Origin of the sequence: Streptomyces sp. CA-243310, assembly GCF_050936775.1 — a bacterium.
In the GTDB taxonomy this organism is placed as follows: Bacteria; Actinomycetota; Actinomycetes; order Streptomycetales; family Streptomycetaceae; genus Streptomyces.
This window is the reverse complement of record NZ_JBNJMF010000002.1, coordinates 3070930-3126639: the sequence shown is the minus strand read 5'-3', so window position 1 is coordinate 3126639 and position 55710 is coordinate 3070930. Positions and strand designations below refer to the sequence as shown.

Annotated in this window: 55 protein-coding genes and 1 tRNA gene (1 of these 56 only partly in view); 35 read left to right on the top strand and 21 right to left on the bottom strand. The window is 72.2% G+C overall.

What is annotated here, in order from left to right:
• Positions 1-282, bottom strand: the beginning of a protein-coding gene (locus ACQEVM_RS31635; RefSeq protein ID WP_433084676.1) for a M6 family metalloprotease domain-containing protein. 996 nt of this gene lie to the left of the window's left edge; the window shows 282 of its 1278 coding nt (coding positions 1-282); it begins with the start codon at positions 280-282; its stop codon lies beyond the left edge, outside the window.
• Positions 283-530: 248 nt separating this feature from the next.
• On the opposite strand from ACQEVM_RS31635, the gene ACQEVM_RS31630 reads away from it, so the two are divergent.
• From ACQEVM_RS31630 to ACQEVM_RS31620, 3 genes are all read left to right on the top strand, one after another.
• On the top strand, positions 531-1205 hold the full coding sequence (locus tag ACQEVM_RS31630) for a TetR/AcrR family transcriptional regulator (protein WP_433084674.1): 675 nt from the start codon (positions 531-533) through the stop codon (positions 1203-1205).
• A gap of 84 nt (positions 1206-1289) precedes the next feature.
• Complete coding sequence (locus ACQEVM_RS31625) at positions 1290-2822, top strand: MFS transporter (protein ID WP_433084672.1); 1533 nt, start codon at positions 1290-1292, stop codon at positions 2820-2822.
• A gap of 118 nt (positions 2823-2940) precedes the next feature.
• Positions 2941-3708 carry a dioxygenase family protein gene (locus ACQEVM_RS31620; protein ID WP_433085502.1) on the top strand — a complete coding sequence of 256 codons (768 nt, stop codon included), beginning with the start codon at positions 2941-2943 and terminating at the stop codon, positions 3706-3708.
• On the opposite strand, the gene ACQEVM_RS31615 is transcribed toward ACQEVM_RS31620, so the two are convergent.
• Positions 3705-4238: an N-acetyltransferase family protein gene (locus ACQEVM_RS31615; RefSeq protein ID WP_433084670.1), complete on the bottom strand. Its 534-nt coding sequence runs from the start codon at positions 4236-4238 to the stop codon at positions 3705-3707. The genes ACQEVM_RS31620 and ACQEVM_RS31615 overlap by 4 nt on opposite strands.
• Positions 4239-4460: 222 nt before the next feature.
• Here ACQEVM_RS31615 and ACQEVM_RS31610 point away from each other — a divergent pair, with 222 nt between their 5' ends.
• Entirely contained in the window at positions 4461-5438 is a 978-nt protein-coding gene (locus tag ACQEVM_RS31610) for a sigma-70 family RNA polymerase sigma factor (protein ID WP_433084668.1), read from the top strand.
• A gap of 137 nt (positions 5439-5575) precedes the next feature.
• Here the strand turns inward: ACQEVM_RS31610 and ACQEVM_RS31605 are convergent, their stop codons facing one another.
• Positions 5576-6520 (bottom strand): helix-turn-helix transcriptional regulator, encoded by a 945-nt coding sequence (locus tag ACQEVM_RS31605; RefSeq protein WP_433084666.1) that lies wholly within the window; start codon positions 6518-6520, stop codon positions 5576-5578.
• Between the two features lie 62 nt (positions 6521-6582).
• On the opposite strand from ACQEVM_RS31605, the gene ACQEVM_RS31600 reads away from it, so the two are divergent.
• Together ACQEVM_RS31600 and pfkB are read left to right on the top strand one after the other, a co-directional pair.
• Positions 6583-8148, top strand: a complete 1566-nt coding sequence (locus tag ACQEVM_RS31600; RefSeq protein ID WP_433084664.1) for an MFS transporter — start codon at positions 6583-6585, stop codon at positions 8146-8148.
• Between the two features lie 225 nt (positions 8149-8373).
• Entirely contained in the window at positions 8374-9324 is a 951-nt protein-coding gene (gene pfkB, locus ACQEVM_RS31595; RefSeq protein ID WP_433084662.1) for a 1-phosphofructokinase, read from the top strand.
• Between the two features lie 104 nt (positions 9325-9428).
• Here pfkB and ACQEVM_RS31590 read toward each other — a convergent pair whose 3' ends face one another.
• Positions 9429-10199 (bottom strand): DUF6227 family protein, encoded by a 771-nt coding sequence (locus tag ACQEVM_RS31590; RefSeq protein WP_433084660.1) that lies wholly within the window; start codon positions 10197-10199, stop codon positions 9429-9431.
• A 183-nt stretch (positions 10200-10382) separates the two neighbouring features.
• On the opposite strand from ACQEVM_RS31590, the gene ACQEVM_RS31585 reads away from it, so the two are divergent.
• Positions 10383-11033 carry a vitamin K epoxide reductase family protein gene (locus ACQEVM_RS31585; RefSeq protein WP_433084658.1) on the top strand — a complete coding sequence of 217 codons (651 nt, stop codon included), beginning with the start codon at positions 10383-10385 and terminating at the stop codon, positions 11031-11033.
• A 101-nt stretch (positions 11034-11134) separates the two neighbouring features.
• Here ACQEVM_RS31585 and ACQEVM_RS31580 read toward each other — a convergent pair whose 3' ends face one another.
• Complete coding sequence (locus tag ACQEVM_RS31580) at positions 11135-11545, bottom strand: rodlin (RefSeq protein WP_433084656.1); 411 nt, start codon at positions 11543-11545, stop codon at positions 11135-11137.
• Between the two features lie 282 nt (positions 11546-11827).
• Between ACQEVM_RS31580 and ACQEVM_RS31575 the strand changes: the two genes are divergently transcribed.
• Positions 11828-12328 carry a hypothetical protein gene (locus ACQEVM_RS31575; RefSeq protein WP_433084654.1) on the top strand — a complete coding sequence of 167 codons (501 nt, stop codon included), beginning with the start codon at positions 11828-11830 and terminating at the stop codon, positions 12326-12328.
• A gap of 167 nt (positions 12329-12495) precedes the next feature.
• Positions 12496-12738, top strand: coding sequence for a chaplin (locus ACQEVM_RS31570; RefSeq protein WP_053679635.1), 243 nt, complete (start codon positions 12496-12498; stop codon positions 12736-12738).
• Between the two features lie 75 nt (positions 12739-12813).
• Here ACQEVM_RS31570 and ACQEVM_RS31565 read toward each other — a convergent pair whose 3' ends face one another.
• The 4 genes from ACQEVM_RS31565 to ACQEVM_RS31550 form a co-directional block, all read right to left on the bottom strand.
• Positions 12814-13149, bottom strand: a complete 336-nt coding sequence (locus ACQEVM_RS31565) for a hypothetical protein (RefSeq protein ID WP_433084652.1) — start codon at positions 13147-13149, stop codon at positions 12814-12816.
• A 156-nt stretch (positions 13150-13305) separates the two neighbouring features.
• Complete coding sequence (locus tag ACQEVM_RS31560; protein ID WP_433084650.1) at positions 13306-14442, bottom strand: chaplin family protein; 1137 nt, start codon at positions 14440-14442, stop codon at positions 13306-13308.
• 121 nt (positions 14443-14563) lie between these two features.
• Positions 14564-14797 carry a chaplin gene (locus tag ACQEVM_RS31555; protein ID WP_433084648.1) on the bottom strand — a complete coding sequence of 78 codons (234 nt, stop codon included), beginning with the start codon at positions 14795-14797 and terminating at the stop codon, positions 14564-14566.
• A 276-nt stretch (positions 14798-15073) separates the two neighbouring features.
• On the bottom strand, positions 15074-15484 hold the full coding sequence (locus ACQEVM_RS31550) for a rodlin (RefSeq protein ID WP_267827418.1): 411 nt from the start codon (positions 15482-15484) through the stop codon (positions 15074-15076).
• Between the two features lie 320 nt (positions 15485-15804).
• Between ACQEVM_RS31550 and ACQEVM_RS31545 the strand changes: the two genes are divergently transcribed.
• From ACQEVM_RS31545 to ACQEVM_RS31505, 9 genes are all read left to right on the top strand, one after another.
• Entirely contained in the window at positions 15805-17001 is a 1197-nt protein-coding gene (locus tag ACQEVM_RS31545) for a DUF3344 domain-containing protein (protein WP_433084646.1), read from the top strand.
• A gap of 91 nt (positions 17002-17092) precedes the next feature.
• Positions 17093-18223: a glycosyltransferase gene (locus tag ACQEVM_RS31540; protein ID WP_433084644.1), complete on the top strand. Its 1131-nt coding sequence runs from the start codon at positions 17093-17095 to the stop codon at positions 18221-18223.
• Positions 18220-19743, top strand: coding sequence for a sugar transferase (locus ACQEVM_RS31535; protein WP_433084642.1), 1524 nt, complete (start codon positions 18220-18222; stop codon positions 19741-19743). The genes ACQEVM_RS31540 and ACQEVM_RS31535 overlap by 4 nt, the downstream gene beginning before the upstream one ends.
• 2 nt (positions 19744-19745) lie before the next feature.
• Positions 19746-21119 (top strand): O-antigen ligase family protein, encoded by a 1374-nt coding sequence (locus ACQEVM_RS31530; RefSeq protein WP_433084640.1) that lies wholly within the window; start codon positions 19746-19748, stop codon positions 21117-21119.
• Positions 21116-22972, top strand: coding sequence for a murein biosynthesis integral membrane protein MurJ (murJ, locus tag ACQEVM_RS31525; protein WP_433084638.1), 1857 nt, complete (start codon positions 21116-21118; stop codon positions 22970-22972). Before ACQEVM_RS31530 ends, murJ begins: the two co-directional genes overlap by 4 nt.
• Positions 22962-23741: a polysaccharide deacetylase family protein gene (locus ACQEVM_RS31520; RefSeq protein ID WP_433084636.1), complete on the top strand. Its 780-nt coding sequence runs from the start codon at positions 22962-22964 to the stop codon at positions 23739-23741. The genes murJ and ACQEVM_RS31520 overlap by 11 nt, the downstream gene beginning before the upstream one ends.
• On the top strand, positions 23738-25033 hold the full coding sequence (locus ACQEVM_RS31515; protein WP_433084634.1) for a glycosyltransferase: 1296 nt from the start codon (positions 23738-23740) through the stop codon (positions 25031-25033). Before ACQEVM_RS31520 ends, ACQEVM_RS31515 begins: the two co-directional genes overlap by 4 nt.
• 70 nt (positions 25034-25103) lie before the next feature.
• Positions 25104-25901 carry a lipopolysaccharide biosynthesis protein gene (locus ACQEVM_RS31510; RefSeq protein WP_433084632.1) on the top strand — a complete coding sequence of 266 codons (798 nt, stop codon included), beginning with the start codon at positions 25104-25106 and terminating at the stop codon, positions 25899-25901.
• Positions 25898-27040, top strand: coding sequence for a GNAT family N-acetyltransferase (locus tag ACQEVM_RS31505; RefSeq protein WP_433084630.1), 1143 nt, complete (start codon positions 25898-25900; stop codon positions 27038-27040). Before ACQEVM_RS31510 ends, ACQEVM_RS31505 begins: the two co-directional genes overlap by 4 nt.
• Before the next feature lie 38 nt (positions 27041-27078).
• Here ACQEVM_RS31505 and ACQEVM_RS31500 read toward each other — a convergent pair whose 3' ends face one another.
• Positions 27079-28551, bottom strand: a complete 1473-nt coding sequence (locus tag ACQEVM_RS31500) for a glycoside hydrolase family 26 protein (protein ID WP_433084628.1) — start codon at positions 28549-28551, stop codon at positions 27079-27081.
• A gap of 149 nt (positions 28552-28700) precedes the next feature.
• Between ACQEVM_RS31500 and ACQEVM_RS31495 the strand changes: the two genes are divergently transcribed.
• From ACQEVM_RS31495 to ACQEVM_RS31470, 6 genes are all read left to right on the top strand, one after another.
• Positions 28701-29885 carry an ATP-grasp domain-containing protein gene (locus ACQEVM_RS31495; protein ID WP_433084626.1) on the top strand — a complete coding sequence of 395 codons (1185 nt, stop codon included), beginning with the start codon at positions 28701-28703 and terminating at the stop codon, positions 29883-29885.
• Entirely contained in the window at positions 29882-30307 is a 426-nt protein-coding gene (locus tag ACQEVM_RS31490; protein WP_433084624.1) for a hypothetical protein, read from the top strand. Before ACQEVM_RS31495 ends, ACQEVM_RS31490 begins: the two co-directional genes overlap by 4 nt.
• Before the next feature lie 85 nt (positions 30308-30392).
• Positions 30393-31658: an NAD(P)-binding domain-containing protein gene (locus tag ACQEVM_RS31485; RefSeq protein ID WP_433085500.1), complete on the top strand. Its 1266-nt coding sequence runs from the start codon at positions 30393-30395 to the stop codon at positions 31656-31658.
• A 12-nt stretch (positions 31659-31670) separates the two neighbouring features.
• Complete coding sequence (locus ACQEVM_RS31480; RefSeq protein ID WP_433084622.1) at positions 31671-31922, top strand: hypothetical protein; 252 nt, start codon at positions 31671-31673, stop codon at positions 31920-31922.
• 12 nt (positions 31923-31934) lie between these two features.
• The gene (locus ACQEVM_RS31475; RefSeq protein WP_433084620.1) at positions 31935-34025 is read left to right on the top strand and encodes a SpoIIE family protein phosphatase; all 2091 of its coding nucleotides are present in this window, start codon (positions 31935-31937) and stop codon (positions 34023-34025) included.
• Between the two features lie 70 nt (positions 34026-34095).
• Complete coding sequence (locus ACQEVM_RS31470) at positions 34096-34263, top strand: hypothetical protein (protein ID WP_199826548.1); 168 nt, start codon at positions 34096-34098, stop codon at positions 34261-34263.
• Between the two features lie 131 nt (positions 34264-34394).
• On the opposite strand, the gene ACQEVM_RS31465 is transcribed toward ACQEVM_RS31470, so the two are convergent.
• A complete protein-coding gene (locus ACQEVM_RS31465) occupies positions 34395-34832 on the bottom strand; it encodes a DUF6299 family protein (RefSeq protein WP_433084618.1) in 438 nt (145 codons plus the stop codon).
• Positions 34833-35006: 174 nt separating this feature from the next.
• On the opposite strand from ACQEVM_RS31465, the gene ACQEVM_RS31460 reads away from it, so the two are divergent.
• Together ACQEVM_RS31460 and ACQEVM_RS31455 are read left to right on the top strand one after the other, a co-directional pair.
• Positions 35007-35618, top strand: coding sequence for a DUF4352 domain-containing protein (locus tag ACQEVM_RS31460; RefSeq protein WP_433084616.1), 612 nt, complete (start codon positions 35007-35009; stop codon positions 35616-35618).
• 56 nt (positions 35619-35674) lie between these two features.
• Positions 35675-36169, top strand: a complete 495-nt coding sequence (locus ACQEVM_RS31455) for a DUF5949 family protein (RefSeq protein ID WP_433084614.1) — start codon at positions 35675-35677, stop codon at positions 36167-36169.
• A gap of 161 nt (positions 36170-36330) precedes the next feature.
• Here the strand turns inward: ACQEVM_RS31455 and ACQEVM_RS31450 are convergent, their stop codons facing one another.
• Together ACQEVM_RS31450 and ACQEVM_RS31445 are read right to left on the bottom strand one after the other, a co-directional pair.
• Positions 36331-37584 carry a cytochrome P450 gene (locus tag ACQEVM_RS31450; protein WP_433084612.1) on the bottom strand — a complete coding sequence of 418 codons (1254 nt, stop codon included), beginning with the start codon at positions 37582-37584 and terminating at the stop codon, positions 36331-36333.
• A 54-nt stretch (positions 37585-37638) separates the two neighbouring features.
• Positions 37639-38793 carry a low temperature requirement protein A gene (locus ACQEVM_RS31445; RefSeq protein WP_433084610.1) on the bottom strand — a complete coding sequence of 385 codons (1155 nt, stop codon included), beginning with the start codon at positions 38791-38793 and terminating at the stop codon, positions 37639-37641.
• Positions 38794-39175: 382 nt separating this feature from the next.
• Between ACQEVM_RS31445 and ACQEVM_RS31440 the strand changes: the two genes are divergently transcribed.
• Complete coding sequence (locus ACQEVM_RS31440) at positions 39176-39412, top strand: hypothetical protein (protein ID WP_433084608.1); 237 nt, start codon at positions 39176-39178, stop codon at positions 39410-39412.
• Between the two features lie 10 nt (positions 39413-39422).
• Here ACQEVM_RS31440 and mscL read toward each other — a convergent pair whose 3' ends face one another.
• The 7 genes from mscL to ACQEVM_RS31405 all read right to left on the bottom strand — a co-directional run bounded on the left by mscL (position 39423) and on the right by ACQEVM_RS31405 (position 46393).
• A complete protein-coding gene (mscL, locus tag ACQEVM_RS31435; RefSeq protein WP_433084606.1) occupies positions 39423-40025 on the bottom strand; it encodes a large conductance mechanosensitive channel protein MscL in 603 nt (200 codons plus the stop codon).
• Between the two features lie 123 nt (positions 40026-40148).
• Positions 40149-40658 carry a hypothetical protein gene (locus ACQEVM_RS31430; protein WP_433084604.1) on the bottom strand — a complete coding sequence of 170 codons (510 nt, stop codon included), beginning with the start codon at positions 40656-40658 and terminating at the stop codon, positions 40149-40151.
• Between the two features lie 168 nt (positions 40659-40826).
• The gene (locus ACQEVM_RS31425) at positions 40827-41384 is read right to left on the bottom strand and encodes a carboxymuconolactone decarboxylase family protein (RefSeq protein ID WP_433084602.1); all 558 of its coding nucleotides are present in this window, start codon (positions 41382-41384) and stop codon (positions 40827-40829) included.
• A gap of 382 nt (positions 41385-41766) precedes the next feature.
• Entirely contained in the window at positions 41767-42600 is an 834-nt protein-coding gene (locus ACQEVM_RS31420) for an S-methyl-5'-thioadenosine phosphorylase (RefSeq protein WP_433084600.1), read from the bottom strand.
• A 77-nt stretch (positions 42601-42677) separates the two neighbouring features.
• Entirely contained in the window at positions 42678-42980 is a 303-nt protein-coding gene (locus ACQEVM_RS31415; protein WP_433084598.1) for an FmdB family zinc ribbon protein, read from the bottom strand.
• Positions 42981-43087: 107 nt separating this feature from the next.
• The gene (locus ACQEVM_RS31410) at positions 43088-44494 is read right to left on the bottom strand and encodes an MFS transporter (protein WP_433084596.1); all 1407 of its coding nucleotides are present in this window, start codon (positions 44492-44494) and stop codon (positions 43088-43090) included.
• Positions 44495-44935: 441 nt separating this feature from the next.
• Positions 44936-46393, bottom strand: a complete 1458-nt coding sequence (locus ACQEVM_RS31405) for a potassium/proton antiporter (protein WP_433084594.1) — start codon at positions 46391-46393, stop codon at positions 44936-44938.
• A 286-nt stretch (positions 46394-46679) separates the two neighbouring features.
• On the opposite strand from ACQEVM_RS31405, the gene ACQEVM_RS31400 reads away from it, so the two are divergent.
• Positions 46680-49499: a penicillin acylase family protein gene (locus ACQEVM_RS31400; RefSeq protein ID WP_433084592.1), complete on the top strand. Its 2820-nt coding sequence runs from the start codon at positions 46680-46682 to the stop codon at positions 49497-49499.
• 10 nt (positions 49500-49509) lie between these two features.
• On the opposite strand, the gene ACQEVM_RS31395 is transcribed toward ACQEVM_RS31400, so the two are convergent.
• Positions 49510-50142, bottom strand: a complete 633-nt coding sequence (locus ACQEVM_RS31395; protein ID WP_433084590.1) for a 5-formyltetrahydrofolate cyclo-ligase — start codon at positions 50140-50142, stop codon at positions 49510-49512.
• 95 nt (positions 50143-50237) lie between these two features.
• On the opposite strand from ACQEVM_RS31395, the gene galU reads away from it, so the two are divergent.
• The 7 genes from galU to ACQEVM_RS31360 all read left to right on the top strand — a co-directional run bounded on the left by galU (position 50238) and on the right by ACQEVM_RS31360 (position 55597).
• Entirely contained in the window at positions 50238-51140 is a 903-nt protein-coding gene (gene galU / locus ACQEVM_RS31390) for a UTP--glucose-1-phosphate uridylyltransferase GalU (protein WP_433084588.1), read from the top strand.
• Between the two features lie 4 nt (positions 51141-51144).
• Entirely contained in the window at positions 51145-52485 is a 1341-nt protein-coding gene (glp, locus tag ACQEVM_RS31385) for a molybdotransferase-like divisome protein Glp (RefSeq protein WP_433084586.1), read from the top strand.
• Positions 52486-52558: 73 nt separating this feature from the next.
• Complete coding sequence (gene moaC / locus ACQEVM_RS31380; protein ID WP_267800008.1) at positions 52559-53038, top strand: cyclic pyranopterin monophosphate synthase MoaC; 480 nt, start codon at positions 52559-52561, stop codon at positions 53036-53038.
• A gap of 50 nt (positions 53039-53088) precedes the next feature.
• Positions 53089-53634: a MogA/MoaB family molybdenum cofactor biosynthesis protein gene (locus tag ACQEVM_RS31375; RefSeq protein ID WP_433085498.1), complete on the top strand. Its 546-nt coding sequence runs from the start codon at positions 53089-53091 to the stop codon at positions 53632-53634.
• Positions 53631-54263 carry a GNAT family N-acetyltransferase gene (locus ACQEVM_RS31370; RefSeq protein ID WP_351750065.1) on the top strand — a complete coding sequence of 211 codons (633 nt, stop codon included), beginning with the start codon at positions 53631-53633 and terminating at the stop codon, positions 54261-54263. Before ACQEVM_RS31375 ends, ACQEVM_RS31370 begins: the two co-directional genes overlap by 4 nt.
• Before the next feature lie 150 nt (positions 54264-54413).
• Positions 54414-55445 (top strand): divisome protein SepX/GlpR, encoded by a 1032-nt coding sequence (gene sepX / locus ACQEVM_RS31365; RefSeq protein WP_433084584.1) that lies wholly within the window; start codon positions 54414-54416, stop codon positions 55443-55445.
• 78 nt (positions 55446-55523) lie between these two features.
• A tRNA-Ala gene (locus ACQEVM_RS31360) sits at positions 55524-55597 on the top strand.
• Positions 55598-55710: the final 113 nt, after the last annotated feature.

Genomic DNA, 55710 nt, shown 5'->3' with positions numbered 1-55710 from the left:
GGGGAAGTCGATCATCAGGTTCAGGGCCCGTACCTCGCCGGTGGACCGCGAGTACCCGGGGGGCGTCGGCAGTCCCTCGGACATCTGGACGCCCATGGTGCCCGTGATCCGGCAGGGGGCCAGCACCGATTCGGCGCTCGTGGACACGGGCCCGGCCGCCGAGTGGCCACGATGGGAGGTGCCGTCGCTCGCCGTCGCCGAGACGCCGAGGGCCAGCGCGGTGAGGCCGATGTACGCGCAGGTACGGCGTGGTGTGCGTATCCGGTGGCGGGTCTGCGGCATGGAGATCGCCTTCGGGTCCGCGGCAGCCGGCCGGGCCCGAGCTGCTCTCCGTTGCCTCACCCTCCGACGACTGCGGCGCGCCCGCGCGTCGGGAGAGGCCAAACGGGAGCAGGACCCGAGAGGGGTCGTGACCCAGGTCACACCTGCGAGTGAAATAAGCGGGGACGCGATCCCCGTTTGCATCTACGTCCCACGAAGCGGGGACGGCTTCCCCGTTTGGTGGAGTCCAGTGCCGAGGAGGCCCCGGAATGAAGACCCCCGTCGCCGTCGCCGGCATCGAGGCGAAAGTTCCGCGCCCCCGTGCCGACGCCGTCCGCAACCGTGAACGCATCCTGGCCGCGGCCCGCGAGGTGCTCGTCGAACTCGGCTCGACCGCCCCCTTCGACGAGGTCGCCCGCCGGGCCGGCATCGGCAACGCCACGCTCTACCGACACTTCCCCGACCGGGCCACCCTGGTCCGCCACGTGGTGCTGTACGTCATGGGCCGCGTCACCGTCCACGCGGAGAACGCCCTCGCCGAGGTCGCGTCGGCCGACGAGGGCGACGCCTTCGCCGCGCTGTGCCACTTCACCCACGCGGCGGCCGACGAGCGCATCGGGGCCCTGTGCCCCATGCTCTCCGGGGACTTCGACCAGGAACACCCCGAACTCCTCGCGTCCCGGGTCGCGTTGGAGCGCGCCGTACAGACGCTCGTGCTCACCGGTCAGGAGTCCGGGCTGCTCCGCGCGGACATCGGCGCGGGTGACCTGATGGTCGCGCTCTCCCAGCTCAGCCGCCCCCTCCCGGGTACCGGCTGCCCCGACATGGACCGCTTCGTCCACCGCCACCTCCAGCTGTTCCTCGACGGGCTGCGGGCTCCGGCGCGCTCCGTGCTGCCGGGTGCCCCGGCGGCGCTGGGGGACCTGAGGCGGAAAACCATGTGACGCCGCCGGGTCGCACCCCTTAGCGTCGTAAATCCTCCCTAAACCTTGATTTTCAGTCATTCCGCACAGTGAGTGGGTACTCCCATGCCGAAAACAGCCGCGACCCTCGCGCCGGCTGCCGACCCCAGCCGCTGGAAGGCACTCGTCTTCATAGCCCTGGCCCAGCTGATGGTCGTCCTCGACGCGACCATCGTGAACATCGCCCTCCCGTCCGCCCAGACCGACCTCGGCATCTCGGACGGCAACCGCCAGTGGGTCATCACCGCCTACGCGCTGGCCTTCGGCGGTCTCCTCCTCTTCGGCGGCCGCATCGCCGACAAGTGGGGCCGCAAGAACGCCTTCGTCGTCGGCCTGATCGGCTTCGCCCTGGCCTCCGCGCTCGGCGGCGCCGCCACCGGCGAGGCCATGATGCTGGGCGCCCGCGCCCTCCAGGGCGCCTTCGGCGCGCTGCTCGCCCCGGCCGCGCTCTCGCTGCTGGCCGTCATGTTCACCGACGCCAAGGAGCGGGCCAAGGCCTTCGGCATCTACGGCGCCATCGCGGGCGGCGGCGGCGCCGTCGGCCTGATCCTCGGCGGCTTCCTCACCGAGTACCTCAACTGGCGCTGGACCTTCTTCGTCAACATCCCCTTCGCGATCGTCGCGGCCGTCGGTGCCTGGCTCGTCATCCGTGAGCCCGCCGGCGCCCGCAACCCCGCCAGGCTCGACGTCCCCGGCGTCATCCTCTCCACGCTCGGCCTGGTCGCGCTGGTCTACGGCTTCACCCGCGCCGAGTCGGCCGGCTGGTCGGACACCGTGACCGTGACCATGTTCATCGCCTCGGCGGCGCTGCTCGCGGCCTTCGTCTACGTCGAGTCCAAGGTGAAGTCGCCGCTCCTGCCGCTGCGCGTCCTGCTGGAGCGCAACCGCGGCGGGGTCTACCTCTCCCTGGGCCTCGCCGTCATCTCGATGTTCGGCCTGTTCCTCTTCCTCACCTACTACCTCCAGGTCGTGAAGGGCTTCTCGCCCGTCAAGACCGGCTTCGCCTTCCTGCCGATGATCGCGGGCATGATCACGGGCTCCACGCAGATCGGCGCCCGCCTGATGACCCGCGTCCCGCCGCGGCTGCTGATGGGCCCGGGCTTCCTGCTCGCCGCCACCGGCATGCTGCTGCTGACGCAGCTCGAGGTCGGGTCCTCCTACCCGGCGCTGATCCTGCCCGCGCAGCTCCTGCTCGGCCTCGGCATGGGTACGGCGTTCATGCCCGCCATGTCCCTGGCCACGCACGGGGTGAACCCGGCCGACGCCGGTGTCGCCTCCGCCATGGTCAACACCTCGCAGCAGGTCGGCGGCGCGATCGGCACTGCCCTGCTGAACACCATCGCCGCCTCCGCGACGACCGCGTACCTGACCGACCACGCGGCCGAGGCCGCGGCGGGCGGCCCGGCGGCGAAGCTGATCCAGGCCCAGGCCATGGTCGAGGGCTACTCCTCGGCCATCTGGTGGGCCGTGGGCATCCTGGTGACCAGCTCGCTGATCGCCTTCACCCTGATCACCACGGGTCGCCCCGGCGCGGGTGCCCCGGTGGCCTCCGGCGAGGGCGCCGAGGCCGAGATCAAGATCCCGGTGGTCGCCCACTGACCCCCGGGGCACGGGCCCGGGAATGACTGACGACCCCGCTTCGTTCAAATTTGAACGAAGCGGGGTTAGTCTTGTTCCGCGGCCCCGCCCGACGACCGAGGAGTGCCCCGTGACCCGCATGCCGGCCCTGTACCTGAGTCACGGCGCACCCCCGCTGGCCGACGACCCGGTCTGGCCCGGTGAACTCGCCGCCTGGTCCGCCGACCTCCCCCGCCCCCGGGCGATCCTGATGGTCTCCGCCCACTGGGAGGAAGCCCCGCTCGCCCTCGGCGCCACCGAGCCCGCCCCGCTCGTGTACGACTTCTGGGGCTTCCCCGAGCACTACTACGGAGTGCGGTACGAGGCGCCGGGCGCCCCCGACCTGGCTGCCTCGGTACGGGCCCTCCTGCGGAGCCCGGGCACGCCCGTCCAGGACATCCCCGACCGGGGGCTGGACCACGGCGCGTACGTCCCGCTGGTGGAGATGTTCCCCGCGGCCGACATACCGGTCCTCCAGATATCCATGCCGACCCTGGACCCCACCCGCCTCATGGACATCGGCCGCAGGCTCGCGCCGCTGCGCGACGAAGGCGTGCTGATCGTGGGCAGCGGGTTCTTCACGCACAACCTCGCCGCCCTGCGACACACCGGCCCGGGCGTACCCGGCTGGTCCGCGGAGTTCGACGCCTGGGGCCGGGAGGCGCTGGCCGCCTGCGACGTCGACGCCCTGCTCGACTTCGAGACGAAGTCGCCCGCGGGTCGCCTCGCCCACCCCCGCACGGAACACTTCGCCCCGCTCTTCGTCACCCTGGGCGCGGCCGAGTCCACCGGCGACCTCACGGCGCCCCGCACCCCGGTGGACGGCTATTGGATGGGCCTCTCGAAGCGCTCCCTCCAGTTCGGCTAGACGTCCCGGTCCGGGTCCCGCAGCGCCTTCTCGTACCAGCGGACGTCCCAGAAGCGGTCGAACTTCCGGCCCGCCTCGGTGAAGTCCCCGACACGGCGGAAGCCGAACCGCGCGTGGAGGCGTTCCGAGGCCTCGTTCGGCAGGGCGATGCCCGCGTAGGCCCGGTGGACCGGCTCGTCGGCGAGCGCCGCGAACAGGGCCTCGTACAGGAGCGTGCCGACACCCCGGCCGACCGCGTGCGGCGCGAGGTACACGCTGACCTCCACCGAGCCGACGTAGGCCGGTTTCGGGCGGAAAGCGCTGCTTGTCGCGTATCCGGCCATTCGCTCGCCAGTCCAGGCAACCAGAAGGCGATGGGGGCCGTCTTCAGGGTGGGAGTGCAGCCAAGGGCGGCGCTGTTCCGGGGTGAAGGTCACCGTGTCGAATGTGACGGCGGTCTCACGGACGTAGTGGTTGTACAACTCCGTGAGTGCCGGCAGATCGGCCGCCACCCCGGGCCTGACCTGCACCTCTTCGAGATCTGACCGCACACTGTCTCCTTCGGTGACGGGGCGTGGCGGGGCAGGATACTGCAAGATCTCGGAAAAGAGGGGTCGGCGTGGGAATTCTGTCCCGTTTCCAGTCGTTGTTTCCTTCGAAAGCGGGCACTCGGGAGAGTGTCCGAAGGACGCATCATCCGCACCACTCGGAGAAACACGACGCGTCCCGCAGCCGCACCGCGACCGAACTCATCGCATCGCAAGGGAGCACGCATGGCAACCCGCGCCGTCGCCCGCCGTCAGTCCACGAGCAGCGCTCGCGCCGTGGGCGGGGAGATCGCAGATCGCGACCTGGTCGGCATGTACCTCGACGAGATCGCGCGTACCCCGCTGCTCGACGCGGCCAGGGAAGTGGAGCTCTCGCAGATCATCGAGGCGGGCGTGTACGCCCGGCAGATCCTCGACGACGCGATAGAGCGCACGGGGGAGACCCCGGCCCGCGAGGAACTGGAGGCGCTCGCCGCCGAAGGCGAGCGCGCCAAGGAAGTCTTCATCCGCTCGAACCTCCGCCTCGTCGTGGCCGTCGCCCGTCGCTACCCGCGCAGCGGCCTGCCCCTGCTCGACCTCATCCAGGAAGGCAACGCCGGCCTGGTCCGCGCGGTCGAGAAGTTCGACTACGCCAAGGGCTTCAAGTTCTCCACCTACGCCACGTGGTGGATCCGCCAGGCCATCACCCGCTCCATCGCCGACCAGTCCCGCACCATCCGCCTCCCCGTCCACCTGGTCGAGGAGCTCGGCCGGATCCGTCGGGTGCAGCGCGAGTTCAACCGCGAGAACGGCCGCGACCCGGAGCACGCGGAGGTCGCCGCCGAGCTGGACTCGACGGAGAAGCGCGTCGGCGACGTCCTGGACTGGGCCCGTGACCCGGTCAGCCTCAACATGGCCGTGGACGACGACGGCGACACGCAGTTCGGTGACCTCCTGGAGGACACCTCGGCGATCTCCCCCGAGCAGTCCGTGCTCTCGCTGCTGCGCAGCGAGGAACTGGAGGACCTGCTCGGCAAGCTCGACCAGCGCACCGCCTCGATCATCAAGATGCGTTACGGCATCGACGACGGTCGGGAGCGTACGCTGACAGAGGTGGGCAAGCAGCACGGCCTGACCCGTGAGCGGATCCGCCAGATCGAGAAGCACGCGTTGCTGGAACTGAAGAAGATGGCGCGTGACACCGGCTTCGACGCCGTGGCCTGACCGGCCCGCGAAGAAGCCCCCTCCACGAGCCCCCGGCGCCTAACCCCCCCCAGGTGCCGGGGGCTCTCTCGTACCCGGACCCGCCCCGGCCGCCCCTCGACCGGGACCCGCCCGGGCCCGCTCGGCGCCGCCCCCGGCTACGCCCCGGCCGCCGCGCTCAGCCGCTCCGCGAGCCCCCGCGCGCTGTCCGCCAGCGCCGCCGGCTCCCGCACCGCGAACCCCAACCCCGTCAGCGCCAGCCGCGCCGCCACCCATTCGGGCGTCTCCCCGGTGTCGAACCGCACCCGGCAGCCACCCCGCTCCTCCACGGCGTCCTCCCGCAGCCACCCCGGCAGGGCGTCCGCCGTCGCCGTGAAGGTCACCTCCACCCGGTACGTCTCCCCGCCACGCAGCCCCCGCCGCACGAACTCCTCCGCCTCCATCGGCAGCGCCCGCGCGGCGAACCGCGCCCCCGTCGCGCTCGGCTCGCTCACCCGGTCGACCCGGAACGTCCGCCAGTCCTCGCGCTCCAGGTCGTAGGCCACCAGGTACCACCTGCTCCCGGTGCTCACCAGCCGGTACGGCTCCACCAGCCGCCGCGTGGCCGCGCCGTCCCGGGCCCGGTAGTCGAACCGCAGCCGCTCCGGACCCGCCACCGCGGCTGCCATCGTCGTCAGGGTCCGCGGATCCACCGTCGCCCCGTCGCCCCGGGACACCGCGACCGTGGCCGACTGGAGGGCGCTCACCCGGCGGCGAAGTCGCGACGGCAGGACCTGTTCGAGCTTCGCGAGGGCCCGTACGGACGCCTCCTCGATCCCCTCGATCGCGTGCCCGGCACCCGCCCGCAGCCCCACCGCGATGGCCACGGCCTCCTCGTCGTCCAGGAGCAACGGGGGCATCGCCGCGCCCGCCACCAGCCGATATCCGCCGTCCGAGCCCAGCGTGGCCTCCACCGGGTACCCCAGCTCCCGCAGCCGGTCGATGTCCCGCCGGATCGTGCGGGCGCTCACGCGCAGGCGCTCCGCCAGCTCGCTCCCGGGCCATTCGCGCGGTGTCTGGAGGAGGGACAGCAGGGTGAGCAACCGCGCGGGGGTGTCGTTCATGACTCAAGATTGCCGGAGAAGTAGGTCACCGACTGACCTAGATGCCGTCTAGGTTTCTCCCCATGAGCACCGAGACAGCCAAGGCATCGCCCGAAAGAGAGAACGGGCCCGTACCAGAAGAGCGGAACGACACCCTCACTACCGAAGCAACCGGCGCATCCGGCGCCGCAGAGGCCGCGGCCGTCGCGGCTGCCGGCCCGACGGACCGCCGCCGCTGGCTGGCGCTCGCCATCGTGATGACCGCGGCCTTCATGGACCTCGTCGACGTCACGATCGTCAACATCGCGATACCCACCATGCGCGCGAACTTCGGGGCCTCCACCAGCGCGATCCAGTGGATCACCGCCGGGTACGCGCTCGCCTTCGCCGCCGGCCTCATCACCGGCGGTCGTCTCGGTGACATCTACGGCCGCAAGCGCGTCTTCCTCATCGGCATCGCCGGTTTCACCGCCGCCTCGCTGCTCTGCGGCATCGCCGCCAACCCCTCCATGCTCGTCGCCTCCCGCGTCCTCCAGGGCGGCATGGCGGCCCTGATGGTCCCGCAGGTCCTGGCGATCATCCACGTCACCTTCCCGGCGCACGAGCGCGGCAAGGTCTTCGGCATGTTCGGCGCGATCGTCGGCCTCGGCGCCGTCTCGGGCCCGATGCTCGGCGCACTGCTCACCGAGTGGAACCTGTTCGACCTCGAATGGCGTCCGATCTTCCTGATCAACCTGCCCGTCGGCATCGCCGGCGTGCTCCTGGGGCGCAAGTTCATCACCGAGTCCAAGGCCCCGAAGGCACTGCGCCTGGACCTGGTCGGCGTCGTGCTCGCCACCGTCGCCCTGGTCATGCTGATCTTCCCGCTCACCCACGGCCGGGAGAACGACTGGCCGCTGTGGGGCTTCGTCTGCATGATCCTCTCGCCGGCGGTCTTCGCCGGCTTCATCGCGTACGAGAAGCACAAGATCCGCAAGGACGGCTCCCCGCTCGTGGAACTGTCCCTCTTCAAGGTCAAGAGCTTCGCGGGCGGCATCGCCGTCCAGCTGACCTTCGGCATCGCGACCGGCATCTTCTTCCTGGTCTGGACGCTGTACATGCAGATGGGCCTCGGCTGGAGCGCCCTGCGCGCCGGCACCACCGGCATCCCCTTCTCGATCGCCGTCTCGGTCGCCGCGGGCCTGTCCGTACAGAAGCTCGTACCGCGCTTCGGCCGCAAGGTGCTCCAGGCCGGCGCGCTCACCATGGCCGCGGGTCTGCTCCTCTACATCTGGGAGTCCGACCACTACGGCATGGGGATCGCCTCCTGGCAGATGGCCGCCCCGCTGGTCGTCATGGGCATCGGCATGGGCCTGATCGTCGCGCCGCTGACCGACACCGTGCTCTCGCAGGTGCCGCGCGAGCACGCAGGCTCGGCCTCGGGCCTGATCAACACCACCGGTCAGATGGGCAACGCGCTGGGCCTCGGCCTGACCTCGGTCGTCTTCTTCGGGCTCATCGACGACGACAGGGTCCTCGGCGCCCCGTACGTCGAGGCCTTCCGCGGCGCGCTGTGGTGGGTCGCGGCGGTCCTGGTCCTGATCTTCGCGGTGATGTTCATGCTCCCGCGCACGTCGGTCCCGATGGACGAGCGAGAAGGCGCCCACTAGCCGCGAGCCGGGCGCACCGCACGACGAACGGGCATGCCCGCTCCCCGGAGCCGGCATGCCCGCTTGTTCTGCTTTCGCGCCCAGCCTGTTTCATTTCCGGAGGAAACAGGGCGTACGGTGCAAGGAAACGCGCACAGTCGGGCATTCGATGGACGTGAACGGACCTGAATCCACGTGTACGCACCTGAACGCCGGCCAGGCCGCCGGGACGCAAGTCGCGCTCGCATGATCCTCACCGTCACCCCCAACCCCTCCCTCGACCGGACCTACGAGGTCCCCTCGCTCGGCCGCGGCGACGTCCTGCGCGCCACCGGAGACCGGGTCGACCCGGGCGGCAAGGGGGTCAACGTCTCCCGTGCCGTCGCGGCCGCGGGCATCCCCACGACCGCGGTCCTCCCGCTCGGCGGCGCCCCCGGCGCCCTGCTCGCCGAACTGCTGGGAGCGCAGGGCGTGGACGTGACGGCGGTCTCCATCGCCGGACAGACCCGCTCCAACATCTCCCTCGCCGAACCGGACGGCACCCTGACGAAGATCAACGCGCCGGGGCCGGAACTCGCCCCGGAGGAGTCGGCGTTGCTCCTGGAGACGGTCCGCACCCACGACGGCAGCCCCGCCTGGATCGCCTGCTGCGGCAGCCTGCCGCGCGGCCTGCGCCCCGAGTGGTACGCCGAACTGGTCGCCCGGGCCCACGAAGCGGGAAGCCGGATCGCCCTGGACACCTCCGGCCCGGCGCTCCTCGCGGCCCTCCCGAACCGGCCCGACGTCATCAAGCCGAACGTCCACGAACTCGCCACCGCCGTCGGCCGCCCGCTGGCCACCCTCGGCGACGTGGTCGACGCCGCCAGGGAACTGCGCGCCCTGGGCGCGGGGGCGGTACTGGCCTCCCTCGGAGCCGACGGCCAACTGCTGATCTCCGCCGAGGGCGACCACTACGGCACCGCCCCCGCCGCCGGGATCCGCAGCGACGTCGGGGCGGGCGACGCCTCCCTGGCCGGCTTCCTGATCGCCGGTGGCACCGGCCCCGAGGCCCTCGCCTCGGCCCTGGCCCACGGCGCGGCTGCCGTGCAACTGCCCGGCAGCGCCATGCCGACCCCCGCCGACCTGCGCCCCGACGCGGTCCGCGTGACCCGAGACCTGCCGCTCGACCTCCCGCTGACCGAACCCGCCGTGTTCTGAAACGGTGAAGGAGCCCCCGCCGAGTCACCGCTGCGAGCGGGGGGCCTCCACATCCCGGCGGAGCGGGGGCGTGACCGTCGCCGCCCGACCCGACCGGCCCCGTGTCACCGAACCCGCGCGCGGAGCTCCATCGCCCCGCGCGCGATGGCCTCGCTCTCGTAGACCTCGCACATGTGCCGCCCGTTCGGGGTCGCCGTGTGCTCGACCTCCCACAGGCTGACCTCGGAGCCGTCCAGCAGCACGAACGCGTGCTCGTACAGGCTGAACCCCGCGTCCCGCCCGGATGTCAGGCTCCGCCTCCCGCCGAACGCCTGGGTGATCTGGTGCGCGTACGCGGACCGCAGCCGCTCCGCCAACCGCTCGCCCGGCCGGTCCGCGTTCTCCGCGCGCCGCAGCACCCGTCGGGCGTGGTCGGCGGACTGCTCCACCGTGTACTCCCGGTGCCGCAGCGCCGGAAGCGGAGCCGCGAACAGCGCGCCGAGCGAAGCCACGTCCTCGGCCGGCCCACCCCCGGACGCGGATGCCGCCATATCCCGGGCCACCCGTGCGGGGACCTCGCCGAAGAGCCGGGTCACGGCCATGCAGAGGTCCGACTTGCTCGCGAACACCTCGTGCCGGACGGCCCGGTCACCCTCCTGCCGGTACGCCAATTCCCACAGCGCCTCCGAACGCCCGTCGGCCAACAGGTACGTGTGCCAGTGCGTCTCCCGCCACAGCCCCGCCGAGGGGCTGTGGTGCGTGGTGGACAGCGAGGAGCTGTGAGCGAGTGCCGTACCGAGGCGCTCGACCAAGTGGTCCGGCAGGTCGAAGGAGTTGAGGGCGCGGCCCAGGAGTCGATCGAGGTGCGCCTCGGTTGTCTCGTACGGATCGCTCAAGGTGGGTCTCCAGGCCGTCGCAGCTTGTCACTCAGTGGAAGCTCAACGTAACCCCTGGCTCTGACATCACGTCCGGGGTTCGGTAAAACGTCCGGGAAGCATCGGGGGTTCCCGCCACCCCTTCAGGTCAACTTGCGTACGAATAGGCATGATTGGCCCCGTTCTGGGGCATGGCGCGCGACCATGGGTCACATGGCAACGAACACAGTGGGCGTCCCGCGGCAGCAGGGTCGCCCCGACACCCGACGCGAGGACCGACCCGACGCTCCCGGAAGGGGGTTGGCGTGGCTGCTCGTGCTCACGGGGGCCGCCGGCGTGCTGGCCTCCTGGGTCATCACCCTCGACAAGTTCCTCCTGCTGGAGGACCCGAACTTCAAGCCCGCCTGCAGCCTCAACCCCGTGGTCTCCTGCGGCAGCGTGATGAAGAGCGACCAGGCGGCGGCCTTCGGCTTCCCCAACCCCATGCTGGGTCTGGCGGCGTACGCGGTCGTGGTCTGCGTGGGCATGGGCCTGCTGGCCGGCGCCCACCACCGGGGCTGGTTCTGGCTCGGCCTGAACGCGGGCACCCTCTTCGGCACCGTCTTCTGCGGCTGGCTGATGGTCCAGTCCCTCTACGAGATCAACGCGCTCTGCCTGTGGTGCTGCCTCGCCTGGGTGGCGACGCTGCTGATGTTCTGGGCGGTCACCGCGTACACCGTCGCCGCGGGCATCCTTCCCGCGCCCGGCCCGGTGCGGACCTTCTTCACCGAGTTCGGCTGGGCCCCGCCCGCGTTGCACGTCGGCGTGATCGGCATGCTGATCCTGACCCGGTGGTGGGAGTTCTGGACGAGCTGACGGCCGATGACATGCGAGGGCCCCGGCAGCTGGTGGCTGCCGGGGCCCTCGTCACATCGCTCCACGGGCATCCACGGCCCGGACGTGAGGGGGAGCGGAGGTCAGCTGCCGAGGGAGGCGTTGCCGGACAGGACCGGGATGTTGTCCAGGATGTGGGAGAGCGGCTCGTCGCCCTTGGCCTGGGTGGAGTTCTCGGTGCACTGCTGGTTCTGCGGGTTGGACAGGACGTTGACGTCCTGAACACCGATGTTGAGCAGGGCGACCAGCGACTGGGCGTTGACCTTGGCCGGCAGGCCGATGCAGGGCTTGTTCAGGGTGCCCTGGACCAGGCCGAGCTGCGGGCTCAGGTCGCCGCTGGTCTTCTGGTTGCCGTAGATCTGCGAGGCACCGTTGCCGTTGACGGTGTTGACCCCGTTGTCGTTGCCGATGGCCATGGCCGGAGCCGCGGCGGCAGCGCCCGCGCCGATGGCAACGGCGGAGACCGCGGCGGCGGTCATGATCTTCTTGAGCATGATTGGTCCTTTTGTCGCACGAGTGCCCGCTAGTGGAGCGTCCTGATCAACTGCCCGGTGCCGGGTTGGTTCCGCTGCTTCACTCAAACGGCCCGCTTGGGGCGCGCTTTTCCCCAGCCAGGGTGAGACGGCTCCGGACGCGTGCGCGAAGGCCGTACGCAGCCCTCAGTGGGACGTGCCGGCGACCGCGTTCCGGTTGCGGAGCGTGCGAGGTGTTCGCACGGTGGGCAAGGAAGCGGATCGCTCGGGTCCGCATTCGTGCGACCACCAGAAGGAAGATTCATGCACCGCAAGAAGTCGTTCCGCGCCCGCGTCCTCGTCCCCTCTGCCCTCGCGGTCGCCATACTGTCCGGCGCGGTCGCCCCCGCGAGTGCCGCCGACGGCGGCGCGGGCGCGGCTCTCACGCGACGCGTGGAGGCGGTACAGGAACAGATCGAAGGCATCGAGGCCCGCGCGGCCGCAGGGCCGATCGACGATCTGCTCGCCACGCTCCGCACGACGCTGGAGGGGCTGCTGAAGTCCCTGGAGGGCCTGTTGCCGGCCGGGGTGAAGCTGCCGCCGATCCAACTGCCCACGCTGCCCACGCTGCCGGAGATCCCGACCGTCCCGCAGGTGCCGGTGGAGCTCCCCAAGCTCCCGGAGATCCCCGCCGTGCCGGCCGTGCCCGCCCTTCCCGCCGTCCCCGCCGTGCCCGCGGTGCCGGCCCTGCCCGCGGTGCCCGCCGTCCCCGCCCTGCCGGTGAACCTCGTGCCCGACATCCCGGAGATCCCCGACGTGCCGTAGCCCTCGTGGCGGTGGCGCGGGGCGGCCCGGAAGGGCGCAGGGGTGACGACCATTGAGCCGAACAGGTCTGATTCGGTGTCCACCCGTGTCGTTTGGGAACCAGAACCGTTTCGCTCGGTGTGAGCCCCGGGATCGGGGCAGGACGTCGAAGAGAAGGTGCACTTCCCATGAACTCTGCTGCCAAGAAGGCCGCCGTGGCCCTGGCCTCCGCTGGTCTCGCTGTGGCCGGTGCCGCGGGCGCCGCTTCCGCCGACTCCTCGGCCGAGGGCGCGGCCGTGGGTTCCCCCGGTGTCCTCTCGGGCAACCTGGCCCAGGTGCCGGTCCACATCCCGGTCAATGTCTGCGGCAACTCGGTCGACGTCATCGGCCTGCTGAACCCCGCGTTCGGCAACGTCTGCGTCAACGACTGACGTCAGTCGACCTCATGACTGTGGGCGCCCCGGCCTCGCCGGTGGCGCCCACGGTCATGTCCCGTCCGGTCGGATTCAGCGACCGCCGTTGAGGTCAACGCCGCCGAGCAGCGGGGAGGCCTGGGTGGCACCGTTCGCGAGCTTGAGGGTCTCGCCCGGCAGGTCGTTGCGGGCCTTGTTGACCGTCTGCACGGTGCCGACGACCTTGCCCAGGCTGTCGCCCTGCTCGGCCAGCGCCTCGTTGGGAAGGTTCTCGGTGGCGCCGGTGGTGGCCGTCAGCGCGTCACTCAGTCCCCCGGTCAGGCTCATGGGGGGCGCCGCGGCCGGGGTCCCGGCGGCGAAGGAGGGAGACGCGGCGCCGAGGAGGGCCAGGGAACCGGCGACGACAGCGGCGGCCTTCGTGAACTTCATTATCGAAATCCTTTTCCAGCGGCGACCGTCGCGCCGCTTTCGACCTGGCTAACGATTCCCTGCCGATACGGAAACGCGCGAGCGAACGCGGCAACGGCCGGACAATCCACCAGGGATTCTCCGGCCGTTATTTCTTCTGATTACCGGTGTTGTCGATCAGGCGATACGGGACCTTCGGTACAGAATGGCGCCGCCCAGGGTCAGAGCCGTGGCGAGGGCCGCCGCGGCGGCCTGTTGACCCGCTCCGGTGGCCGCGAGTTCCCGTACCGCGGCCGGCGCGGGGACGGCCACCATCGTCGGGAGGGCGGGGGCCTGAGCGGTGACCGGCGCGGGGGACGGCGCGGGCGCCGGTACCGGCGGCAGGTGGACGGGGAGGTCGCCTGCGGGAGCGGCCGGCGGCTGGTCCGCGGGGCGTACGACCTCCGGCGCGGGCGCGGGGGCCGGGTGCGTCACGGGCATGCTGCCGCGCGGCGGCCCGGTGACCTCGTCCTCGAACGACGGACCCGAGGTGGGCGCGGGGAGCGTCTTGGGCTGCTCCCACTCGGGCTCGGGCGCCGGGAGCGTCTTGGGCGCCTCCTGCACCGGGGCGGCCGTCTCGGGCATCGGAACCGGCTTGGGCAGCGGCTTCGGGGCCGGGTGCTCCGCGACGGGCCCGGGCAGCGGGTGCGGGTGCGGCAGCGGCCTCGGGGCCGGGGGCGCCGGGTGGGGCGCCGGGCCGGTCGGGTGCTCCGCCTGCGGGCGCGGCTCGGGGTTCGGGGGGCCGACCGGCGGGTGGTCGTCGCACTCCTCCTCCACGCTCCCGTGGCCGCCCTGGTGGCGGGGGCCCTGGTGGCGGGCCTCCTCGTGGCGGGGCGCCGCGTGCCGTGGTGCCGCGTGCTTCGGGGCCGCGTGTCGGGGTGCCTGCCTGCGGGGTTCCTCGTCCCGCTGCTGCGGCATCGCGTGCCGGCCGCCCTGACGTTCGTCGAGGTAGCGCTCGAACATCGCGGCGTGTTCGGGGCTGAGGTGGCGCTCGTAGTCGTGGGCGGCGTCGGAGCCGGTGGTGGTGGCGCAGGTGTTGCCCATCGAGGGGTTGAGTGCGGCACCCCCGTCCACGCTGTTGCCGCACACGTTCGGTGCGAAGGTGATCGGTACCGAGACGCTGTTGCCGGACAGCACCCCCGGTGAGTGCGAGGCCTCGGCCATCGCCCCGGGATGCGCGTGGGCCGCGCCGGTCGCGATCGACAGCAGGCTGGAGGCGGCCGCCGCCGTGAGCATCCCCTTGCCCAGCACCTTTCGGCTCAGTACCTGTCGCATGGGTCCTTCCCTGTCTACCGGCACGGTGGCCGGTGCTGGATCGAAGGAGGCCCCGGAGTGCACCGCCGTGCACTCCGAGGCCACCCCGAGGAGGTTCGCCCTCGCGGGCGCAGACGCTTCGTCAGGCGTTGACGCAGGTGTTGCCGAACGCGGGGTTCAGCAGGGCGATCACGTTGACGGTGTTGCCGCAGACGTTGACCGGGACGTGCACCGGAACCTGGATCAGGTTCCCGGAGGCGACACCGGGGGAGCCGATGGCCTGGCCCTCGGCGGCCGAGTCGGCCATGGCGGGGGAGGCGGCACCGGCGGCCATCAGCACGCCGGCGGCCAGCACCAGTGCCTTCTTGTACGTCATTTGTTTTCGATCCTTCCCGCAGAGGCGTATCCGCTGCACAAATAACAACGAGCGGGTCCGACAAAAGAAACCGCGAATTTTCCCGGGCCGTTCCGCATTTCACTCCGGCGCCCGCTCGTCGAAAGTCGTGCAGGGTGCGGAATTCGTGGGACGCATTTCCGGCCGTTCATGCCGATGCGAGTGCCCTCACACGCGGCGAGGCCGCCGCGACCCGAAGGGTGCGACGGCCTCGTTCCCCGGACCCGGCCGGGGGAATGCCCACGTACGGGGCGGCGGTCAGCTGCCGGCGGAGGCGTTGCCGGAGAGGACCGGGATGTTGCTGAGGATGTGCGACAGGGCCTCGTCGCCCTTGGCCTGGGTGGAGTTCTCGGTGCACTGCTGGTTCTGCGGGCTGGACAGGACCGGGATGTCCTGGACACCGACGTTGACCAGGGCCAGCACCGACTGCACGTTGGCCTTGGCCGGCAGGGCGATGCAGGGCTTGTTGAAGGAGCCCTGGATGAGCGCCATCTGCGGGCTCATGTTGCCGTACGTGGCCTGGTTGCCGTAGATCTGCGCCGAGTTGTTGCCGTTGGCGGTGTTGATGCCGCCGTCGTTGCCGATGGCCATGGCCGACGGGGCCATCGCGGCACCCAGGCCCACGACGGAGGCGGCAACCGCTGCGCCGGCTACAAGCTTCTTGATCATTGTCGTCCCTTTTTTGCAGGATTGCCCGGTACTGGAGCACCCGGATCAACGGTGCCGCCCCGGCTCGGGTTGCGTGTCTTCACTCGGATGCCGAAGTTTCGGGCGCCGCGGTTGACGTCGGGCGTTGACGCCGGTGGTGCCGGGCGAGGGGTGGTGCCGCGCGTGGGGCCGCTCGCCGGGGCGTCGTCCCCGGTGCTGCCGGTTCCCTTCCGGACCCCGGTTTTTCCTTTCGGTTCCGAGCGGTGGAGCAACCCCCATAACGACCCGCCCACTTTGAGGGTGCGTGTTATCGCCCAAAAGGCCGTACGAGCGAGTCCGGCGTGATTTCCCGCCTGATTTCTGACAAAGTTCACTCCTGTTTTGTCCCCTTGATCGAAAATGGAGACAGGGTCATGGGTTCCTCCCGCAGAATCCTCGGCGCGCTCGGTCTGCTGTCCTGCCTCACGCTTTCCACGAACGTTCCGGTGGCCGGTGCGACCGTCCTCGCCGGTCCCCGTTTCTCCGACGTCACGGTCAAGGAGCAGGCCCGGATCCCCTTCACGCAGCGTTACCAGGCCGTGCTGCACGGCGGGCTGGTCCGGGCCTCGAACTCCGGGATCAGCTGTCGCGAGCAGGAGAACCGGCAGGCCGAACCGTGTGCCGAGGTGCAGCGCGGCGCCGCGGGGGTCAACAGCGACTACGAGATGTTCTACAGCGAGGTCGACAAGGACCCCGACACCTACAACTCCACCCGGGCCGAGCTCAAGGTCCCGCAGGGCGCGAAGGTCGCGTACGCCCGGCTCTACTGGGGCGGGAACCTGCGGGTGGGCGAGCAGAAGCCGCCGGAGGACAACGGTCGCGTGCTGGTCGCCGAGCCGGGCGGCGCGTACAAGGAAGTCCTGGCGGACACCGTCATCGGGCACCGGAGCGACGCCGGCAGTGACGCCTACCAGGCCTCGGCCGACGTGACCCCGCTGGTCCGCAAGGGTGGCGCGGGGATGTGGACGGTGGCCCAGCTCAACATCGCGATGGGGCATTCGGCGGTGGGGGCCTGGGGTGGCTGGACGCTGGTCGTCGCCTACGAGCACCCGCGGGAGCCGCTGCACCGGGTCTCCGTCCACGACGGGTTCGACGGGCTGCTCCCGGGGGTCGGCGAGGCCGCCGGTCGGACGGTGGAGGTCGCCGGGCTGGATGCGCCGGCCGGGTCCGCCGGCAAGGCCGGGGTGGTCGCCTACGACGGGGACCGGGGGGTCCTCGGGGACTCACTGACGGTGACGGCGGACAGCGGTCGGCGCGTGAGCCTCAGTGATTCAGAAAATCCTTTTAATGATGTTATGAATTCCACGATCACGGAATTCGGACGTTCCTCGTTCGTGCGACAGCCCGAACATATGAATACCCTCGGATATGACGCGGACGTGTTCGATCTCGGTCCCGCCCTGTCCGGTGGTGCCCGCAGCCTGAGTTTCAAGTTCACGGGCGAAAGTCAGGGCCAATTCCTCGGTGTGCTCTTCGTTCAGACAGATGCGCGCCGCTGAACGTAGGAGATCACTCCACGTGTCGACCAACCGTTCGACAGCAGAATCGTCCCCAGCGGTACTCCGTACCGTCCTCCATCTCGTCCAACCCGTGGACGGCGGAGTCGCCCGGGTCGTCACCGACCTGGTCCGGGCGCAGGCCGCCGCCGGGTTGCGCGTCGTCGTCGGCTGCCCGCGCGGCGGCCGGCTCGGCGACGACGCGCACGACGCCGGCGCCGAGGTCCTCACCTGGCGCGCCTGGCGATCACCCGGGCCGGGGCTGCCCGCCGAGGTGCTCGGCGCCGCACGGCTGATCCGCCGCGTCCGCCCCGATCTGCTGCACGCCCACAGCGCCAAGGCCGGGTTGGTCGGGAGGCTGGCCGCGCGCGGCACCGTGGCGACCGTGTTCCAACCGCACGCGTGGTCCTTCGACGCCGTGGGCGGGGCCACCGCCGCGCTCGCGCTGCGCTGGGAGCGGTTCGGCGCCCGGTGGGCCGACCGGGTGCTCTGCGTCAGCGAGGCGGAACGCCGGGCCGGCGAGTCCGAGGGGATCACCGCCCGCTGGGCGGTCATCCGCAACGGCGTGGACACCGACCACTTCCGGCCCGGCGCCGCGGACCGCGACCTGGACCGGGCCGCCGCCCGCGCCGAACTCCCGCTGCCCGCCGAGTTCCGGGGCGACGCGCCGCTCGTCGTGTGCGTCGGCCGGCTCTGCCCGCAGAAGGGCCAGGACATCCTGCTCAAGGCCTGGCCGCAGGTGTCGGCGACCGTCCCGGGCGCCCGACTGGCCCTCGTCGGGGACGGCCCCGACACCGAACGGCTGCGCCTGGGAGCCCCGCCGGGCGTCCTCTTCGCGGGGGCCGCCTCCGACATCCGACCGTGGCTTCGGGCTGCCGATCTCGTTGTACTGCCGTCGCGGTGGGAAGGCATGGCGCTCGCCCCGCTCGAAGCCATGGCCTGCGGTCGCCCGGTCCTGGTCTCCGACGTCAGCGGTGCCCGGGAAAGTCTGCCGCCCGGCCAGGGGCGACGGTGCCTGGTGCCGCCGGAGGACCCGACGGCACTGGCCAAGGCCCTTTCCGGGCTGTTGGTCGAACCGCGGCTGCTCGCCGAACTCGGGGAGCGGGCCCGGGAGCACGCCCGGACCGACTTCGACGTACGGCGGACCACGGACGCGGTCACCGGCCTGTACCACGAACTGCTGGGCAGGCCCCGGCCCTTGAACCAGGAGCGCATCAGCCGATGACGATGGACAGCGCACCCGCCCGGCACACCGGGCAGGGCGGCACGGGGCCCGCCGGGAGCAGCGCCTTCGCGCCCGCGCCCCACACCCCAGCCCGCCGTTCCGTGACCGCCATCCACCCCCCGCGCGGGCCCCAGGTCGAACCGGCCAGGACCGCCGTCCGGCCGAGGCGCGTCCGCCCCCGCGACCGGGTCGTGCCATTGGTGGCCTCCGACGCGCTGGCCGCCGCGCTCACCGTTTCGGCCGTACCCGGACCGGGCCTTCCAACAGAGGCCGCCCTGCCCCTCGCGATCCTGCTCCTCGCGCTGCACGCGCAGGCCGGGCTGTACCGGCCGAGGCTCGCGCCCTCCGCGCTGTTCGAACTGCCCGCGCTCGCCGGTCGGGCCGTCGTCCTGTGGTGCGGGGCCGCCGCCGTCCTGGCCGCCTTCCACCCCCGACAGGCCATGGGCTGGAGCGTGCTGCTCGGCACCGTCGGCCTCCAGATCCTCCTGGCCTGCGCGGGCCGCGGCCTCGTGAACCGGATCCACCGGCGTGCCGCGCTGCGCTCGCCCGCCTCCGCGCTCGTCGTCGGTCCCGGCGCGGGCGTCGGGGCGGTCGCCACCGCCCTCCACGGCCGGCCCGAGTACGGACTGCGGCCCGTGGGGATCGCCGACACCGGCTCCGGGGACGGGGAGCACGCCACCCTGCCGGTGCTCGCCACCCACGAGGACGTCCGGCGCGCGGTCATCCAGAACTCCGTCCGGCACGCCGTCTTCACCCGCCCGCCGGAGGCCGACGAGCGCACCGCGTCACTGGTCCGGCTCTTCCACGACCACGGCTGCCGACTCTGGCTCGCCGACCCCGCCGGCACCGCCAAGGTCACCGGCATGCGGGTGGCGCAGCCCGCCGACCAGCTGTGGGGGTACGCCGTGCAACCGCTGCTGCCGCGCCCGTCCCGGCCGGTGGAGCGGTACGCGAAGCGGATCATCGACTCCTCGCTCGCCGCGCTCGCCCTGCTCTTCGCGGCGCCCGTGATGGCCGCCTGCGCCCTCGCCGTACGGCTCGTCGACGGTCCAGGTGTGATCTTCCGGCAGGAGCGGGTCGGGCTGTACGGACGGCCCTTCACCCTGCTGAAGTTCCGCACCCTGAGCGCCGATCCCCACGAGTCCGCCACCCGGTGGACGGTCGCGGGCGACCGTCGGATGAGTCCGGTCGGGTCCTTCCTGCGCAAGTCCTCGCTGGACGAGCTGCCGCAGCTGTGGAACGTCGTGCGCGGTGACATGAGCCTGGTCGGTCCGCGCCCCGAGCGGCCCTTCTTCGTCGCCAAGTTCAGCAGTGTGCACCCCGGATACGAGGCCCGCCACCGGATGCCCGTCGGGATCACCGGACTCGCGCAGATCAACGGACTGCGCGGGGACACCTCCATCGAGGACCGGGCCCGCTTCGACAACCACTACATCGACACCTGGTCGTTGTGGCAGGACCTGTGGATCCTCGCCCGCACCGCGGCCGGGTTCTTCCGATTCCGGCTGGGGGGCAGCTGAGCATGAGCCTTGCCGTATCGAGCCCCCGGGTACGCCCGGACGTCGGTGGGCCGCTGCGCCGGCACTGGCCGCTGCTGCCGCTCGCCGCGACCGTGCTCTTCCTCCTCGCCCCGCTGCCGGCGGGCGACGCCACCACCTCGGGCAAGGTCGGACCCGCCGACGCGGCCTCGCTGCTGCTCGTCCTCGTGTGCGCCGTCCAGGCGGTGCGCGGCCGGGTGCGGGCGCTGACCCCGCTGGGGGTGGTCGTCCTGGGGCTCCCCGCCGTGGGGCTCGCGGTGGCCACCGTCACCGCGGGGGACCCGTACGCTGCCCTGCCCGGGTTCGTGCGCTACCTCCAGGTCTTCGTGCTGGTCCCGGCGGCGATCGTGCTGCTGGTGCGGGACGCCCGCGAGTTCCGCCTGGCCGCCGCCTGCTTCGTGGTGCTGGCCCTGGTTCAGGGAGCGGTCGGCGTCGTGCAGTTCGCGACCCACACGGGCGCCTCGTACCAGGGCGAGGACATCCGCGCCGTGGGCACCTTCGGCCCCGGTGACGTCATGGGCATGGCCACGGTGGTCGCGTACGGGCTGATCGTCGCGACCGCCGTCGCACTGGCGCCGGGACTGCCCCGGCGGGTCCGGAGGGTGGCCGCCGGCTGCGCGCTCGCCCTGGTCCTGCCGTTGGTGCTGTCCTTCAGTCGGGGCGCGTGGATCGCCACCCTCGCCGCCGCCGTCCTCGTCATGGTGATCGCCGGGATCCGGCGGGCGCTCAAGGTACTGGCGGCGCTCGTCGCGCTCGGCGTGGTGCTCGTCGGCGGGCTCGGGGTCGGCTCCGAGATGGTCGCGGAACGACTGACCTCGATCACCCAGGTCTCCGACGCCCCCGACCAATCGGTCACCGACCGCTACACCATGTGGGCCGCCGCCGAGTCGATGTGGCGCGAGCGGCCCGCGGCCGGCGTCGGCCTCAAGGGCTTCCCGGCCAACCGCGACGGCCACTCCGGCCTGGCCCTGTCCGCGGGCAGCGACACCGCCGGCGCGGGTCAGGCCTTCATCAAGCAACCGCTGCTGTCCCCCCACAACATGTACCTGCTCGTGCTCAGCGAGCAGGGTCTGATCGGACTGACCGCGCTCGTCGGCGGCTGGGCGGCACTGCTGGTCGCGGGCGTCCGCCGGTGCGCCTCCCGCCGAGGGGCCCTGGACTGCGGGCTGATCGCCGTCGGGCTCCTGGCGTGGCAACTGACCGACTTCCTCTACGCGGACATCGGCGGGCCGTCCACCGTCCTGACCGGGGTGATCATCGGATTCGCCGCCTGGTGGGCGCTGTCCTCCCGGGGCGACCCGGAGGACGGGTTCGCGACCGGGGGCCGGACGGCCGCCCAGTGGCCGGCCGGCCGGTGACGGGCACCCCGCCCCGGCGGCCCGCGGTCGCGGCGACGGACCTCGCCGCGACCGCGGGCCGTCCGCCGCGGCCGGCGGAACCGGACGCCGCCCGCGGCGCCGGCGCCCACGGGGACCGGGGGCGCGTCATCGCCTCCGGCGGGCCCACGGTCGCGGGGGCGCCCGCCGCGGAATCCGAGGGCCCCGCCGCCGCCCGTGCGCGCGCCGGGCGGGGATCCGGATCCGGCGACCCCGGCGCACCCGCCCCCCTGGGCCGGTACCTCGCCAAGGCCGCCGCCGTCACCGCCGGCCTCACCGCCGCCGGGGCGGTGTTCGGACTCGTGCGCGACCAGACCATCGCCCACCTCTTCGGCGCCGGGCACGACAGCGACGCGTTCCTCATCGCCTGGACCGTCCCCGAGATGGCCTCGACGCTGCTCATCGAGGACGCCATGGCGCTGCTGATGGTGCCCGCCTTCAGCCACGCCCTGGCCCGACGGGCCGCCGACCGCGCCGGGCTCACCCGCAAGGAGGCCCGCGCGCAGGACCCCGTACGCCTGCTCGTGGCCGCGACCCTGCCGCGGCTGCTGGTGCTGCTGGCAGCGGTGGCCTCCGTACTGATCGTCGCCGCGCCGCTCGTCGTGGGCGTGCTCGCGCCCGGACTGCCCGATCCCGACCTGGCCGTCCAGTGCACCCGGCTGACCGCCCTCACCGTGATCACCTTCGGGATCGCCGGATACTTCAGCGCCGCGCTGCGGGCCCACAGATCCTTCCTGCCGCCCGCCGCGATCTACGTCTCCTACAACGTCGGGATCATCGGCGCCATGGTCGCCCTCCACGCACTGTGGGGAGTGCGGGCCGCCGCGGCCGGGGTCGCCCTCGGCGGGGCGCTGATGGTGCTCGTCCAACTGCCCGCGTTCATCCGGAACGTGGGCTTCGGACCGTCCCGGGCCAAGGGCGCCCCGCGCAGCCGGCGCGACCGGGACCGGCCCACGCTCCTCGCCTTCGGGCTGATCGCCCCCGTCATCTTCTTCGCCGTCTTCCGGCAGTCCCAGGTCCTGGTCGAACGGTTCCTGGCCGCCTCCCTCCCGTCCGGAGCCATCTCGCACCTGAACTACGCGCAGAAGGTCGCGCAGATGCCGATGGTGCTGTCCCTGATGATCTGCACGGTCACCTTCCCGGTTGTCGCCCAGGCCATGGCCGGCGGCGAACGCGAGAAGGCCCGGCGACGCGTCGAACGGGACCTGGCCCTGGCCTCCCTCGCCGTCCTCATGGGCACCGCCCTCGTCATCGGGTACGCGCCCCAGATCATCCAGGTCCTCTTCGAACGCGGCGCCTTCACCCACCGGGACACCCTCGCCACCGCCTCCGTGATGCGGGTCTACGGCCTCGGGCTCCTCGGCCACTGCCTCGTCGGAGCGCTGTCCCGGCCCTTCTTCTCGACCGCCCGGCCCACCTGGTTCCCGGCGCTCGCGATGGGCGCCGGACTGCTCGTCAACATCGTCTTCGGAGCCTTTGCCGTCGGCTGGTGGGGGACCTACGGGATCGCCGCCGCCAACGCCGCCGGCATCTCCACCACCGCCGCACTGCTCCTCACCGGACTCGGCTCCCGGATCGTCGCCATCCAGGTCCGCCGCGTCGCCGTCAGCATCGGCCGCCTCGCCGTCGCCGCCGTCGCCGCCTGCGCCACCGGCTGGATCGCCGGGCCGATGATCCCCGACCCGATGCTCAGCGCCGCACTCGGCTGCCTGCTGGTCCCGGCCATGTTCGGAGCCACCGGAATGGCCATGCGGGCACTGGAAGTCACCGTGCTCCCCGCCCAGATCGCCCAGCTCACCTCCCAGCTCACCCAGAGGTTCCGCAATGCCCGCTGACACCGACACGGAGCCCGCCGCCGTGGTGGTTCCCGCCCGCCGGACCGCATCGCCGTGGGTCCTCATGTACCACTCGGTCGCCGAGTTCACCGACCCCGCCGAGGACCCGTACGGCATCACCGTCACCCCGCGCGCACTGGAGGCCCAACTGCTCTGGCTGCGCTCCCGGGGCCTGCGCGGGGTGTCCGTGGGCGAACTGCTCCGGGCCCGCGCGGCCGGGCGCGGAGCCGGGCTCGTCGGACTCACCTTCGACGACGGGTACACCGACTTCCTCACCCGGGCACTGCCCCTGCTGGAGCGCCTCGACTTCACCTCCACGCTGTTCGTGCTGCCGGGACGGCTCGGGGTGGACAACGTGTGGGATCCGCTGGGCCCCCGCAAGTCCCTGCTCACCGCCGAGGGCATCCGCGAGGTCGCTGCCGCCGGGCAGGAGATCGGCTCGCACGGGCTGCTCCACCAGGACCTCACCGCCACCCCCGACGACGTGCTCCGGCAGGAACTGCGCGGCAGCCGCGACCTGCTGCGGGAGTTGACCGGGACGCTGCCCGAGGGGTTCTGCTACCCGTACGGACACCTCGACGCGCGGGTCGTGGACGCCACCCGGGCCGCCGGGTACGGCTACGCGTGCGCCATCGACCCCGGCCGGCTCGCCGGCCCGTACGCCCTGCCCCGCACGCACGTCAGCCAGGCCGACGGCGGGGCACGGCTGCGGATCAAGCGGCTGCGGCACCGGATGCGGGAACTGCGCAGGGGGGTGGCGGCGCGATGAACGCGACGGACGGGATGAAGTCGCTCAAGGTGCTGCACGTCATCACCGGCCTGGGCGTCGGCGGGGCCGAGCAGCAACTGCGCCTGCTGCTGCGCCACATGCCCATGCGGTGCGACGTGCTGACCCTGACCAACCCCGGCCCGGTGGCCGAGGGGCTGCGGGCCGACGGGGTACGGGTCGTCCACCTCGGGATGAACGGCAACCGGGACCTCGGCGCGCTGCCCCGGATGGTGCGCTTCATCCGGCGCGAGCGCTACGACCTGGTCCACACCCACCTGTACCGGGCCTGCCTGTACGGGCGGCTCGCGGCCCGGCTCGCGGGCGTGCGCACGACCGTGGCCACCGAACACTCCCTCGGCGGGAACGAGATCGAGGGACGGCGGCTCTCGCGCGGGGTCCGGGCCCTGTACCTGACCGGTGAACGCCTCGGCGCGGCGACGGTGGCCGTCTCCGACACCGTGGCGACACGGCTGGAGGGCTGGGGGGTGCCGGCCGCGCGCATCCACGTCGTACCGAACGGGATCGAGGCCTTCCGCTTCCGTTTCGACGAAGGCGTGCGCAGGACCACGCGGGCCCGGGCCGGGCTCCCGGAACGGGCCTTCGTGGTGGGCGGGGTCGGCCGGCTCGTGCCGGGCAAGCGGTTCGACGTGCTCGTACGGGCCGTGGCCGCCCTGCCCGGGGCCCACCTGCTGCTGGCCGGCGACGGGCCCGAGCGGGCCGCGCTGCGGCGGCTCGCCGCAGACCTCGGTGCACAGAGCCGGATCCACCTGCTCGGGGAACGGGACCCGCTCGGCGACAGCGCGGACGGGCGGACGCCCGGCATCCCCGCCCTGCTGGCCGCCATGGACGTCTTCGTGTCCCCGTCGCGGGAGGAGGCCTTCGGGCTCGCGGTCGTCGAGGCGCTCGCCGCCGGACTGCCCGTCCTGCACGTCACCTGCCCCGCCATCGACGACCTGCCCGCGACGCAGGCGCCCGGGGCGCGGCGGATCGGCACCGGGACGGAGGAGCTCGTCGCCGCGCTGCGCGGACACATGGAGGCGGGGTCCGGCCGGTTGCCGGCGCCGCCCGTGGTGCGGCGGTACGACATCGCGCGGAGCGCGGAGCGGTTGCTCTCGGTCTACGCCGGAGCACTGGGCGCGCCGCGCGAGGGGGACCGGGGCGCCGCTCCGGACGCCGGGGTGGAACGGCTCGGGGTCGGGGCGCCGGCCGCTCCCGGACGCGGGCCGGACCCACGGGGGGACGCCGCCCGGCCGGAGGCGGTCGTACGCACGCCCGGCCAGGGCGACGGCTGATCAGTCCTACCGCAGGGGCCCCGCTGCGGGGCCGAAGGAAGTTCCCTCCACTCAGGAAGCGAGCACGCACATGGCCGACATCGCCGACCAGAAGAAGCCCGAGCAGCAGAAGTCCGAGCAGCAGAAGTCCGACCAGAGGAAGTCCGACCAGAAGAAGGCCGAGCAGAGGAAGTCCGAGCAGAGGAGGTCCGACCACCGCTCCGCGAAGAAGGCGCGGACCCGGTTGCGGGCGCCCGCGTGGTGGCCGTTGCCCGTCTGCGCACTGCTGGGACTGGCCGCCGGCGGGGCGTACGGGGTGCTCAAGGCCCCCGAGTACGCCGCCACCAGCTACGTCGTCGCCGTCCCGGACGACACCACCGAGCCGGCCACTGCCCTCGGCTTCGCCCAGGCCTACGCCCGCATCGCCACCAGCAACTCCACCCTCGCCTACGCCCAGCCCCGCGCCGGCGTCAGCGCCCACCGGCTGCGGACCCAGGTGCGCGCCGAAACCTCCCCCGAGTCCCCGATGATCGCCATCACCGGTACCTCCAAGAGCCCGGCCGAGGCCGCCGACATCGCGAACGCGGTCGCCGACGCCCTGTCGCTGAGCAGCAACCAGGCCGCCAAGAACACCGGCGTGCAACTGCTCCTGTTCAACCAGGCCGTCGCGCCGACCGACCCGGCCTCGGCCTCCGCGCCGCTCAGCGGAGCCGTCGGACTCTGCGCGGGCGGGCTAGTCGGCGGCCTGTGGATGCTGGCCCGACCCGGGCGCCGGCGCGGCGACGAGGTCGTCACCGAGGGCGCCGAGAGCCCCGTGGCCGGCGAGTTCGCGACGCTGCCCGCGCAGGGCGAGCACACCACGGCCAAGGAGAAGGAGTCCGTGCGATGAGTTCGGGCTCCGCCGGGGGCCTGTCGGTGACGCTGTGTCGGGACCCCCGACAGTTCGCCGCGTTGGAAGAGCCGTGGAACCGGCTCGTCCGGGGCTGCCCCACCGCCACCCCCTTCCAGAGCCACGCCTGGCTGCACTCCTGGTGGCTGTCGTACGGGAAGGAGGGCCGGCTCCGGCTCGTCCTCGTGCGCCGCGGCGAGGAACTGGTCGGCGTCGCCGCGCTGATGCTCGTCCACCGGCCGCTGCCGCTGCTGGTGCCGCTGGGCGGTGGGATCACCGACTACTTCGACGTGCTCGTGGCCCCCGAGCACGCCGGGCAGGTCGTTCCCGCGCTGGCCCGCGGGCTGCACCGGGCCGCCCGGGGCGCGGTCGTCGACCTCCGCGAGGTGCGGCCCGGTGCGGTCGCCGAGGCGCTGTTCGACGAGTGGCCCGGGGCGCGGGCCAGACTCACCGACTCCACCTGCATGGAACTGCCCACGCTGCCCTTCGACGAGCTGGTCCGGCGCATGCCGTCCTCGGGTGCCCAGCGGGTACGGGCCAAGCTCCGCAAGACCGACGCGGCCGGCATCGAGGAGCACGACGTCACCGAACAGGAGGTGCCGCGTGCCGTGCGGACGCTGCTGCGGCTGCACGAGAAGCAGTGGCGGGGGCGCGGGGTGACCCCCGAACACCTCAAGCCGCGCTTCGCCGAGCACCTGACCCGGGCCGTCCGGCGGATGGTGCGCGTCGGGGAGGGCCGACTCACCGAGTTCCGGCTCGACGGGCACGTGGTCGCGGCCAACGTCACGCTGCTCTCGTCGGCCCTGAGCGGCGGGTACCTGTACGGGGCCGACCCGGACCTGCGCGAGCGCAAGGTGGACATCGCCACGCTGCTGCTGCGCCACGAGGCCGGCCGGGCCCTCGCGGAGGGGCGGCCGGTGGTGAGCTTCCTGCGCGGCAACGAACCGTACAAGAACCACTGGCGGCCCGAAACAGTGGTCAACCAGCGGTTCCTGCTGGCCACCAACGCGCTCGCGCCCCTGCTGCGACTGCACGAGTCGCAGGTGTCGGGGCGCGAGCGGGCGGTGGACGCGCTGCGCGAGGCACTGCCGGCCGCCAGGGACTGGCGGGCGCGGCTCAACGAACTGCGGGTGCGATGACGGGAGTCACGCGACCTCGCCCGGGCGGGCCCGTTCGCCTAGAAGGGCCAGAGCCAGCCCTTGCGCCAGTCGAGTTTGACGCAGACCGCCTGGTTGCCGACGAGCTTGGACAGCCACTCCCCGAAGTTGAGCGGCACGCACCACTGCGTGTTGTTGACGGGCTGCGTCGGCGTCGTCGGTTCGGCCGGCTTGGGCGTGGCGGCGGGTACGGACGGGCTCGGCGCCGCCGGGCTGGGTGCGACCGGGCTGGGGGCCGCGGGGGAGGGGACGGCCGGGGAGGGCTCCACGACGGGAACCTCCGGGGACGGGCTCACCGGCGCCTCGACGGAGGGCTCCGCGGACGGCTCGGCGGGGACGTCCACCGGCGGGACGACCGGCGGGACGACCGGCGGGACGACCGGCGGCACCGACGGCACCTGGGGGGTGGGGATCTGCGGGGTCGGCACCTGGGGGGTGGGGACGACCGGGGTCGGGACCACGGGCGTGGGGATCACCGGCGTCGGGATCACCGGCGTCGGGATGACCGGGCCGGGCTTCTGCGGGGTGAGGGCCTCCTTGAACACCTTCGAGGCCTGGGGGTTCTGCTTGCACTGCCAGACGCCGTGCGGGCAGTAGTCCGTGATGGTGTGATAGAGCGGTTTGTGCTGCTCGATCCACTTGAGCATGCGCCGCACGTACTCCGGATTGTCCCCGCGCCGGTACAGGCCCCACTCCGGGTACGAGATCCGCTTGCCGTGTGCCTTCGCGAAGTCCACGTGCTGTTGGAGGCCGTACGGCTGCGAGATCTGGTCGTCGAAGTCCTGCCCGGGGCCCTGGTCGTACGAGTCCATTCCGATGATGTCCACCACGTCGTCGCCCGGGTAGCACTTGGTCCAGCCGATCGCGTCGGTACCCCGGTTCGGTGCGAAGTCGAACGTGAACTTCTGGCCGGGCACGGACCGCATCGCGGCGACGGCGCGCTTCCAGTACCGCTTCCAGTTCTCCGGGTCGGGCCCGCAGCGGTGCGTGTACGTGGTGCCGTTCATCTCCCAGCCCAGGACGATGACGGTGTCCGGCACGCCCAGCTCCACCAGCCGTTCGGCCAGCCGCTTGAAGTGACGGTCGTACTCGCCCTGCGCGCCCGCCCTGATCAGCTGGGCCACCTGGCGGTCGGGAACCCGCTCCTCGTTGCGCTCCTGCATGGGCACGTTGAGGACGAACATCCGGTCGTCCTGCTCCTGGCGCCACTCGGCCCAGTCCGCGAGGAAACTCACGTTGCCCTCGATGCCGGCCCACCGGTCACCGGGGAGATAGGTGTGCCCGACCCGGATCTCCTTGCCGCCCAGCCAGTTCGACAGGTACGGGATCCGGGCCACCCCCGGCGGCCCGTAGTCGAGATACGCGCCCATGGCGATGTCGGAGCCCTTGGGTGCTTCCTCGTCGGGCGCCGCGAGCGCGGCGCCGGTGGCCAACAGTCCGGCCGTGACCGTGCCGACGCAGGTGCTCGCCAGTCGGCGGCGTGGTGTGGGCATGGCGTCTCCCGAGCTTCCCGAACCGGTGTGCTTGCCAACGACGTTAGGCATCACATCCGACGAATGGCCTGTCCGGTGACCGCTGCATAGGCCATTCGCAGGCGCACACCACCCCCGCTTGGTCCGACTAGGTGAAAGACACCGTTTTCATGCACGCGTTCGCCAACCATGTGCCCGCCGTTCTGCTCCGACTCGACCGCAACCCGTTCCACCACGGAACCCTCGGCGCCGTCAGATCCCTTGGGCGCAAGGGCGTGGAGGTCCATGTCGTCGTCGAGGCCGGGGGAGGCCCGGTGCGGCGCTCGCGGTATCTGCGCGCCGTGCATCCCGGGCCGGTCGGCGGGCTCGACCCCGAGACCCCGCAAGCCTTGCTGGACTGCCTGCTCACCGTGTCCGAGCGGATCGGGCGCCCCGCGGTGCTCGTCGCGATGGACGACCTCAGCGCCATCGCGGTCGCCAGGATCGCCCCGGCGCTCGACGAGCGGTACCGGATCCCCCATCAGCCGGACGGACTGCCCGCGCGGGTGGCCGACAAGGCCGAACTGTCGCGGCTGTGCGCGCGGTGGGACATCCCGCACCCGGAGACGGTGATCCCGGCGAGCGGGGCCGAGGCGTCCGAGGCCGCCTGGCGGTTGGGGCTGCCGGTGGTGGCGAAGTGGAGCCGGCCGTGGCTGCTTCCGGCGGGCGAGGGGCTGCGGAGCACCACGCTGCTGCACAGCGCGGCCGAGGCGCGACGCCTGTACGAACGCTCGGCGCGGGCGGGCAGCCGGCTGCTGCTCCAGCGGTTCCTGCCGGCCGGTCAGGACACCGACTGGTTCTTCCACGGGGCCTTCGCGCGGGGCGGGCATCCGCTGCTCGTGGGGTCCGGGCGCAAGGAACTGTCCTGGCCGGTACGGACGGGACTGACGGCCGTCGGCCGGTGGCTGCCGGACCCCGCGGTGGAGGAGGCGGGGCTGCGGATCGCCGAACGCCTCGGCTACCAGGGGATCCTGGACCTCGACTTCCGTCGTGACGAGCGGGGCTGCTTCCGGCTGGTGGACTTCAACCCGCGTCCCGGGGCCCAGTTCCGGCTGTTCACGGACACGGGCGGACTGGACGTGGTCCAGGCGATGTACCTGGACCTGACGGGGCAACGGGTACCGACCCCCTCGGGCGGGCCGGGCCGGGTGTTCGTCGCGGAGAACTACGCGCTGCTGGCGGCGGTGCGCGGACGCCGGCTGCCGCTCGCCCCGCGGCCGGCCCGGGGGCGGCGCCTCGTCCGCACCCGGCCCGGAACCCGGTCCCGGGGCCCGGCGCGGCCCCGGCCACCGGCGGCCCCCGGGACGGGGTCGTGATCCCGGACCCGGCGCGGCCGGACCGGCCCGGCCGGGCGGCGGAACACCGGGTGGGCCACGGCCCCGCGGCCCCGGGCCGGGGTGACGGCGCGGGGCCCGAGCCCGCCGCGACCGGGCCGGCCACCGCCGGGCCGGCGCGGGCCGCGCCGAGGGACCGGCGCGCCGAGGTGGAGGCGGCCTGGTTCGCCTCGGACGACGTGATGCCGTTCGTCGCGATGGTCACCGCCTTCCTGGGCCGGGGCTTCGGCAAGGGGGCCCGGGTCCTGCGCGGCTTCCCCGAGCAGGGCCGCCGTACCGCGCGGGCCGTGGTGCGCGCCCCCCGTCAACGCGGTCGGGAACAGGCGTCCGAGGGCGCCGGCGGACCCGCCGCGCGCCCCGCCCCGCCGGAGGCGGCCGAACCGGACGAGCTGGTGAGCCGGTGACACGCCTCATCCGGTGACCACCCCGCCCCGGGCGGGCCCGCCCGGGGCGGTCGGCCATGACAGTGGAGGGACAGCGATGACACGAATGGACGACCTCGTCGTGGTCGGCGCGGGGCCGTACGGGCTGTCGATCGCCGCGCACGCCGCGGCGGCCGGACTCCGCGTACGGGTGCTGGGGCGGCCCATGGCGTCCTGGCGGGACCACATGCCCGAGGGGATGTACCTGAAGTCGGAGCCCTGGTCATCCAACCTGTCCGCGCCCGGCGGACGGCACACCCTCGCCGACTACTGCGCCGGCCAGGGCGTGCGGGCCGAGCACGGCGGACCGCTTCCGATCGGCACCTTCAGCGCGTACGGGCTCTGGTTCGCCGGGAGGGCCGCGCCCGAGGTGGAGGAGGTGACGGTCACGGAGCTGACCCCGCAGGGGGGCGGCTTCCGGATCAGGACCGCGCAGGGGCCTCCGCTGTTCGCCCGTACCGTCGCCCTGGCGGTGGGGGTGATGCCCTTCGTGAACTTCCCCGCCGTACTGCGGGACCTGCCGCCCGCCCACTACTCGCACAGCAGCGGTCACCGCGACCTGGCACGCTTCGCCGGCCGGGAGGTCGCGGTGCTCGGGGCCGGGCAGGCGGCCCTGGAAACCGCGGCCCTGCTGGCGGAGGCCGGGGCGCGACCGTGTCTGGTGGCCCGGCGGCCCCGGCTGAACTGGAACACCGTCCCGCAGCCCCTGGAACGATCCCCGCTGCGGGCCCTGCGCGACCCGCACAGCGGACTGGGCACCGGATGGCGCAGTTGGGTGTGGTCGGAACTGCCGTGGGCGGTGCGCCGGCTGCCCGCGGCGACCCGGGAACGCATCGTCGCCACGGCGCTGGGGCCGGCCGGCGCCTGGTGGCTGCGGGACCGCTTCGAACAGCGGGTACCGGTGCTGCTCGGCCACCACCTGCACGGCGCGGTCGCGGAGGGCGACCGCACCCGACTCCAGCTGACCTCCGCGACCGGGGAGTCCGTCGTCCTGGACACCTCGCACGTCATCTCGGCCACCGGATTCGCCCCCGACCTGCGCCGACTGGAACTCCTCGACGTCGGGCTGCGGACCGCGCTGCGCACCGTGGGCGGCGGCGGAACGCCCGAGCTGAGCGCGGGCTTCGAGTCGTCGTGGCCCGGGCTGTTCTTCGCGGGTCTGCTGACGGCTCCCTCATTCGGCCCTTCCATGCGATTCGTGCACGGTGCGGGCTTCACGGCGGGGAGACTGGTGAAGGGAGTCCTGGGGAGGCTCGGCGCCCGGGGTCGACTGCCGGGTTCCGCCCCCGGCGACCGGCTCGACCGGGCCGCCGCCGGGTACCCCGAGACGTAGCCGCGGTGAGACGTGTACACGGTGAGAGGGGTCGCGATGGGCGCGGAGCGGACACAGGGCGGCCGTGGCTGGGTACGCATCCCCGCCAGCCGTGCGGAACAGCCGCCGGGCCGGCCCAAGGGCGGAACCTACGGCCCCGGTGACCAGTCGACGATCTACCTCTCCCTGCTGAAGCGCTGGCGAGAGGCCGGACGCACCCTTCCGGGGCATCCTGACGAAGAGTGGGAGCGGCTGATCTCCCAGCCGTGCTGGCCCGGCCGTTAGGTGGTGTGACGCGTGGCAGCGGCGGAGCGACCCGACAGACCCGCGCCGGACGGCGGCAGGCCCGTGACCGGAGCCGGGGAACGGCTCGCGCTGAACGGCATGGGCAGCTACGACTGGGACCTCGTGGCGGGGACCGTGTCGCTCGACGAGGCGGGCCTGGTCGTCTTCGACCTGGAGCCGGAGGAGTTCGACCACACCCCCGAGGGCCTGGGGCTGCGGATTCCGGCCGATGACAGCGCGCGGCTCGCGGACACCGTGGTCGGGGTGCTGGACAGCGGTGAGGAGACGTACGGCTCCTACTTCACGGTGCGCCGGCGCACCGGCCGCGACCAGTGGACCCACATCCAGGGGAGGGTGCTGCGCGCTCCCGACGGCCGGCCCCTGAGGATCGTCGGCATCGTCCGGGACGCGACGGCCGAACTGGCCCACCTCACGGTGCTGCGGAAGCTGGAGTCGGCCCGCGCCCAGCAGGCCACCATCGTGCAGCGGACCACCGAGGCCCTGTCGCGGGCCGTGACCGTGGACGACGTGACGGCCACCCTGACGGGCACGGGAGCCCTGGAACGGCTCGGCGCGGACGGGCTGGCCCTCGGGCTCGTCGAGAACGGCGCCATCAAGATCATCGCGTTGAGCGGGGAGTCCCTGGACATCCTCAACGAGCGCAGGTTCACCCGGCTGGACGGTTCGCTGCCGCTGTCGCAGGCGGTCCTCAGCCGCAAGGCCCGGTTCGTCACCTCGCTGGCCGAGCTTGCCGCCGAGTTCCCGATGTTCACGGACTACCTGAACCGGATCCACTACGACGCGGCCGCCTACCTGCCGCTGATCGCGCAGGCCAAGGCCATCGGCGGACTGGTCCTCTTCTACAAACGCCTCAGCGAGTTCAGCCCCGAGGAACGCAACCTCTGCCTGGGCCTGGCCGGCATCGTGGCCCAGTCGCTCCAACGGGCCCTGCTCTTCGACCAGGAACGGGAATTCGCCACCGGTCTCCAGGCATCGATGCTGCCGCGCCGGATCCCCGAGATCACCGGTGGCGAGATCGCGGTCCGCTACCACGCCGCCTGGAGCGGGCGCGAGGTCGGCGGCGACTGGTACGACGTGATCGCCCTGCCCCGCGACCGGGTCGGCATCGTCGTGGGCGACGTACAGGGCCACGACACCCACGCCGCCGCCATCATGGGCCAACTGCGGATCGCCCTGCGCGCCTACGCGGGGGAGGGGCACCCGCCGTCCACCGTGCTGGCCCGGGCCTCCCGCTTCCTCGCCGAACTCGACACCGAACGCTTCGCGACCTGCATGTACGCGCAGGTGGACCTGGAGACCGGAGGAGTACGGGCCGTCCGCGCGGGCCACCTCGGACCGCTGATCCGACACACGGACGGCCGAACGGGCTGGCCCAACGTTCGCGGCGGCCTGCCCCTGGGACTCGCCTCGATCTTCGAGCGGGAGGAGTTCCCCGAGACCCGACTGGACCTGGTGCCCGGCGAGACCCTCGTGCTGTGCACCGACGGGCTCGTGGAGGAACCGGGCACCGCCATCACCCAGGGCATGGAGGCACTGGCCCACGCCGTTCGCAGCGGCCCCCAGGAGGCCGGGGCGCTCGCCGACCACCTCTCCGACCGGCTCTGGGAGCGCTGGGGCTCAGGCGACGACGTGGCACTGCTGGTGCTGCGCCGGGCTCCCGACCCGGGCACGCACCGGGCGCCCCGCATCCACCAGTACATCCACCAGGCCGACCCCGAGGGCCTCTCGGAGGCCCGCTACGCCCTGCGGCAGGCCCTGCGCGACTGGGGCATGGCGGAACTCGCCGACGACGTGGAGCTGGCAGCGGGAGAACTGCTGGTCAACGCCCTGCTGCACACGGACGGCGGAGCGGTGTTGACCATGGAGGTGCTGCCGGAACCGGTGCGGCGGATCCGGCTGTGGGTCAAGGACCGCTCCAGCGTGTGGCCCCGCCGGCGCACCCCGGGGGAGTCGGCCACCACGGGACGCGGGCTGCTGCTGGTGGACGCGCTGGCCACGCACTGGGGGGTGGAGTCCCGGGGCGACGGAAAGGCCGTCTGGTGCGAGTTCGACGCCGGTGGCGCGCGGAGAGCCGTGGAGTGACCGGGCGGTCACCCCGAGTTGTGGCCTGCCGGAGGGGGCGCGATGATGCCGCCATGGAACGGATTCTGCTGTGCGCCGCCTGAACAGGGGCGCGATGACGGGCATCCTGGCCCTGCTCCTGCTGGCCGCCGGGGTGCCGAAGGCAGTGGACTGGACGACGGGGCGTCCGCACTCGGACCCCGGGTGTCAGACGGTGGCGTTCATGTCGATGACCGGTGTCGCGCCGGAGTGCCGTTGACGCCCAGATCCTTTCGCGGCCGACGACCGGGACTCCGGTCCCGGCTGGTGACGGCGGGGGCCCGGTAGCGGCCGTCGACGGCGAGGATCCGGTAGCGGCGGCTACCGGACCGGTCGGCGTCGGCGCCGGGATCACCGGTGGTCGAACACCTCGATGTTCTTGCCGTCCTCGGCGAGCGTGTCGATCGAACGCGGCATCAGCCCGGAGAAGTGGACCTCCTGAAGCTGCGCCACGGCCTCGGCGCGACCGGCGTGCAGGCCCGGCGTGAAGCGCACGGAGCCGCGCGCCTCCCAGCGGTGCCGCTCGCCGTCACAGCGGGCGTCGCCGGCGGCGACGGTGAGGCGCAGACCCTCCTGAACGACGGTCGCCTTGACCTGAACCGCCCCTCTGGGCGACGAGCCCTCGCAGAGGTAGGTACCGGAAAGGGTGACGGAGCCGTCCTCGGTGATGTGGGCGTAAGGCTGTACGGAAATCTCCTGGTTGAAAACAGTGGCGTTCGCCGGAGTGGTGAATACCGAGGCGGCGGCCAGCGCGGAGAGCGCCGCGAGAGAAATTCGGCGGCCGGACATGACCATTTTTCCTCCAGTGGGAAGCGGATGGCGGGATGCTGCCGGAAGCATTCTGCTGGCAGACGGCGGGCAACTCGCTCCCTGCGCCCGTGTCGGTGTGTGCAATTGCCCGCTCGGGCGCGTGAAACTGACCGGAATACGTCCCCGCCCCGAAGATCCCCGAAGGGATCCCGCATGCGTCAGCCCGCTTCCGTCCTCGCCGCAGCAGCCCTCCTGCCCCTCCTGCTCATGGGCGCCACCGCCTGCCAGAGCGTGCCCGAAGGGGCCGCCGTGGCCCCCGCGGCGGTCCCCGCCGTCCCCGTGGACGACGGGGCGCCGGGAGCCGCCGGCGACCCGGCCGCACCGGGCCCGGCGGCGGTGCGGGCGACCGCGAAGGATGCCCGTGTGGGTGACTCCGTACGGGTGCGGGGCCGCCAGGTGGGGCAGCACCTCCAGGTCGAGCTCAACGCGTTCGTGGACCCGGCCGTCAGTGTCGAGAAGAACTTCGCACCGACCGCCGGGAAGCGCTGGGTGGCCGCCTCCGTGTCGTTCGTCAACGTGGGGGGAGCCTCGTACGGGGCTCTCGGAAGCATGTGGGCGTACGACGGCGCGGGGCAGCGCCACCCCGTGGTGCCCACCGGTGAACTGACAACCGGCAAACCCCTCGTCTTCGATTCCCTGGAGGTCGGTGAGCGGGCCGAGGGATGGGTGGTGTTCGAAATCCCGGAAAGCGCGCGCATCGTGCGGCTCCAGTACCAGGACGCGAACATGCAGACGAATTCCGGAGGGGGATTCTGGGCCGTATAGCCCGCTCGGGTGAAAGGCCGCGAGGGGGTGGTCGGCAGGCCACTAAGGTGCGGCGCATGACTTCCACCCAAGCCGAAATTGACCGGTCCCAGCTCGGCACCCTTTCCGTGCTCGCCTGGATCGGTGACCCCTCCGAGGGGCACGACATCCCGTACCTCCTCGCCTACACCCTGGGCGACGGCCCGGGCGGCAAGGAAGCGGGCGAGGCTGCCGCCCGAGGTCTCCTGGAGGAGATCGGCCTGCCGATCGGGGACGTGGTCATGGACGGGACCCTCAAGGCGGCCACCTTCCCGGTGAAGATCCTGCTCGCCGACCACCAGATCGCGCTGACCCTGCCCGGGCTCAACGCCACCTGCACCGCCCCGCCGGAGTGGGTCGCCGCCGCCCACGAGAGCGGCCAGGCCTACTTCCTGTTCGCCACCCGCGCCTGGCCCGAGGCCGTTCCCGGGCAGCCCGTCTCCGCGGACGTGCTCCAGGCCTTCGCGGGCGACGAGGAAGTGCTGACCAGCAGCGCCCACTGCGTGCTCACGGTGCAGAGCCTGCGCGGCTGACACGGCCCCGGCGCCACCGCCCGCGCTCCGGCCGCCGGGCTCCCAGCCTGCCCGGTGGCCGGTCTGCCCGGCCGCTGCTCGCGGCAGCCGGTCCCGATGGCCCTCACCGATGGCCCTTACCGATGGCCCTTACCGGTGGCCGGTCCCGACAGCCGGTCGCGTCACGGCTGTTCGAAGGCGAAGCGGAGCGAACGCACCCGGTTGTCGAAGTTCGATCCCGCCAGATCCGGCAGGCCCACCGCGCGCAGCCCGACCGGCCGGGTCAGCAGCTCGCGGAAGAGCGACCTCATCTCCACCCGGGCCAGATGCGCGCCCAGGCAGAAGTGCGGACCACCACCCCCGAACCCCAGGTGCGGATTGGGCGAGCGGGTGATGTCGAAGGCGTCGGGGTCGGGGAAGACCGCCTCGTCGCGGTTGGCGGAGGCGTAGTACAGCACCACCTTGTCGCCCGGCGTGAACAGGTGCCCGCCGAGGGCGTGTTCGGCCACCACCGTGCGACGGAACTGGATGATCGGCGTCGAGTGGCGGATCATCTCGTCCACGGCGCCGTCCGCGTACGCCTCGAAGTCCGACAGCAGCAGATCGCGTTGGTCCGGGAAATCGGTCAGCAGCGTCAGCCCGTGCGTGATCGCGTTCCGGGTCGTCTCCACGCCGGCCACCATCAACAGCGAGAAGAACGCACCGAGCTGCCGGGCGCCCAGGGCCTGACCGTCCACGTTCGCACAGACCAGCGCCGAGATGAGGTCGTCGGTCGGATTCCTGCGCCGCTCCCGCCCGATGCCCGCGACCATCCGCTGCATCCGGGCCAGCGCGCGCAACCCGCGCCCCGGCATCCGCAGCCGGGCGGCGAGGCCCCGCTCCACGCCGATGTGTTCGGACGCGTGGTTGACCCGGTCCGCGATCTCGGCCCGGTAGGCCTCCGGGATGCCCATCATGTTGCAGATGACCTCCAGCGGCAGCCGGGAAGCCACCGCCGAGACGAACTCGTCGGGCCGCTCGTCCAGCACGTCGTCCACGATCCTGGCCGCCACCGCGTGGATGTCCTCCTCGGCCGCGGCCAACAGCCTCGGGGTGAAGGCCCGCTGCACGACCTTGCGCAACCGCGCGTGGTCGGGGCCGTCCAGGTTGACCATCGAGTCCCCGAACAACGCCCGTACCCAACGGGGCGGCTCCGGGGTCGTGACCCCGGGCGCGCTCGCGAACACCTTGGGCAGCCGGCTCGCCTCCTGCACGTCCGCGTGCCGCACCAGGGCCCAGTGGCCCCGATCCCGGCCCTCGGGCACGTACACCGGGGAATCGAGCGCCCGCAGCCGGGCGAAAGCCGCCAGCCGAGCCTGCGGGGGTGACTGCCAGAAGGCCGGATCGGCCAGCTCGGCCCCCGGTCGGTCTTCGTACCGCTGTGTCGGGACCGTCATGCCCGCACCTTCTTCCTTCTCGTCGGCAGCACGCCGAATCGCCCCCGACCGTCTTCACGCACCAGAACGCGCCCGCTCGGCCAAGGTCACGCCCGCGGCCACCGTGGCGGCCGCCACCAGACCGATCCACAGCACCGCGTGCTCGCCGGTCCAGGCGCACGCGAGAACGGCCAGGGCCGAGATCGGGAGCACCGCCTGCTGGGCCATGCCGCGCTTGAAGTGACGGGAGTGCAGGAACCACACGAAGAGCAGGAACAGCGCCGCCGGGACGGCCACCGCGAGGTTCGCCGCCAGGTCGGATACGTGCGCCTTGCCCACCGCCTGCTCGATCGCCACCTCGATGCCGGCGCCGATCGCCGCCGCCGACGCCAGGATCACGAAGTGCCCGTAACCCCACGGGATGGCATCGCGGTTGGTGCGCAGCCCCTCGTGCACGGGGACCGCGAAATAGATCCACCAGGCGGCGAAGACCAGCAGCAGACCTCCCGCCGCGATCGGCAGCAACTCGCCCAGTGCCTCGTGCTCGTCGATCGCCGACTGCACGGCGACCGTGCTGGCGGCGATGGTCTCGCCGAGCACGATGATCGTGAACAGGCCGTACCGCTCCGCGATGTGGTGCGGATGCCACGGCGTCTGGTGACCGTGCTCCGCGATGACCGGCACCGCCAACTCCGCCACCACCAGGACCAGGAACAGCCACTGCCGGGTGCTCTCGGGGGCCAGGAGCAGCGCCGTCCACCCCGCCTGGCAGATGAGCAGCCCCACCGCGTAGGTGATCGCGCAGCGGCGGGCCGGACCGCGCTCCCCGGCGGCAGCCCGCAGCCACTGGAAGGTCAGCGCGATGCGCATCACCAGATAGCCGATGACCGCGACGGTCCAGTCGTTGTCGTTGAAGGCGCGCGGGATCCCGGCCGAGTACACGAGCACCCCGGAGATCTGCACCAAGGTCGCGATCCGGTACGGGATGTCGTCGACGTCGTAGGCGGACGCGAACCAGGTGAAGTTCATCCAGGCCCACCACACCCCGAAGAACACGAAGAGGTAGCCGGTGATGCCGCTGCCCACGTGCCCCTCGGCCAGGGCGTGGACGAGTTGGCGGCCCGCCTGTGCCACGCCGACCACGAAGCAAAGGTCGAAGAAGAGCTCCAGGGGAGTCGCGGCACGGTGGCTCTCGTCCCGGCTCCGGGCGGTCATCGGTACGTACGTCATACGGCCCAGCACAGCAGCCGGTCGTGGGTCGGCAGGCGAGGCGCGCGGCCCGCGGCGTCCGCGTACCCCGGGCGGACTCGTCGGGGGACCTCGCGCGCCGGGGTTCGCCGGGCGGGGCTTCGATGTGCGGGGCCTCGGCGCCCCGCGCCTCGACGGGCGAGGCCTCGACGACCCGGCCCGGCCCCGGGCATCGCCGCCCACGGTTTCTTCCACATCCCCGGGGTGTTCGCGGCGATGGCGGTGATCAACGCGCTGCGGCTGTTCATCGGCTCCGACGCCACCTGCCTCGCCGTGTGCCGGCGGTTCTACGCCCGCAAGGGCGCGGAAGCCCCCGGCCGAGCGGGGCCGGAGGCGGGCGCCGGGGCGGCCGTACCCTGGAGCCATGAGCACCGCTCCCGACTCCGACCCGCAGGACGCACACCACGCGCCCGTGTCCGCGCCCGATCCCGCCGCCCCCGCGGCCAAGCCGAAGCCGAAGGCCAGGATCGACTTCGACGACCCGCTGGACCGGCAGTCCTCGGACGACACCGACCGGGGATGGGGCGAGCGCCCCCCCACCGGCGGAAGCGCGGCCGACCTGGCCCGCTTCCTCGACGAGAAGCCCCCGCACCACGTGTGAGCGGGCCGGCTCAGAGCGAGCCGTCGCGCCCCTGCCCGTAGCCGGGACCCTGCCCGTAACCGGAGCCCTGACCGTAGCCGGGGCCCTGGCCGTATCCCGGGCCCTGCGCGTAGCCCTGGCCCTGGGCCGGTCCGCGGCCGTCGACCGCGCCGGACACGGACGCCGTGCGCTGTGCCACCAGCGTGTCCCGGATCTCCTTGAGAACCACCAGCTCGGTGATCTCCATGGTCTCCTGCACGCCTTCCCTGGCCTTGCGGCGCTGCTCGACCTTGGCCAGGTACTTCGCCATCGGCAGCACCATCAGGAAGTAGACGACGGCCGCGGTGATCAGGAAGGTCAGCGTGGCGTTCAGTACGGAACCCCACTGGATGATCACGCCGGTGGGCTCGCCCTTGGCGTTGACCCCACAGTCCTTCAAGCACGAGGAGTAGACGTCCAGGTTCTGCGTGCCGACGGCACCGACCAGCGGGCTGATGATCCCCTTCACGATGGAGTTCACGATGTTCGTGAACGCCGCGCCGATGACCACGGCCACCGCGAGGTCGACCACGTTGCCGCGCATCAGGAAGGCCTTGAAGCCTGCCAGGACGCTCTCCTTCTTCGGTTCGCTCACCACTGAGCCTCTCTTCACATCTAAAGAACACGGAGCCAACGGTTCCGAAAGCTACGGCAGTCCGGGGCCGCCGTGTCCAATCGGTCCCCTCCCGGAGGGGACCTGCCTGGGCGCGTGTGCGATTCAGCACAGCGTCACCGCCAGGCGTGACACACTGCCCACCCCCACGAGGTCCCGCGCGGTATCCCGGGGCACGGACAGGACCACCAGCGCCCCGCCGTCCCCGACACCCTGCTCGGGCTCGGGCACTTCGGCAACTCGGGCCGCCACCGCCACCACCCGGGGCGGTCCCGCCCGCTCCGCGGCCACCACGTCCACCCGGTCCCCGGGACGCAACAGCCGCACGGTCGCCGCGTCCGCGATGCGCACGGGGGCCGACACCATCCGCACCACCGCGGGCGGTGGCTTCGCCTGGGGCGGCGCACCGCCCCGGGAGGCCCGCGCCTCCGTCCCGCCGACCGTCAACAGGGCCGCCACGACGGTCAGTCCGGCCGCTGCGGCCCGCCGTCGGCGTCGAAGGGCACGCCGCAGTCGGTCCCCGCCCCGCCCCACGCGGAGCGGCGGGAAGAGGGGGACGGGACGTGCGGGGGGACACGGGGAGGGGAGGGGAAGTCGGGAAGCAGTCCTGGACATGTTGAACACCGCCGAATCGCTCGTGCGCCGATGTCCGGGCCGACACCCGGACACCCCTCACGATCCACCGCCCCGCCCGTCTCCGCCCGGGCCTGTGGACGATCCCCAGGTTGTGGACAACCGCGCCACCCCCACGGGGGACCGCTCATGCGCACGGGCGCGCATGCTTCAGCCCGCGTTCGGGTTCCGGCAGGTCTCCGCGAATCCCTGGCTGGTCAGCCCGAAGGCGCTGTTGACGCGCGAGCGCCAGTTCTCCAGCGCGACCATCGCGGTGAGTTCCACGAAGGCGGCCTCGCCGAGACGGGCGATCAGCTCGGCGGCCAGTGCGTCCGTGACGGTCGGCTCGGTCTCGGTCATGGCCTCGGCGTACTCCATGACCAGCAGTTCCGGCTCGGTGAAGACGTCACGGGCCTCGCGCCACCGCGGCACGTTCCGGGCCTTCTCCGGGCACAGGCCCTTCTCGTGCCCCTCCCAGTAGCCGAAGTCCACGCACCACGAGCAGTTGACGCGGGCCGCCGCCGCCATCACGGCGAGGTGCTTCAACTGCCCTTCGAGGGACTGCCACTTCGCCACCTGCCGTTCGAGGCGGACGTACGCGAGGAGGACACGGGCGTTGTGCCCGTACGCGAGGCCGGGCGCGAGGACCTTGCCGTAGGTGCGGCGGGCGTACCGGGCGCCGAGGCGGTTGAGAAGGGTGCGGGGCGGGGTGAGCGAGATGCGCGGCACGGTGGTCGCCTCCTGTACGGGCCGGCCCCGATGGCCCGCCCTCCACAGCTCTGACCGGACAGCCCCGCGGAACGTGACACCGCGCCTCCCGGGAACCCCACCGCGTCCGCCGGAGCGTCCGCCCGGCGAATCCGTGCCCGGCGAACGCCGACGGTCCGCGTCCGCCGGAGCGTCGCCCACGAACGCCGACGATCCCCGCCCGGCGAACCCCCGCACCCGGACCTCTCCGGGACCGCCCCGGCCCCGGCCCCCGGCCGCGTCAGCCACGGCGTCCAAGGCGGCCACGGCCTCCTAGGCGGCGCGGACGCCCGCCACGTCGCCCGAGGCGCCCGAGGCGGCGACGTCGAACGTTCGCCACGTCGGCCCGCGTCGCCCAAGGCGGCTACGGCAGTTCGATGCCCAGGTCCCAGCCGTCGTGCGCGTGCGTGCACAGGCAGGCGCGGGACTCCGTCGGGGGCAGGGCCGCCACCGCGTCGAAGAGCACCTCGCGCAGGCGGCCGACGTTCTCGCCGAACACCTTGAGGACCTCGGTGTGGGACACGCCCTCGCCCGTCTCGGCGCCCGCGTCCAGGTCGGTGACCAGGGCCATGGAGGTGTAGCAGAGCCCCAGCTCACGGGCGAGGACCGCCTCCGGGTGGCCCGTCATGCCGACCACCGACCAGCCCGCGGCGGCGTGCCAGCGCGACTCGGCCCGCGTCGAGAACCGCGGCCCCTCGATGACGACCATGGTGCCGCCGTCCACGGGCTCCCAGTCCCGGCCGCGGGCCGCGGCCAGGGCCACGTCGCGACCGACGGGGCAGTAGGGGTCGGCGAAGGTGGTGTGCACGACGTTCGGGACGCTGCCGTCGGGCAGCGGCTCCCCGTCGAAGAAGGTCTGGGCGCGGGACTTCGTACGGTCGACCAGTTGGTCGGGAACGAGCAGCGTGCCCGGGCCGTACTCGGCCCGCAGGCCGCCCACCGCGCAGGGCCCGAGCACCTGGCGGACGCCGACCGAGCGCAGGGCCCACAGGTTCGCCCGGTAGTTGATCTTGTGCGGGGGCACGGTGTGGCTGCGTCCGTGGCGCGGCAGGAAGGCCACCGACCGGCCGGCCAGCTCGCCCAGGTACAGGGAGTCGCTGGGAGGCCCGTACGGGGTCTCGACCTGCACCTCCGTGACGTCCTCCAGGAAGGAGTAGAAGCCCGATCCGCCGATGACACCGATCTCTGCATTCGCCATGCGGTCAGCCTAACCGGGCATGCGTGAGGCCCCGCTGCCCGGAGAGGGCGGCGGGGCCTCACGAAAGACTGACGGGATCAGGCAGCCGAGGTGGAGCTGCCGGTTCCGGACGTCGAGGACGACGAGGCGGCCGGGGCGGCAGCCGTCGAGGTCGTGGACGACGTGGACGCCGGCTTCGAGGCAGGGGTGCTGCTCGACGACGAGCCGCGGCTGTCGTTCCGGTAGAAGCCGGAGCCCTTGAAGACGATGCCGACCGCGGAGAACACCTTCTTCAGGCGTCCGTCGCAGTTCGGGCACACGGTCAGTGCGTCATCGGTGAACTTCTGCACGGCCTCAAGGCCCTCACCGCACTCGGTGCACTGGTACTGGTAGGTCGGCACGAATTTCCTCCTGGCACTCTGACTCAATGAGTGCTAACGACGCTCCATGGTGACGTATTCCGGCCGATCAGTCCACCGTCCTCGGCGCGCGGTGACCCAGGCCACGCTCAGACGGTGGTCAGATCACGCTGCCGGCCCCGCCGGGCGGCGGTGCCCGTGACGTTCTCCTCGGCGGTCGCGGAAGCGGTCTCCGGGGTGGTGTCCGGGGCGGCCTCGGCGGCGTTTTCCGGGGCGTCGCCCGCGTCGGCCTCCGTGGCGCTCTCGTGGGTGGACGAGGCGTTCACGATCCGGCTCGGTGCCTGCGGCGCGAGCTTGGAGCGCAGGGCCAGCAGGGTGACCAGCGCGAGGGCGGTGGCCGCCAGCGGTACCAGGAAGCCGTACGAGGAACCGTGCGCGTCGGTCAGTCGGCCGGCGACGATCACCGCGATGGCCTGACCGAAGGCGACCGCGCCGGTGAGCCAGGTGAAGGCCTCGGTGCGGGCGTTCGCCGGGATCAGCGACTCGACCATGGTGTAACCGGTGATCAGGGCCGGGGCGATGCACAGTCCGACGAACAGGCCGAGTGCGGCCAGCAGGACCGTCGAGTCGGCGGTCCACAGCAGGGACGCGAAGGCGGTCAGGCCGATGTAGCCGAACAGCAGCCGGCGGCGCGGGCCGATCTTCCAGGCGATGGCGCCGCAGGCGATGCCGGCGATCATGTTGCCCGCGGCGAAGACGCCGTACAGGAGACCGTTGGCGCCGGGGTTGCCGATCTCGTTGGAGAAGGCGGCCAGGGAGACCTGCATGCCGCCGAAGACGGCGCCGATCCCGAGGAAGGCGACGATCAGGACGCGCAGGCCGGGGGAGGTCAGGGCCGAGACGCGCTTGGCCTCGCCGGTGGCCTGGACGTGTGCCGGGGGCTGGGTCCGGCGCTGCGCGGCGAACAGCAGCCCGCCGAGGAGGCTCAGGGCGGCCTCGGTGATCAGACCGGCGGCGGGGTGGATGCCGGTGCACAGGGCGGTCGCGAGGACCGGGCCGACGACGAAGGTGAACTCGTCGGTGACGGACTCGAACGCGGCGGCCGTCGGCAGCAGCGGGGAGCCCTCCAGCTTCGCGGCCCAGCGGGCCCGGACCATCGGGCCGACCTGCGGCACCGAGGCGCCGGCGGGGATCGCGGCGGCGGCGAGCGCCCAGAGCGGCGCGCCGGCCAGGGCCAGCGCGGCCAGGCCGGTCACGGCGGCGGAGTGGATCAGTACGACCGGCAGCAGTACGGCGCTCTGGCCGCGGCGGTCGGTGAGGTTGCCCATCACGGGGGCGCACAGCGCCATGGAGATGCCGGTGACGGCGGCGACGATGCCGGCGTTGGCGTAGGAGCCGGTGGTGTGCTGGACGAGCAGCAGGATGCTGATGGTCAGCATGCCGAACGGCAGTCGGGCGGCGAAGCCCGGAAGAAGGAAGCCGAGGGCGCCGGGAGTGCGCAGGAGCTGTCCGTAGCCGGGGCGGGCGGACGTGTCGGTCGTGACCGCGGATGTCACGGCCTGGCCTTTCCGCTGCCTGGTAGAACTCCCCGACTGCGGACGATGCATCACCTTGTGAGCGAATCGCACCCGTACATGTGGGAGCCCCGAGAGCTGTCCTCTTGCGCAGAACCGAGTGATACCTGGGCGCCCACTGCGGGAGGGTGCCACGGCCGCTTTGCGGTCGCGCCAGCTCTGCGTCAGGCAGAGTTGGTTCGATGTGGTGTGCCTTCATCGTACAGGGACATTCCCTATCACGCCCTGTGATTGCGACGACAGGCGATAGCTTCACCTGGGATTAACTGGAACTTCGCATTCCAGAACCCTTGAATATGGGGATTTGGAGGGGCATACTCCCCCGAAAATGGCCGAATTAGAACGTCGCTCTAATGCCGGTCGCGCGTGAAGCGTTCACTTCGGAGCCGCTCGAACGAACCCCCTCGCGCTCTCGTGTCGCATTCACGCGTGCCCCTCGCCCGTGCCGAGCCAGCCCGCGAGCTTGCCGCCCCGCGCCACCGCGCGCAGCCGCGCCTCCGCCGCGTCCCGCACCGGATCCGTGGCCACCACCAGCAGCTCGTCCCCGCGCCGCAGCACGGTGGAGGGCGCCGGTACGAAGCTCTTCGCGTCCCGGACCACCAGCGTCACCGAGGCCCCCGCCGGCAGGCGCAGTTCACTGACCTCCACGCCGTGCATCCGCGAGGCCGGCGGGATCGCGAAGGACAGCAGGTGTCCGCGCAGCTTCTCCAGCGGCGCCGACTCGATGCCCAGGTCGGCGGCGCTCTCGTCGGTGTCCCCGAGGTTCAGCTTGCGCGCGAGCCAGGGCAGGGTCGGCCCCTGCACCAGCGTGTAGACGACGACGAGCACGAAGACGATGTTGAAGACCCGATCGCTGCCCTCGATCCCGGAGACCATGGGGATGGTCGCCAGGATGATGGGCACGGCGCCGCGCAGGCCCGCCCACGACATCAGGGCCTGTTCCTGCCAGGGGAGGCGGAACGGCAGGAGGGAGACGAAGACCTCCAGCGGGCGCGCGACCATCGTCAGCACCAGCCCGATGATCACCGCGGGCCAGAAGTCGTGGATCAGTTCGTGCGGGGTGACCAGCAGGCCGAGCAGCACGAACATGCCGATCTGCGCGATCCAGCCGAGTCCGTCGGCGAACCCGCGGGTGGCGGGCCAGTGCGGCAGCTTCGCGTTCCCGAGCACCATGGCGGCGAGGTACACCGCGAGGAAGCCGGAGCCGTGCGCCATGGCGCCGGCCGCGTACGCGGTGATGGCGATGGCCATCACGGCGATCGGGTAGAGGCCCGAGGCGGGGAGCGCCACGTGCCGCAGTCCGTACGAGCCGAGGAAGCCGACCGCCAGGCCGATCGCGGCTCCGATCGCCAGCTCCAGCGCGATCTTCCCGATCAGCAGGTACCAGGGGTCCACGGGTCCGACGGTCGCGAAGGCGACGACCAGGATGACCACGGGTGCGTCGTTGAAGCCGGACTCCGCCTCCAGCACACCCGTGATCCGCGAGGGGAGCGGGACCTTGCGCAGTACGGAGAAGACGGCGGCGGCGTCCGTCGAGGAGACCACGGCGCCGATGAGGAGGGCCTGCCGCCATTCGAGCCCGACGAGGTAGTGCGCCCCGGCCGCGGTGACGCCGACGCTGATCGCGACGCCCACCAATGACAGTGAGATCGCTGCCGGCAAGGCCGGTTTGATCTCTTTCCACTTGGTGCCCAGACCACCCTCGGCGAGGATCACGACGAGCGCGGCATAGCCGATGACCTGGGTCAGTTCGGCGTTGTCGAAGACGACGTTGCCGATCCCGTCCTGGCCTATCGCGATGCCTATGCCGAGGTAGATGAGCAGGCTGGGGAGGCCGCTGCGTGAAGAGATGCGCACCGCCGCGACGGCGACGAGCAGCACGAGCGAGCAGACCAGCAGGAGCTCATTGAGCGTGTGGACAGTCAGCGGGCGGCCCTTTCCTCAGAGCGCCCGCGGATCGACGGATCGTTCCTCCCGGGGCGCGTCCGGCAAGTACTTCGTTACCTTACCTAATCTTTGACGATTCCTTGACGCGATAGTCACATTGTGAAACGCCGTGACGGCCCTGTCCTCAGCAGCTCGACCCCTGGCGGATCATCGGACCCGGTCCTGCGCCTATGGTTGCTCCCAGCACTCCCAGGACCACCCTGCCCCTCTAAGGACAGCGATGCCCGCCAACGAAACCGGCCCTTCCGTCAAGAAGAAGGGACGACGCGCACGTCTGATCGTGCTCGTCATGGTCCTGGCGCTCTTGGCGGGCCTCGGCTACGGGGCTTACTGGAGCGTCGACAGCGTGCGCGCCTCCTTCCCCCAGACCACCGGCTCCCTGAAGGTCCCCGGCCTGATCGGGACCGTCGACGTCAAGCGTGACGAGCACGGGATCCCGCAGCTCTACGCCGACAGCGACGAGGACCTCTTCCGCGCCCAGGGATTCGTCCACGCGCAGGACCGCTTCTGGGAGATGGACGTCCGCCGTCACATGACGTCCGGGCGACTCTCCGAGATGTTCGGCTCCGGCCAGGTCGAGACCGACGCCTTCCTGCGCACCCTCGGCTGGCGCCAGGTCGCGCAGGCCGAGTACGACACCAAGCTCTCACCGGAGACGAAGAAGTACCTCCAGGCCTACGCCGACGGTGTCAACACGTACCTGAAGGGGAAGTCCGGCAAGAGCCTGTCCGTCGAGCACGCCGCCCTCAAGCTCAGCGACGACTACGCGCCCGAGCAGTGGACCCCGGTCGACTCGGTGGCCTGGCTCAAGGCCATGGCCTGGGACCTGCGCGGCAACATGCAGGACGAGATCGACCGCTCGCTGATGTCGGGCAAGCTCTCGCCGCAGCAGATCAACGACCTCTACCCGGCGTACCCCTTCGACCGGAACAAGCCGATCGTCGAGGGCGGCGCGGTCACGGGCGGCAAGTACGTCCCGCAGGGGCAGTCGGGCAACGGCAACGGCAACGGCAACGGCGTGGGCTTCGGCTCGCAGGCCTCCGTGAACCCGGGCACCACCACCGGCCTCGCCGACGACACCACCGCCCAGGGCGCGAGCGTCGGCCTGCGCACCGGGCTGACCTCCCTCGCCAAGACCCTCGACGAGATCCCGGCCATCCTCGGCCCCAACGGCAGCGGCATCGGCTCCAACTCCTGGGTCATCGCCGGCAAGTACACGACCACCGGCAAGCCGCTGCTGGCGAACGACCCGCACCTCTCCCCGCAGCTGCCCTCGGTCTGGTACCAGATGGGCCTGCACTGCCGCGCGGCCTCGCCCCGGTGCCAGTACGACGTCGCCGGCTACACCTTCTCGGGCATGCCCGGCGTGGTCATCGGCCACAACGCCGACATCGCCTGGGGCATGACCAACCTCGGGGCGGACGTCACCGACCTCTACCTGGAGCAGGTCAAGCCCGAGGGCTACCTCTACGGCGACAAGATCGTCCCCTTCGTCACCCGCGAGGAGACGATCAAGATCGCCGGCGGCGGCGAGAAGAAGATCACGGTCCGCACCACGAACAACGGGCCGCTGGTCTCCGACCGCAGCGACGACCTCGCCGGCGTCGGCACCCGCGCCCCGGTGGCCGGCTCCGCCCCCGACCGCGGCGACGGCTACGCCGTCGCCCTGCGCTGGACGGCGCTGGACCCGGGCAAGTCGATGGACGCGGTCTTCAAGATCAACCGGGCCAAGGACTTCAACAGCTTCCGCGCCGCGGCCCGCGACTTCGAGGTCCCCTCGCAGAACCTGATCTACGCCGACAACAAGGGCGCCAACGGCAACATCGGCTACCAGGCCCCCGGCCGCGTACCGATCCGCACCACGGGCGACGGCCGCATGCCGGCTCCCGGCTGGGACCCGAAGTACGCCTGGAAGGGCGGCAAGGACGGCAACGCGGGCTACATCCCGCAGGACGAGATGCCGTGGGCCCTGAACCCGGCCCGCGGCTACATCGTCACCGCCAACCAGGCGGTCGTCGAGAGCGGCACCGGCGCGGGCAAGTACCCGCACGTGCTCACCACCGACTGGGGATACGGCGCCCGCAGCCAGCGGATCAACGACCTCATCGAGGCGAAGACCAAGGACAACGGCAAGATCTCCACCGATGACATGCGGACCATGCAGATGGACAACAGCAGCGAGATCGCCGCGCTGCTGACCCCGATGCTGGCCAAGATCCAGATCTCCGACCCGGACGTGCGCTCCGCGCAGAAGCTGCTGGACGGCTGGAACTACACCCAGGAGCCCGACTCGGCGGCGGCCGCGTACTTCAACGCGGTCTGGCGCAACATCCTCAAGCTGTCCTTCGGCGACAAGATGCCGAAGGAGCTGCGGGTCGAGGGCAGCTGCATGAACGTCCGCGCGGAGAGCACCGGCCCCGTCGACGACCTCGCCGAGACGGTCCGCGAGTGCGGTACGCGCGGCCCCGACTCGGCGCAGCCCGACGGCGGCGACCGCTGGTTCGAGGTGGTCCGGCGCCTGGTCAAGGACGAGAAGTCGGCCTGGTGGCAGGCGCCCGCCGCGCGCAACAAGCCGGCCACCAAGACCCGCGACGAGCTGTTCGCGCGGGCCATGAAGGACGCCCGCTGGGAGCTGACCGCCAAGCTCGGCAAGGACCAGTCCACCTGGAGCTGGGGCCGCATGCACCAGCTGACGCTGAAGAACCAGACCATCGGCACCGAGGGCCCGGGCTACCTGCAGTGGCTGCTGAACCGGGGCCCCTGGAACCTGGGCGGCGGCGAGGCCACCGTCAACGCCACCGGCTGGAACGCCTCCAGTGGCTACGGGGTGACCTGGGTGCCGTCGATGCGGATGGTCGTGAACCTCAACGACCTGGACAAGTCCCGCTGGATCAACCTGACCGGCGCCTCGGGGCACGCGTACCACTCCCACTACACCGACCAGACGACGATGTGGGCCAAGGGCGAGCTGCTGGAGTGGCCCTTCGGCAAGGCGGCCGTCGACAAGGCCACGGTCGACACGCTCACGCTGAAGCCCTGAGCGGCACGGCTCAGAAACGGATCACCCCCGACGGGGTGACCACCGCCTGAACGGGGTGGTCGTGCGGTTCCTCCGGGACCCGCGCGACCACCTCTTCGTCGTGGAGGAGCACGACGAGCGCGGGACGCGCCCCGGCCCGCTCCAGCCGTTCCAGCACCCGGTCGTACGAGCCTCCTCCGCGGCCCAGGCGCATGCCGCGCCGGTCCACGGCCAGCCCCGGCAGCAGGACGGCGTCGGCCCCGGTGACCGCGTCGGGGCCGAGCGGCGGCCCGGCCGGTTCCCACAGCCGCATCTTCCCCGGGTGCGCGGCCTCGGCGAGGCTGTCGGGGCCTTCGTACACCGCCCAGTCGAGGTCGTTGTCGGGGAGCAGCAGGGGCAGCAGGACCCGCTTGCCGGCGGCCCGGAGCGTGTCGAGCAGTTCCCTCGTGCCGGGCTCGCCGCCGACGGAGACGTAGGCGGCGACCGTGCGGGCGTCGGCGAGTTCGGGCAGTTCGAGGGCGGTGCGGGAGAGCGCGAGGGCCGCCGCGCGACGGGCCTCGGGGGACAGGGAGCGGCGGGCGGCGAGGAGTTCACGACGCAGAGTGGCCTTCTCGGCCACCGGGGTCGCCGGGTTTCGGGAGGGCTGTGACGGCTTCTCTACCACGGCTGACTCAACTATCCTTTCAAACCATCCGATAAGCGGTCTTATTTGTCGGAATCTGTCCTGGTGGTTCTACAGGACCCACTATCGTTCTGCCCATGACTCAGTCGCACCCCGTGATCAAGAAGGCCGTCATCCCGGCCGCGGGCCTCGGCACTCGGTTCCTTCCGGCGACCAAGGCGACCCCCAAGGAAATGCTTCCGGTCGTCGACAAGCCGGCGATCCAGTACGTCGTCGAGGAGGCCGTCTCCGCCGGCCTGGACGACGTACTCATGATCACAGGACGCAACAAGCGCGCCCTCGAAGACCATTTCGACCGGAACTACGAGCTGGAATCGGCCCTCATCGCCAAGGGTGACGACGACCGCCTCAAGAAGGTCCAGGAGTCCAGCGACCTCGCGACCATGCACTACGTGCGCCAGGGCGACCCGCGCGGACTCGGGCACGCCGTGCTCTGCGCCGAGCCCCACGTGGGCCGCGAGCCCTTCGCCGTCCTGCTCGGCGACGACCTCATCGACCCCCGCGACCCGCTGCTGCGCCGCATGGTCGACATCCACGCCGAGACCGGCGGCACCGTCGTCGCCCTCATGGAGGTCGACCCCGCCAGCGTCCACCTCTACGGCTGCGCCGCCGTCGCGCCGACCGAGGACCCCGACGTCGTACGGGTGACCGGACTCGTGGAGAAGCCGGACGCGGCGGACGCACCCAGCAATTACGCGGTCATCGGACGCTATGTCCTCAACCCGGCGATCTTCGGCATACTGCGGGAGACCGAGCCGGGCCGCGGCGGGGAGATCCAGCTCACCGACGCCCTGCAGAAGCTGGCCGCCGACGAGAGCGTGGGCGGCCCGGTGCACGGCGTGGTCTTCCGCGGCCGCCGCTACGACACCGGGGACCGCGGGGACTACCTGCGGGCCATCGTCCGTCTCGCGTGCGAGCGTGAGGACCTGGGCCCGGAGTTCCGCACCTGGCTTCACCGTTACGTCACGGAGGAGATGTAGCACCTTGACCAGTTCCGCACCGCAGGGCACCGATCACGACCGTCTGTGGTCGGTGGACGAGCACCTCGCGGACATCCTCGCCACCGTCCGGCCGTTGGAGCCCATCGAACTCCAACTGCTCGACGCCCAGGGCTGTGTCCTGGTCGAGGACGTCACCGTGCCCGTCGCCCTCCCGCCCTTCGACAACAGCTCGATGGACGGGTACGCCGTCCGCACGGCCGACGTCCAGGGCGCGAGCGAGGAGTTCCCCGCGGTGCTGACGGTCATCGGGGACGTCGCCGCGGGCAGCGGCGCGCTGCCCACAGTCGGCCCCGGACAGGCCGCCCGCATCATGACCGGCGCCCCGCTGCCGCCCGGCGCGGAAGCCGTCGTGCCGGTCGAGTGGACCGACGGCGGGACCGGCGGCGGCGCCGCGGTCGGCATGACCCCCGCCAGCTCCGCGCCCGAGGGCGCGGGCGGCGAGGTACGGGTCCACCGCTCCGCCGAGGCCCGGGCGCACGTCCGCTCGCGCGGCAGCGACGTACAGGCCGGAGACCTCGCCCTGGCCGCCGGCACGGTCCTCGGTCCGCCGCAGATCGCCCTGCTCGCGGCCATCGGGCGGGGCACGGTACGGGTCCGGCCGCGCCCCCGCGTGGTCGTCCTGTCCACCGGCAGCGAGCTGGTCCAGCCGGGCGAACCGCTGACCTCGGGCACCATCTACGACTCCAACAGCTTCGCGCTGGCCGCCGCCGCGCGGGACGCCGGGGCCATCGCCTACCGGGTCGGCGCGGTCGCCGACGACGCGGACACCCTGCGCTCCACCATCGAGGACCAGCTGGTCCGCGCCGACCTGCTGGTCACCACCGGCGGCGTCAGCGTCGGCGCGTACGACGTGGTCAAAGAGGCCCTGACCGCCGTGGCCGCCGGTGAGGACGACGTGGACGGCGGCGCCATCGACTTCCGCAGGCTCGCCATGCAGCCCGGCAAGCCCCAGGGCTTCGGCACCATCGGCCCCGACCACACACCGCTGCTGGCCCTGCCCGGCAACCCGGTCTCCTCCTACGTCTCCTTCGAGCTGTTCGTGCGCCCCGCCATCCGCACCCTGATGGGCCTGCCCGAGTCCGCCGTCAGCCGTCCGGTGGTACGGGCCGAACTCAAGGCCGACAAGGCCCTCGGTTCCCCGGCCGGCCGCCGGCAGTTCCTGCGCGGCGCGTACGACCCGCGGAGCGCGACGGTCAGCCCGGTCGGCGGATCGGGATCGCACCTGATCGCCGCGCTGGCGCACGCCGACTCGCTGATCGTCGTACCGGAGGACGTCACCTCGGTGGAGCCGGGGGCCGAGGTGGAAGTGGTCCTGCTCGGCTGAGGTGCCTCGGGTGCGGGTAGCGTGTTGCACCACACAGGCCCTTGCGGGGCCCGGAGCGGGAGCGGCACCAGATATGAGCACGCAGAGCAGGCTGACGCACATCGACGAGGCCGGCGCGGCCCGGATGGTGGACGTGTCGGCGAAGGACGTCACCACCCGGACGGCGCGAGCCAGCGGACGGGTCCTCGTCTCCCCCCGGGTCGTCGAACTGCTGCGGGGCGAGGGCGTGCCGAAGGGCGACGCCCTCGCCACCGCGCGGATCGCCGGGATCATGGGGGCGAAGAAGACCCCCGACCTGATCCCGCTCTGCCACCCGCTGGCCGTTTCGGGGGTGAAGGTGGACCTGAGGGTCGCCGACGACGCCGTCGAGATCCTCGCCACCGTGAAGACCACGGACCGCACGGGCGTCGAGATGGAGGCGCTCACCGCCGTCGCGGTCGCCGGACTCACCGTGATCGACATGGTCAAGGCCGTCGACAAGGGCGCCGTCATCACGGACGTCCGGGTGGAGGAGAAGACCGGCGGCAAGTCCGGCGACTGGACCCGCGCGTGAACGCCCCGCGCGGCGGCGAGGTCCACAGCCGGCTGAGCCACGTACCGCCGGTGGCCGGCGAGGCGTGGGCGGCACGGCCCGACGCCCCCGAGGCGCCGCCCGTGACCCGCGCGCTGGTGGTCACCGCCTCCAACCGCGCCTCGCAGGGCGTGTACGCCGACAAGGGCGGCCCGTTGCTGGCCGAGGCGCTGGGCGCGCTCGGCTTCGCCGTGGACGGCCCGCGGGTCGTCCCGGACGGCGACCCCGTCGAGCAGGCGCTGCGCGAGGGCGTGGCCGCCGGTTACGACGTCATCCTGACCACCGGCGGCACCGGCATCTCGCCGACCGACCGGACCCCCGACGCCACCGCGAAGGTCCTCGACTACGAGATCCCCGGGATTCCGCAGGCCATTCGCGCGGAGGGCCTGGCGAAGGTGCCGACCGCGGCGCTGTCCCGGGGGCTGGCGGGGGTCGCGGGCCACACGCTGATCGTGAACCTGCCCGGCTCCACCGGCGGGGTCCGCGACGGCCTCGCGGTGCTGTCCCGGATCCTGCCGCACGCCGTGGACCAGATCCGGGGTGGCGACCATCCGAGACCGTCGGGGAGCGAGAGCTGAACGGCCCTTCCTGGCCCGTGGTGTTGACGGACGGCGATGTCACGCTGCGGCCGATAAAACTGCGGGACCAGCGCGCCTGGCGCGAGGTCAACCGCCGCAACCGCGAATGGTTGCGGCCGTGGGAGGCCACGATCCCGCCGCCGGCGCCGTGGGGACCGGTGATCCACCGGCCGACGTACCGTCAAATGGTCCGCCATCTGCGGGCGGAGGCGAACGCGGGGCGCATGCTGCCGTTCGTCATCGAGTACCAGGGGCGTCTCGTCGGCCAGTTGACGGTCGCCGGGATCACCTGGGGCTCGATGTGCGCGGGCCACGTCGGCTATTGGGTGGACCGCGACGTGGCGGGGCGCGGGGTGATGCCGACGGCCGTCGCGCTCGCCGTGGACCACTGCTTCGCGAAGGTCGGCCTGCACCGCGTCGAGGTGTGCATCAGGCCGGAGAACGGGCCCAGTCGACGGGTCGTCGAGAAGCTCGGGTTCCGCGAGGAGGGCGTACGACCGCGCTACCTCCACATCGACGGGGCGTGGCGGGATCACCTGGTCTTCGCGCTCACGGTGGAGGAGCTGCCCGAGGGACTGCTGAGCCGTTGGCACCGGACGGCCGGACACCGCGGAGCCCCTCCGAAATAGTCGAATCGCAAACGCGTTCGAATTGCGCGCCGATTCGCCCATAACCTGATCCGAAGAATCACAAAAAAAGTCCGTGATATCAGCGAGATCGTGCGACACACCGGCTCAATTGGCTGATCCGCCGGCCCGCACCCCTCTACGGTGTGTGGTGTGAGCAGCAGCGGCCTCATCTACGCAGTCATTGTGGGGGCCTGGGCCGCCTACTTGGTGCCCATGTGGCTCCGGAGGCAGGACGAGCTGAACGAAGCCCGTCCGACGGAACGCTTCTCCACTGCCATCCGGCTGCTTTCCGGCCGGGCGGGAATGGAGCGCCGTTACGCCAAGGGGCTGCGCGAGCGCGGTGCCGAAGAGGTGGATCCCCAACCCCACGCGGACCCGGACGTGGCGACGGAGACGGTGAATTCCGTCGACGCCGACGCCCGGGTCCTCGACGTGCCTCCGACCAGGGCGGAGCCCAGATCGGCCGGCGCCGAACGGGCCGAGCGCGCCCGGCGGGAACAGCGCCTCCAGGTGCTCGCGCGCCGCAGGCGCACCACCGCGCTCCTCTTCCTGATCTTCACCCTCGGGGCGATCGTCGCCGCGGTGGGCGGACTGCGCTACCTGTGGGCGCCCGCCCTCCCGGCCCTGCTGCTGAGCACCTACATCGTGCACCTGCGGGTCCAGGAGCGGCGGCGCTACGAGTTCACGATGGATCGGCGGCGCGCCGAGGCCGCCGCCCGCCGGCTCCGCGAGAACCGCCCGCGCCGCCGCGAGGCGGAGTCCGCCGCCGGCACCGAACCGGACCCCTCTCCACCGGTCTCCCCGCAGGAGGCCGGTCGCCGCGCGCTGGTCGAACAGACCGACCACGCCGAGTGGGTGGACCAGCAGCGCGAACGCGAACGCGGCCCCGCCCGAGGTGACAGCTGGGAGCCCGTCCCCGTCCCGCTCCCGACGTACGTGACGGCCCCCGTGGCCCCGCGTGCCACCGGACCGGCGTCCCCGGACGGCTGGAGCGCCACCCGCTCCAGCACCGCCGAGCCGACGGAACCCCGGCTGCGCGCCCAGCCGGCCGTCCCGGCGCCGGCCTCCGAGCCGGAGCCGAAGATCCCCGTCACCCCGCGCCCGCGCGGCCGGGAGCGGGGCCGTACCCCGCTCTTCGACCAGTACGAGGGCGAGGACCGGCCGCGCGCCGCCAACGAGTGATCGGTGACCTGCGCGGACACCTCGGGAAACCGGTTTTGGAGCACCCGCGCGGGGATGCTAATGTTTCACACGTCGCAAGGGCCTGTGGCGCAGTCTGGTAGCGCACCTCGTTCGCATCGAGGGGGTCTGGGGTTCAAATCCCCACAGGTCCACAGACAAGAGATCCCGTCCGGTCGGAAGACCGGGCGGGATCTTTCTTTTGTCCGGGGGCCCGTTGGCACCCGCGCACCGGGGTCTCGACTCCGGTGCGGGAGGCGCGTCGTGG

Coding starts and splice junctions, on each gene's coding strand:
- ACQEVM_RS31630 (WP_433084674.1), top strand. CDS start 531: ATGAAGACCCCCGTCGCCGTCGCCGGCATCGAGGCGAAAGTTCCGCGC.
- ACQEVM_RS31625 (WP_433084672.1), top strand. CDS start 1,290: ATGCCGAAAACAGCCGCGACCCTCGCGCCGGCTGCCGACCCCAGCCGC.
- ACQEVM_RS31620 (WP_433085502.1), top strand. CDS start 2,941: ATGCCGGCCCTGTACCTGAGTCACGGCGCACCCCCGCTGGCCGACGAC.
- ACQEVM_RS31610 (WP_433084668.1), top strand. CDS start 4,461: ATGGCAACCCGCGCCGTCGCCCGCCGTCAGTCCACGAGCAGCGCTCGC.
- ACQEVM_RS31605 (WP_433084666.1), bottom strand. CDS start 6,520: ATGAACGACACCCCCGCGCGGTTGCTCACCCTGCTGTCCCTCCTCCAG.
- ACQEVM_RS31600 (WP_433084664.1), top strand. CDS start 6,583: ATGAGCACCGAGACAGCCAAGGCATCGCCCGAAAGAGAGAACGGGCCC.
- pfkB (WP_433084662.1), top strand. CDS start 8,374: ATGATCCTCACCGTCACCCCCAACCCCTCCCTCGACCGGACCTACGAG.
- ACQEVM_RS31585 (WP_433084658.1), top strand. CDS start 10,383: ATGGGTCACATGGCAACGAACACAGTGGGCGTCCCGCGGCAGCAGGGT.
- ACQEVM_RS31580 (WP_433084656.1), bottom strand. CDS start 11,545: ATGCTCAAGAAGATCATGACCGCCGCCGCGGTCTCCGCCGTTGCCATC.
- ACQEVM_RS31575 (WP_433084654.1), top strand. CDS start 11,828: ATGCACCGCAAGAAGTCGTTCCGCGCCCGCGTCCTCGTCCCCTCTGCC.
- ACQEVM_RS31570 (WP_053679635.1), top strand. CDS start 12,496: ATGAACTCTGCTGCCAAGAAGGCCGCCGTGGCCCTGGCCTCCGCTGGT.
- ACQEVM_RS31565 (WP_433084652.1), bottom strand. CDS start 13,149: ATGAAGTTCACGAAGGCCGCCGCTGTCGTCGCCGGTTCCCTGGCCCTC.
- ACQEVM_RS31560 (WP_433084650.1), bottom strand. CDS start 14,442: ATGCGACAGGTACTGAGCCGAAAGGTGCTGGGCAAGGGGATGCTCACG.
- ACQEVM_RS31555 (WP_433084648.1), bottom strand. CDS start 14,797: ATGACGTACAAGAAGGCACTGGTGCTGGCCGCCGGCGTGCTGATGGCC.
- ACQEVM_RS31550 (WP_267827418.1), bottom strand. CDS start 15,484: ATGATCAAGAAGCTTGTAGCCGGCGCAGCGGTTGCCGCCTCCGTCGTG.
- ACQEVM_RS31535 (WP_433084642.1), top strand. CDS start 18,220: ATGACGATGGACAGCGCACCCGCCCGGCACACCGGGCAGGGCGGCACG.
- ACQEVM_RS31530 (WP_433084640.1), top strand. CDS start 19,746: ATGAGCCTTGCCGTATCGAGCCCCCGGGTACGCCCGGACGTCGGTGGG.
- ACQEVM_RS31520 (WP_433084636.1), top strand. CDS start 22,962: ATGCCCGCTGACACCGACACGGAGCCCGCCGCCGTGGTGGTTCCCGCC.
- ACQEVM_RS31515 (WP_433084634.1), top strand. CDS start 23,738: ATGAACGCGACGGACGGGATGAAGTCGCTCAAGGTGCTGCACGTCATC.
- ACQEVM_RS31510 (WP_433084632.1), top strand. CDS start 25,104: ATGGCCGACATCGCCGACCAGAAGAAGCCCGAGCAGCAGAAGTCCGAG.
- ACQEVM_RS31505 (WP_433084630.1), top strand. CDS start 25,898: ATGAGTTCGGGCTCCGCCGGGGGCCTGTCGGTGACGCTGTGTCGGGAC.
- ACQEVM_RS31500 (WP_433084628.1), bottom strand. CDS start 28,551: ATGCCCACACCACGCCGCCGACTGGCGAGCACCTGCGTCGGCACGGTC.
- ACQEVM_RS31495 (WP_433084626.1), top strand. CDS start 28,701: ATGCACGCGTTCGCCAACCATGTGCCCGCCGTTCTGCTCCGACTCGAC.
- ACQEVM_RS31485 (WP_433085500.1), top strand. CDS start 30,393: ATGGACGACCTCGTCGTGGTCGGCGCGGGGCCGTACGGGCTGTCGATC.
- ACQEVM_RS31465 (WP_433084618.1), bottom strand. CDS start 34,832: ATGTCCGGCCGCCGAATTTCTCTCGCGGCGCTCTCCGCGCTGGCCGCC.
- ACQEVM_RS31460 (WP_433084616.1), top strand. CDS start 35,007: ATGCGTCAGCCCGCTTCCGTCCTCGCCGCAGCAGCCCTCCTGCCCCTC.
- ACQEVM_RS31455 (WP_433084614.1), top strand. CDS start 35,675: ATGACTTCCACCCAAGCCGAAATTGACCGGTCCCAGCTCGGCACCCTT.
- ACQEVM_RS31450 (WP_433084612.1), bottom strand. CDS start 37,584: ATGACGGTCCCGACACAGCGGTACGAAGACCGACCGGGGGCCGAGCTG.
- ACQEVM_RS31445 (WP_433084610.1), bottom strand. CDS start 38,793: ATGACGTACGTACCGATGACCGCCCGGAGCCGGGACGAGAGCCACCGT.
- ACQEVM_RS31440 (WP_433084608.1), top strand. CDS start 39,176: ATGAGCACCGCTCCCGACTCCGACCCGCAGGACGCACACCACGCGCCC.
- ACQEVM_RS31430 (WP_433084604.1), bottom strand. CDS start 40,658: ATGTCCAGGACTGCTTCCCGACTTCCCCTCCCCTCCCCGTGTCCCCCC.
- ACQEVM_RS31420 (WP_433084600.1), bottom strand. CDS start 42,600: ATGGCGAATGCAGAGATCGGTGTCATCGGCGGATCGGGCTTCTACTCC.
- ACQEVM_RS31400 (WP_433084592.1), top strand. CDS start 46,680: ATGCCCGCCAACGAAACCGGCCCTTCCGTCAAGAAGAAGGGACGACGC.
- galU (WP_433084588.1), top strand. CDS start 50,238: ATGACTCAGTCGCACCCCGTGATCAAGAAGGCCGTCATCCCGGCCGCG.
- moaC (WP_267800008.1), top strand. CDS start 52,559: ATGAGCACGCAGAGCAGGCTGACGCACATCGACGAGGCCGGCGCGGCC.